The organism is Algoriphagus sp., assembly GCF_030694375.1.
In the GTDB taxonomy this organism is placed as follows: domain Bacteria; phylum Bacteroidota; class Bacteroidia; order Cytophagales; family Cyclobacteriaceae; genus Algoriphagus.
In genome coordinates, this window is record NZ_JAUXYL010000020.1 from 346,028 (window position 1) to 402,487 (window position 56,460).

Genomic DNA, 56,460 nt, shown 5'->3' on the forward strand with positions numbered 1-56,460 from the left:
GAGGCTGAAATCGAGACCGGTGGTCTGGAGAAAGCCCGTGAATACATCAACTTGGTGAGAACCAGAGCGATGAACTCCAGGATCAAGAGAGCCGATGGTACATTTGCCGCAAATTATGTGATTAATACCTATGCCGCTCCTTTTGCCAATGCAGATGCAGCCCGTGCTGCTGTGCGTATGGAAAGATTGCTTGAATTGGGTATGGAGGGACATAGATTCTATGACCTTCAGCGTTGGGGAACTGCCCAAGCTGAACTGGACTTCTATTTTGAGTATGACGGAAAGAAACTTTCTTCCGCATTAGGTGGTGCTAAATATTCTGACAGATTCAAGTGGGTTCCAATCCCTCAAGATCAAATAGATCTGGTTGGTGCAGATATCCTGAAGCAGAATCCCGGATTCTAATCCAGATAGTAATAATTCATAAAAGGGAGGCAAAAGCCTCCCTTTTTTTATGATCAATTATTTCAACTCTTTTATTCTACAGTTCGGAAAATGTTAATTTCAAGAATCCACTTACTTTTTGAATAGGTTTTTTCTCAAATGGGATTTAGATTTTATGTGTATCCGCATCAATGCACGTAAGGGTGAATTGACGCAATAATCAATCGTTCGAATAATTTTTCACCAAAGTACCTTCGATTCAGTTTGTAAACGAACTCATTCAAGTAATTCTGCAAGTACTTGTAAGTGACCATGTGATAAATACCCAACAGATTTCGCTTTAGATTACTGATGGCTTTGTGGACCCATCTCAAGGTATCATTAGTCTCCTCTTTTCCGGCAGCCACAGTAAAATGAGTGTTTACTACCATTTCTAAGTTGACGTAAGCGGTGTTCCTGTCTGTGAAAAGCACCACATCTCCATCGGTGTTTCTTTTGATGAATTGATTGACATTTTCACTGTCTACTTTATTTAGCACTTCCATTTTAAAGTATCCACAAACCTTGCTCCCTTGGCCAGATTCGGGGTTTTCCAAAGGAATAGATTCTACAGCTACAGCAACTTGCGCTTGACGTTGACTACCTTTTCCCCGTTTCAGCTGGTTTTTGATTTGCTTTTTGGTTGCCACTTCTACATAGCCCTCATCGTATTCTACCATGTCTTTAAGCAGGTATAAACTATCTCTTCGTCCCATCACAGCTCTGATTTTGTGCATTAACGTGAAGGCTGTTTCGTATCTGCTCAAACCCAATTGGCGCTGGAATTCAAGGCAAGAAAAGCCCTTTTTGGTCGCTGAGATAAACATAAAAGCCAGCATCCAGACCTGTAAAGGCAATTTGCTGTTTTCCATCACAGTCCCGCTTTTAAGCGAACTTCTTCTTCGGCAATGTCTGCATTCGAAAAACTTCGCACCGCTGAACCAGTAATGATGAGTCACTTTTTCGCACTTTTTACAGAATATACCGGACTTCTCCCGGTAAGATTTAATGAAGAGTTCACAGGATTCCTCATCTGGAAATTGGTTTAGAAAGTGGATTAGTTTCATGTTCTCTGGCGTTTAAACCAAAGAAAAGCGTACTTTTCTAACTGACAAAACCATTGACACCAACTGTCATTTGGCGACGTGCAAACTCACGGATACACATATTAGATTTTTATCATTTCAACAGAAAAAAAAATTTAATTTGGTTAAGGAAGTTTGAAATTTGTTTAAGATTATTTAACATTGAGTACTAAGAAATTATAAGTGAACCCAAAGCTCAGGCCTATGATCTATTTTACTTAAATTTATTCTTTTCTCATTAAGCATCAGACTAAAACCTACTGGTTTTTTAAGCAGGTCTTTTTGACCACGGTAAATCGGAATGGAATTTTTTAAAAATTAGGCACTTAGGACTGCCATTTAAATTATTCACAAACCATTTAATGATTAATTAACAAGAATTTTATCAGGTTAATCTTTTACCCAATCTACCTATGTTTATGAAAAATGTTCACAAAATTTTATGTGCATTTCTTTTGCTCTTAGTGGTTTCGAGTTCTGAAGTATTTGCTCAAATTAAAGTCTCCGGAAAAGTTCTGGATGAATCAGGGTCTGGGCTTCCAGGTGCAACCATCCTTGTAAAGGGATCTAGTTCAGGTATGATATCTGATTTTGACGGGAATTACAGTATTGATGTTCCTTCAAGTGAATCTGTATTGGTTTTTTCTTTCATTGGGTATGCAACCATTGAAGAGGTGGTTCGAAATAGATCCTCGATCAATGTCCAGCTAAAATTATCAGAAAGTGCTTTACAGGAGATCGTAGTGACGGGTTATGGCGCTCAGTCTAAGAGAGATATCACCGGTGCTGTAACTACAGTAGCAACGGATGCATTACTCTCTATTCCTGCAACCACCTTCGCGCAGCAACTTCAAGGTAGGGCAGCAGGTGTTAATATTGTTAACAGTGCTGTTCCAGGAGGAGAAGCGACTGTTCGAATCAGGGGATTTGGCACTATTGGTAACAATAACCCATTGTATGTAATCGATGGAGTACCCACTGAAAGACAGGGAAACCTTAATCCAGAGGATATTGAAACAATCCAGGTTTTGAAAGATGCGTCTGCCGCTTCTATTTATGGATCGAGAGCTGCAAATGGTGTGGTAATCATTACAACTAAGAGAGGTAAAGTGGGTAAGCCATCGGTGTCTCTTAATACTTATTATGGTATTCAGCAATCTGGAAACTCTCCGGAAGTATTAAATGCCTCAGAGCTTGGTAGATATTTGTATTTGGCGGATATATATGCGGGCAAAACTCCCTCCCACGGACAGTACACGTATGGGCCTAATGGGGAAGTAAGGATTCCGGATTTTGTGTTTCCTAGTGGCGCAATGAGAGGAGACCCGAGAACAAATCCTGACCTATATGCTTTGAGACCAGGTAACATTTATGCTATTACTGAGTCGGCAGACACCAACTGGTGGAATGAAGTAACCACTACCGCTCCCATTCAAAATTATCAAATTTCTGCAGCAGGAGGAACCGAGAGTGGAAGATATGCTTTATCAGCTGGTTATTTTAATCAGGAAGGTATTGTTAAGTTTATTGGTTACGAAAGATTCTCTTTGAGGGCTAATACCGAATTCAAAATTCTTAATAATAACAAATTAACGGTAGGTGAAAATTTGTCGGTAACATTTGATAATAGAAAAGGAGGATTTGGAAATCAGAACGAGCAAAACGCAGTTTCTGGAGCATATAAACATCACCCTTTATTACCGGTATATGACATAGCAGGGAATTTTGCCGGAAGTAGAGGCGCTAACCTAGGCAATAACTTTAATCCTTTTGCAGTTCTTTCCCGTCAGCAGGACAATAGAACGTACCGAATGAGAGTTTTTGGTAATGCCTATGCAGCCTATGACTTCACGGAAAATATTCAATTCAAAACAAGCTTGGGTATCGATGGAAATACCAGTAGAGGAAGGTTTTTAGGTCGGCCTCAGCCAGAATATGTAGAGGGAAACTTTATTAACAGCACCACAGCAACAAATGATTACCAATATCAGTGGGTATGGTCTAACGTATTAAGTTATGCCAAAACATTTAATGAGATTCATAGTGTCGATGTCTATGTAGGAACAGAAGCAATTACTGAGTTTGGTGAATTTTTTCAAGCTGGAAGACAAAGGTTTGCATTTGAATCACCTGAAATCCTAAGTTATTTGGATCTAGGGGATGCAACTACAGCGACGAATTCAGGAAATGTGTTCAGAGATTACAGCTTGTTTTCTCAGTTCGGTAAATTCAATTACTCGTATGATGATAAATATTTGATTCAGGTAATTGTAAGAAATGATGCTTCTTCAAGATTCTTATCGGCATCCAGAAATGCAATATTTCCAGCATTCAGTTTAGGATGGAGATTATCGGAGGAAGCGGGAATAAAATCAGCATTGCCATTTGTGACAGATATGAAATTGAGATATGGTTGGGGTAAAACAGGTAACCAAGCAATCGGAGATTACAATGCCTTCACTACCTATAGATCAAATATTTTCAATGCAGGTTATCCTATTGATGGATCCACTTCATCACCCACCATCGGTTTTGATGCTCAAAGATTCGGAAACCCAAATGCGAAATGGGAGACCACTACATCCAACAACCTAGGATTGGACGTTCTGATGTTTGGGGATAAATTTAATTTGGAGTTTGATGTTTGGCAGCGAGTTACCAGCGACATGTTGTTTACAATTCCGATTACATTCACTGCAGGAGATGCAGGTGCTCCAGCTTCCAACGTGGGTCAAATCACAAACAAAGGAATTGATCTGAATTTAGGTTACAAAAATACGGCTAAGGGCGGAGAATTAAGATATAATGTATCGGCGAATATCTCTACTTATAGAAATGTTGTTGATAAACTAGATGACAATGAAGGGACTAGATTCTTTGGTTTTGGATCAAGAGTTCCTGCAGTGACTTTGACTCAGGCTGGATTACCATTGTCTTCGTATTATGGTTTCAATGTGCTGGGAATTTTCCAAAGCCAAGAAGAAGCAGCGTCTCACGCTACTTACGGTTCATATAATGCTCCAGGCAAATTCAAAATTGAGGATGTAGATGGTGACGGTAGGATTACAGATGCTGATAGAACAGTAATTGGAAATCCACACCCTGACTTCACCTATGGAGTAAATGTAAATTTGGGATATAAGAGTTTTGAATTTACCATTTTCGGAAATGGCTCTGTTGGTAATGATATCTTCAACTATGTTCGATATTTCGCGGATTTCAACACGTTCCAGGGAAACAGGTCGAAGGCAGCCCTTTATGATGCCTGGCAACCAAGCAACCCTACGGCTCCAAGATCTCAGTGGGTGGCTGCAAATCCAAATGCAACAGCTCCAATCATGGACGCAAACGATCAAGTAAGTAGCCGTCCATCCAGCTATTTTATCGAGGATGGTAGCTATTTCCGAATCAGAAATATCCAGTTGTCCTATAACTTGCCTTCTGCAACTATGACAAAACTTGGACTTGGAAGAGCTTCTGTGTATGTACAAGGTCAAAACTTGGTGACATTTACTAAGTACTCAGGCCTTAATCCTGAAATTCAAACAAATACTGATAACACACTAGGATTCGATGGAGGTTATATGCCAGTTTCAAAGAATTTCTTGGTGGGTCTTAATCTTAATTTCTAAATCTATTCTTTATGAAAACGATATATAGGTTATTATCATTTGTCTTATTACTGTTTATTTCCATCAGTTGTGGAGATGAATTCTTGACAAAAGAGCCTCAAGGTCAATTTTCTTCCAGTGTCTTGGCTACCGAGGCTGGGGTCGAAGGTCTTCTTTTAGGTTCATATAAAATGCTTTCAGGAACTGGATTAGATGGTCAGGCTCCCTGGGAAAATGATGTTCAAAACTGGGTGTTTGGTGGTATAGCATCAGATGATGCTTACAAGGGTACTGATGCGGGCGATCAACCTGAGCAATCTTTCATTGAGGCCTATGACTTTCAGGCGTTCAATGGTCACATCAGAAATAAGTGGAGAGGACTGTACAAAGGAGTCGCAAGGGCAAACGATGCGATTAATACTTTAAAAAAGGTAGAAAGAATCAACGATGCCACTAGAACCCGAATCATAGCAGAGGCTAGGTTCTTAAGAGGATTTTTTCACATGGAAGCCAGAAAAATGTGGAGAAGACCTCCATACATCAGTGATGAGGTCTTTAATATAGATGATGTTGAAAGCACGAAGGTTCCTAACGATGTGGAAATTTGGCCATTTATTGAGGCTGATCTGAAAGCAGCCATGGATAATTTACCTGAAACACAAGCGCAGGTAGGTAGACCTACTAAGTGGGCTGCGATGGCAATGTTAGCAAAAGCAAAAATGTACCAGGGTTGGGATGCTAGCGGAAATGCAAATGCCGCTAAGCTGACTGAAGCAAAAGCTCTCTTGGATCAAATTGTAAATAGTGGAAGGTATCGCTTAGTGGATAGGTATGCTGACAACTTCAAGGTTACTACGCGTAATAATGCCGAGTCTATCTTTGAAATACAGTATGCTATCAATAGCGCAAATGATCAGGCATCAAATCAAGGTGTTGGTCTAGCACATCCTTATACCGATCCTTGGGGATGCTGTGGATTTTACCAGGCATCTCAAAATTTGGTCAATGCCTTTAAAACTTCCCCAGCAGGTCTTCCATTATTGGACAACTTCAACGATTCTGATGTGACATGGCAAACAGAGTTTACCGGATTTCTTGATCCAAGAATTGATCATTCGCTGGGTAGACCGGGTATCCTTTTCAAGGATTTCAAAATCCATGGTACAGATTTTATCAGAGATGTTTCTTACGCGGGCCCGTATTCTTCCATGAAGCATGTGGCCGAAAGAGCAGGTTTTGGCATAGGGGGCTGGCAAAACCTTACTTCTAACAACTATCGAATCCTACGATATAGTATGGTTTTACTTTGGTTGGCTGAAGCTGAAGTAGAAATAGGAAGTTTAGAGAGAGCAAGGGAATTGGTAAACATGGTAAGAACCAGAGCAGCCAATCCAGCTGGTTTTGTTCCAAAAGCTATTCAAGGAAGCTCCAGAAATGATTTTACCATTGTAAGTGGTACGCCAGCGGCCAATTATAATATCAAGAATTACACAACTCCTTGGGCAGATAAAAGTTTGGCTAGGAAGGCGGTAAGATTTGAAACTAGACTAGAGTTTAGCATGGAAGGACATCGCTTTTTTGACCTTCAAAGATGGGGAGTTGCTGCCGATGTATTGAATAAATACCTCCAAGTGGAGGGGACAAAACGGGTGTATCTAAGCGGAAGAACATTTACCAAAAATAAAAATGAATTTTTCCCTATTCCTTTAGAGGCAATAGATAGGTCCCTGAAGGATGGGCAACCTACTTTGGCCCAAGACCCAAATTATTAATCACAAATTTTACTTTTAAAGAGTCTACTTCGAATAGAAGGAGTAGACTCTTTTTAGTAAAAAATAATTATTCTCTTTGCATATGTAGATTTCAAATTGGGAAAACTATTTTCTATTTAATTAAAAAAGAATGGTATCTGCTGGTTAATGATCTATTTATTCGAAAGTTTGATTTTAAATGGTCATCATATTTAAGTTTTATAAAAAATGGGAGGCAACAGCCTCCCATTTTTTATGTTCAATTCCTTCAACTCTTTTTTCCGCATTGCGGAAAATGTTAATTTCAAGTCTGCATGCATCACCCTGAAAAACCTCATGAAATCTTTCTTAAGTTTAGCGATAGTTGTTTTTGTCTTTCTCTTGTCTGCCTGTAAAAAAGATTCAACCCTTTTCGAATTAAAATCTCCAGACCAGACAGGAATCGATTTTAACAATGAAATAATTGAATCTGATACATTCAATATCCTTACTGATGAATATATTTTCAATGGTGGAGGAGTGGCGGTGGCTGATTTTGATCAAAATGGACTTCCTGATTTATTTTTCACGGGTAATCAAGTTCCTAACCGACTTTACCTGAATCAAGGTGATTTCAAATTCAAAGATATATCCGAAACTTCAGGGATCATGGCAAATGAAAAATGGTGTACTGGAAGCGTTATTGTGGATATTAATAATGATGGATGGCCGGATATCTATGTCGCCGCAGCAATGATGAAAGGTCCGGGCGAACGCAATAACTTACTTTTTGTCAATCAAGGAAAGGACGCTTTAGGAAACGTCACTTTCAAAGAAATGGCAGCCCAATATGGAATTGCTGATCCCGGTAATAGCATGGGGGCAGCTTTTATAGACTATGATTTGGATGGAGACCTAGACCTGTATGTTTTAAATAATGAACAGCTTACAGCTATGCCTACCAACTTTAGACCCAAAGTAACTGATGGGTCTGCCATAAATAATGACAGTTTCTATAGAAATAATGGAGACGGAACTTTTACAAATGTTACCATCGAAGCTGGAATTACCTTTGAGGGGTTTGGGCTTGGACTATTAATAGCCGATGTCAACAATGACGGTTGGCCGGATATCCATGTCAGCAATGACTACATCACCAACGATATTCTATACATCAACAATCAGGATGGTACTTTTTCCAATATGACCAAAGAGAACTTGCGGCACCAAAGTCAGTTTTCGATGGGTGCTGATATCGCTGATTTTAACAATGATGGGCTTCCAGACCTGATTACTATCGACATGCTAGGCGAGGATAATTACCGAAAAAAGACCACAATCGGTAAAAACGTCTATCAAACCTACCTTAACAACGAGCAGTTGGGGTACGAATACCAATACGTCCGCAATATGCTTCATCTCAATAATGGGCCTGGAGTTCCATTTTCTGAAATTGGATTGATGGCTGGCGTTTATCAGACTGATTGGAGTTGGGCTCCGCTGTTTGGAGATGTGGACAATGATGGTCAAAGGGACTTATTGATTACCAATGGATTTCCAAGGGATATTACAGATAAAGACTTCGCCAATTATCGTGCTGATGTGGGAAGCATTGCTACAAATAGGCAACTATTGGACTCTATACCTATTGTGAAAATCCCTAATTACGCATTTCGAAACACGGGGAATCTTGGATTTCAAGACAGTGGTGAAAATTGGGGTTTAAATAAGCCTTCCTTCTCAAATGGGGCTGCATTGGTGGATTTGGATGGCGATGGTGATTTGGATTATGTGGTCAATAATATCAACGATCCTGCTTTCATATTTGAAAATAAGCTTAACAAAAGCAAAACTGCGCCAAACTATCTCCGCATTAAGCTAAAAGGACCTACAGGCAATTCCCAAGGATTAGGAGCGAAAGTTTTACTGAGAGCCACAACTGAAAGTCTTCTTTACCAAGAAATGCAAGTAGTTAGGGGATATATGTCTTCAATTGAAGACGTCCTTCACTTTGGTTTGGATTCGGTTGACACCGTCGGAGAACTCAGGGTGATTTGGCCAGACGGAAAAGAGTCCAAACTTTCCAATGTTCCCGCCAACCAAGTTTTAGTGATTGATCATGCCTCCGCTCAGGCTGGAAAAAACAGCCTCGCAATTCTTGATTTAGGAATAGCCAAGCAATTGGTTTATGAAGTTTCAGAGGAGTTAGGGATTTCTTTTGTTCATAAGGAAGAGGATAGAAATGACTTCAATGTACAGCGCACCCTCCCTCACAAGTTGACACAATTTGGACCTGTCTTAGCAGTTGGAGATCTTGATGGCAATGGACTTGAGGATTTGATTATCGGTTCTTCATCGGGTTTTTCACCAATCTGGTATGCCCAGCAAGAGGATGGAAAGTTTGTTCAAAAAGATCTTCTTCCCGTTGAAAACCCAATTTATGAAGAGACGGGTATTCTCCTTTTGGATCTTGACAACGATGGAGATCTTGATCTTTATTTGGTCAGTGGAAGTCCTGAATTTTTACCGGATGCTGCTGAATATACTGACCGAATATTTCTTAATGATGGAAAAGGGAACTTCACCCTAGATCAGAATTTTTCGGCTGTTAAAGGAAATGGGAGTACTGTCCGAGGTGCTGACTTTGATGGAGATGGGTTCATGGATTTATTCGTAGGAGGAAGAACTCCTATTGGTAAATTTCCTCTGCCGGAAAAAAGCTACCTGCTAAGAAATATCAATGGACAATTGACCGATGTCACGGATCGCATAGCACCGGAGCTTCGCAGTGTTGGAATGGTCACGGATGCAGTTTGGACAGACGTTAACGGAGATGGAAAAGTGGATTTGATTGTAGTCGGAGAATTGATGCCAATCACCCTTTTTATCAATCAAGGAGATAAATTTGAAAAACTTAAAGATACCGGTCTTGAAAATCACTTGGGATGGTGGAATTCTATTTCCACAGCTGATTTTGATCAAGATGGGGATACTGATTTTGTTATAGGGAACCTAGGGGCAAACAATGCGCATCATCCAAGTTTTGAACGACCTGTGAAAATTTATGCAAAGGACTTTGATAATAATGGAAGTGTTGATGCAGTGACGTTTGCTTATTACAAAGACAGGCAAGGTGGAACTTACAATTCCTTTCCAAGCCACTTTTGGGATGACCTGATTGGTCAGAGCCCGATGTTTCGCCGGAAATTTGACCGATATAAGTATTTCGCGTTGAGCACGGAGGAATCATTTTTTACCGAGGAGGAAAAGCAAGATGTTTTGATTTTGACGGGCAACTATGACAGATCAGTTTGGGTTGAGAATCTTGGTAATGGTAAATTCCAGATCCACGAATTGCCAATCATGGCTCAAATCGCTCCAACAAAGGGAATTGTAACAGACGATATCAATGGTGACGGATTTACCGATATCCTGATGGTGGGGAATGACTATGGAAATGAGATCTTTATCGGAAGGCTAGACGCATCTGTAGGATTGCTGCTTCTTGGTGACGGAAAAGGTGGTTTTGAAGCTATCAGTCCAAGGAAAAGCGGCTTCGTAGTACCGGGTGATGCTAAAGCTCTGGTAAAGTTAAGTCTGGCTTCAGGAGCTCCTCTCTATTTTGCCTCACAAAACCGCGGAAAATTACTGGCATTCAAGTCTGGAAATGGAGAAGTAAAAACCCTTTCTTTCGGCCAAAATGCTATGGCGTTAATTTTGGAATTGGAGAATGGAAAGCGTCAGCGCTTTGAGTTGAATCATGGTTCAGGCTTTGGATCTCAATCTTCCAGAGAAATCATCCTTCCAAAAGGAACCAAATCTGCAGTAATGATCGATTACAAGGGAGAAATGACTCCTGTGGGAATTTTCACTATGAATTGATCATTTGTAAAGTTCTCCTTCTTTTGCCTCGCAGATATCAGCTATCAATTCTGCGATTTTGTCTGTAACATCCTCAAAGTATCGCCTCCCTTTTTCAGGGGAGGCTTTTTTTGGATTTCCGATCCCAGTGTCTTCAGTGACTAGAGACCATTTACGCTCTGCCCAGGCCCATTTTTCCCGGATTCCCTTGATGACTGATTTCCGCTCTGCACCATCTCCTGCTTCTTCGAGTGGTAAGATCAACTCAGGATGCAAGTATTGAATCAGTGCAGTTTCCATTTCATCTGCATGATCTCCGGCTTCTTCGAAGTACTTGGACTTGTCTAATGCTTGGAACCAATTGGCAGTAAAAAGCATCATCTCCGGATATCTCAATCCTAGTTCTCGAAGCATAGGCTGAAAGTTATTGCCTCCATGACTGTTTAGGATTAGTAATTTTTTGATCCCTTGTCTGTTCAGAACCTCGATAATATCAGTTAGGATGATTAGCTGTGTACTTGGGTAAATATTGATATCTAGGTAAATGTCACTCTGACCGGTATTTACTCCAAAAGGAATGGTTGGAAGAACCACGACTTTAGATCCCTTTTCCCATGCCTTTCTTGCTCCTTCAGCTCCCATAGCATCAGCTTCATAAATATCCGTCCCATAGGGCATGTGATAATTGTGCGCTTCTGTTGCACCCCATGGCAAGATCGCTAGGTCATAGCGAAATGTTTTGAGGTCTTTCCAAGTTGCTTCTTTCAGGATATAGGGTCGCATGGGATTTGTTTTCAGTATTTGGACAGATGTCTGGAGGATTTGGGTCAAAATTGATAATTTCAATCTCAGTTTCTAAAATACTCTCAATGTCTCAAAGAAGAAAGTTTATCAAGCAATCTCTAGCAGGATCAGCATTATTTTTACCGGGTGCAGTTTCGGCTTTTTCATCATTTGATGAGCGAAATCCCAAGACTGGAGAAATACCACTGATTTTATCAACCTGGAATCATGGTGTCCCGGCTAACGCAGCCGCTTGGGCAAAACTCAAAGAAACAAATAGCATTCTTGACGCCGTCGAAGCCGGAGTTCGCGATACTGAACTAGACATGGACAATCTTTCAGTCGGCCTCCAAGGTTTGCCTGACCGAGAGGGAATCACAACACTGGATGCTTCCATTATGACGGGAGACGGAGGGTGTGGATCGGTGGCTTTTGTACGACAGATCAAGCATCCGATATCCTTGGCTAGGGCTGTGATGGAAAAAACACCACATGTCATGCTCGCTGGCGAGGGTGCTCGACAGTTTGCGATCGCTCAAGGCTTTCCCCTCGAGGAAGAAGTCCTCAGCCCTAAAGCACAGATTGAATACGACAAGTGGAAAGTGACCAGTCAATACAAACCCATCATCAACATCGAGAATCATGATACCATCGGGATGATTGGAATCGGTTCCAATGGAATGCTTGCAGGTAGCTGTACCACAAGCGGACTGGCGTATAAAATGCACGGAAGGGTAGGAGATAGTCCGATCATTGGAGCGGGTCTATATGTAGATGATGAAGTGGGTGCAGCTACAGCCACAGGTTTGGGCGAGACTATTATCCGGATTTGCGGGAGTTTTTTGATCGTGGAGTTGATGCGTCAGGGAAGGTCTCCTCAGGAAGCATGCGAAGAAGCGGTCAGACGATTGGTCACCAAGAGCAAGAATATTCAAGACATTCAAGCTGGATTTTTAGCTATTAACAAAGATGGCGAAACAGGAGCTTTTGCAGTGCATCCTGGTTTTAATTTTGCCAAAGCCACTGCTTCCGGCAATTTGTTGATTGATTCAAAAAGCCACTTTTAAGCCATGGACAGAATATTACTGGAAGCTCCCGTTTTCAATCTGCAAGGGGCGTTAGAAGCTGCTCAATTCGGGATAGATCGATTAGAACTTTGCGCCAACTTTCCCGAAGGGGGAGAAACACCAAGTGTTGGAATGCTTCGCTTTCTAAAAAGTGAAGTAGACATCCCCATTTTTGTCATGATCAGACCTAGAGGAGGGGATTTTGTGTACTCTCAAAAAGAACTAATCGTCATGAAACAGGATATTAAACTGATGACTGAATTTGGGGCAGATGGATTTGTTTTTGGATTACTTGACGAAAAGGGATTGGTAAATGAGGCCGCTTGCGAGATGTTGCTAAGAGCAGCTGGAGACAAGCCTTGTACTTTTCATCGTGCTTTTGATGCTTCTGCTGACTTGGAAGATTCTCTTAAAAAGATTATTGAACTCGGATTCCAGCGGATTTTGACTTCAGGAGGAAAAAACACCCTGAACGAGGGTCTTCCCGTGATTTTAGAACTTTTGGAAAAAGCGAAAGATCAAATCATCATTATGCCAGGTGGAGGTACCAAACCCGAACATGTACCGATGCTAAACAAGAGCGGATTATTGAAGGAAGTCCATGCTTCGTGCAAAGTGGCCAAACCCTCCCCTAATGAATTTGTTAATAAAGGGTTGTTATTTTCATCCATGCCCATAGATTTTACGCAGCATTTTGGAGTTGATCCGGAGCTTGTCAATGAGTTTAAATCAGTTTTATAAGTAAAAATGCGAAAGTTCCTCTGGGTTGTTGGGTTGATATGTTGGAGTTGTGGGCCGATTTCAGAGCGAAAGCAGCCGCCTCCAAGTTTACAGCAGTTATCACAATCTGATTTAAACTTGACCGGCGAGCAATTGGCAAATGGATACTGTGCAGCATGTCACATCAAACCCGAACCGAATATTCTGGACAAAGTCACTTGGGAGACCAAAGTCTTGCCTGACATGCGTAAGCGCATGGGTTTGTACCTGGAAGAGGATTTTGGGACGGCACTTCCCGAGGATGAGGGCGTACCTGAAGGGATCTATTCCAAATCGCAGCTGATCACTCGGGAAAACTGGAATAAGCTTTTGGCTTATTATGTAGAAAATGCCCCTGAAAACCCACTTCCTCAAGCAGAAAAACTTATTCCCAAAAAGGGAATCCCAGGTTTTGAGTTGGAAATTCCCGAGTTTCCTTTTGTTAGGCCGAGTCTAACTACTATGGTTCGGGTCAATCCTGAGACAGGGAATCTCTGGCTAGGCCATCGGTTCCGATCACTTTTTGTCTTGGATCCTAAAAATGGATTTAGCCAACTGGATTCAATCCCAACTCCAGTTGCGCCGGTTGAGATTGTTTGGAGATCGGAGAATACTTTCGATCTACTTTCCATGGGTTTGATGGACCCAGCAAATGATTCGATTGGATCCTTAGATCGATATTCTAGGACTTCAAATACGTGGCAAGCCACCACTGTTTGGAACCAATTAATGCGGCCTGTTCATGTGGAATTTTCAGATTTTAATGGAGATGGAAAAGAAGATCAAGTAATTTCTCATTTTGGTAATCACCTAGGTAAGCTTAGTCTATACTTATCCGGCCTAAGTGGTTTTGAAGAGAAAATTTTAAAAAAAGATCCTGGAGCTAGAAGAACCATTGCTGTTGATTTTGACCGAGATGGTGACATGGATATTTTGGCCGTGATGACTCAAGCAAAGGAGTCAATTGTTCTTTTTGAAAATCAGGGTTCTGGTGTATTTAGAGAAAGGGTGTTGTTAGGCTTTCAACCCGCATTTGGATCGAGTGATTTTCGCTATGAGGATATGAATGGGGACGGTTTTCCGGACCTAATTTTAGTCAATGGAAACAATGCCGATCAATCCCAGATTTTGAAAAATTACCATGGGGTAAGGATTTTTGAGAATGACGGGAAAGGAAAATTTACTGAAAAATGGTTCTATCCCATGCAAGGTGCAAGCGGATTGGAGATAGGGGATTTTGATAAGGATGGAGATTTGGACTTATTCGTGATCTCATTCTTTCCAAACAGGAACGAAGTACCGAAGCAAGATTTGATTTATTTCAGTCAGGGGAAAAATGGAAATTTTGAGCCTTTCATTCTGGAAAATACCCCGAATTTTAATTGGCTCACCATCACTCAGGGCGATCTGGATGGAGATGGAGATCAGGATGTGGTAGTAGGAACTTTTGCTTTTGATGAATTATATAAGGCCCCAACTGCCAATTGGAGTCCTTTTATTATTCTACGGAATACAAGGAAATAATCAATTGTTTTTTAGATTTCAACAGGTATAAAAGTCTGTCTTTTGAATTAAGCTCCTTTTTAAATTTCTTCTTTCCGTATTAATCAGTATCTTATTGATCTTCCTTAAATCAATAAGCTATGGTAAAAAGTTTTCAAGGGGTACGCGAGGTCGAGCCCAAGGCCCCAATTCAGCAGATTTTGGTCAAAGATCACATGAGTACCAACTTGGTGACTTTTCGTGAGGAGGATACAATAGATCAGGTATTGGATGGGCTGGCGAAACGAAAAATCTCCGGGGCTCCTGTTTTGGATGAATCGGGTGCTCTAGTAGGAATAATTTCTGAGGTAGATTGCCTTGCCGAAATCATTAAAGGGAAATACAGCAATACGGTTAGATTTCCTGCGAAAGTTAAAGAGCACATGAGTACAGACGTGATTACGCTGGATCCGGAGATGTCGCTTTTTGATGCTGCTCAAAAATTCCTTCAACTTAAAATCCGTCGATTTCCAGTTCTAAAAGATGGTCATCTCGTCGGACAGCTAAGTTTGAGTGATGTTATCCGTGCATTCCCCAAACTCAAACATACAACTTGGTAAAACCAAAAGGCCTCAAATTTTGAGGCCTTTTGGTTTTAAAGAGATCTTTTTTTAAATCTTATCAGAAATCAGACTCTTACTTCGACTTTTCAATAGCTCGCTCCACATCTTTTATTACATCTTCGTAATGCTCCAAACCCACAGAAAGTCTAATCAACCCATCCGCAATACCCACTTGTGCTCTTTCCTCAGCGGAAAGTTTGCTGTGAGTAGTGGAAGCTGGGTGTGTGATTATGCTACGGCTATCGCCTAAGTTGGCCGTGACTGAAATCATCTGAAGTTGATCAATAAAGCGCTGCGCTCGAGCTACCCCGCCTTTAAGCGTTAGTGTGATGATTCCCCCGCCAGCTTTCATTTGCTTTACAGCAAGATTGTGCTGTGGGTGAGATTTTAGAAATGGGTATTTAACGGCTTCCAATTCTAAATTTCCTTCGAAATACTCAGCTACTTTCAGCGCATTTTCGCAGTGGCGATCCATGCGGACGGCTAGCGTTTCCATGCTTTTTGCCAAAATCCAAGCATTGAATGGTGATATCGATGGTCCGGTATGCCTTGCAAAAAACTGCACCTCTTTCATCAATTCTTTCGAACCAAGAATCAATCCTCCCAATACACGGCCTTGTCCATCAATATATTTGGTAGCGCTGTGCGTGACAATGTGTGCCCCCCATTTTGTAGGCTGCTGGAGATAGGGTGTAGCAAAGCAATTGTCCACCACGAGGATTAAATTGTGTGTCGCAGCAAATTTCCCTGCCCACTCTAAGTCGATGATTTCCAAACCGGGATTGGATGGCGTCTCGATGAAAAGCATTTTGGTATTCGGGCGGACTAGTTTTTCCCAATTTAGATAATCTGAAATATCTCCATAGGTAGAACTGATCCCCCATTTAGGAAATACCCGAGTTAAAAGTTGGTGGGTAGAACCGAACAAAGATCTGGAAGCCAAGATGTGATCACCCTGCTGTAGCAACGAGGCGATACTTCCAAACATTGCAGCCATTCCGGATGCGGTTGCAATTCCATCTTCCGTCCCCTCTGCCGCACAGACTTTTTCGATCAAATCTGAGGAATTGGGATTTGCGTAGCGGGAGTAGATATTTCCTGGAATTTCATCCGCAAACATGGCTCGGGCTTCCTCCGCTGAATCAAATGTGAAACTTGAAGTCAGGTAAATAGGGGAGGAATGCTCCTTTTGGTTGGAACGCTGCTGGATTCTGATCGAATCGGTTTCGAAATGGGACATGTTAGGATCGGTTTGAATACTGATAAAACTTCTCGGGACTGAAAAAGAATTTTCCCAAAGACAGAATTCGAACCAGAATTGAGGCAGTAGTGATTACGCCAATTTATAGTTCCCGCTGAGGGTAGGAATTGGCACCTTTCACCGATTTTGGGATGGTTGCCAGAGGGTCATCGAGCCTATTCTCTCGCCTCTTCTTTATAAATCAGTCTCCTGATGAGTTGCAAAGAAAAAGGGAGATTTGGTCATATCCAAATTCATCTTGAAATCAATCGTTGAATTGAGTCATTGTCTGTGCTATCCCGATGGTGCAAAAGCCAAAAATCATATCAATCGCTTTGTCCATCATGATCGGTAACTCATCGAATTCTTTCTGGGTGAATCTTCCCAATACATAATCCACTTGTCTTCCTTTTGGGAAATCATCACCGATCCCCATTCGAAGTCTGGGATAGTCTTGTCCTCCAGTCAACTCCTCAATGTTCTTGAGTCCATTGTGTCCTGCAGCACTTCCTTTGACTCGCATTCTGAGTTTGCCAAAAGGAATGGCGACATCATCTACAATTACGAGCACGTTCTCCTTGGTGATTCCCAATTCCTTCATCCAATAATTTACAGCTTTCCCACTTAAGTTCATGTAGGTGGTTGGCTTGATCAGATGAAGGGTTCTTCCTTTGTATTTGATTTCCGTTTTGAATGCTAATCGATCACTTTTCCAACTTGCCCCTTCTTTGTCGGCAAGTCTGTCTACAGTCAAGAATCCAATGTTGTGTCGGGTTAGTTCGTATTCGGGGCCAATGTTCCCTAATCCCACGATCAGGTATTTCATCCGTCTATAATTTGTTTTTAAGTGGTCAAATAGCTTGTCCCGAAACTGCCTGACCGGCAGATAGGCTTGTTTCGGGAGAATCTCACCTTACTAAATTTAAAATCGTGTGTAACGATTTAGTCAAGCTTGATTTAATTTTAATCGAATATAGACCTGTCAGGTTTTCAAAACCTGACAGGTCTAGTAATTTTTGAAAATAAAAAATCCTGCCCAGTAATGAGCAGGATTTAATGGCTTTGGAAGATTTTGATTATTCTCCTTTTTTACCTCTAAGTGCTCTTGGAATTCCAACAGTCACGATAGAAACATTTGGAGAAGTAAGAATTTCAAAACCTTGCGCTTTCAATTCACTTACTTTAAATGATTTTCCCAAATCCAAGTCAGAAATATCAACAGTAATGAAGTCAGGGAAGTTACTTGCCAATCCTTTTACCTTTAATTTTCTTGTCTTGAATTCCAGTTTACCACCTTTAGCGATACCTGGTGAGCTACCTGTTACTTTCACAGGAATTTCGAATTTGATGGCTTTTTCTTCTGTGTAAGCCATGAAGTCAGCGTGTAATAAAACCTCACTTACCGGGTGATATTGAGCTTCTTTCAATACTGCTTTCACGATCATACCTTCGATATTCAATTCTACCAAGTGAACTTCAGGCGTGTATATCAAATCACGGAAAAGGATAGCTGGAGAGTAAAAATGAACTTGTTCAGGAATACCTGGTCCATAAACTACGCAGGGAACATTGCCTGAATCTCTGATTTCGTTCAAAGTGGCACTGTCGAGATTTGCTCTTTTAAACCCTATAATCTCAAGTGTTTTCATAAGTATTTGTATTTTAAATTGGTTTTTTAAATAAATAGGGAACTGATGGAGGTATTACCGGTCACTGCATGAATTGCTTTTGCAAACAAGTCTGCAACAGTCAGTACCCGGATCTTAGAAGAATGCTGCTTCATGGTGATCGTGTCGGTGATGACTAGCTCCTCCAATACGGAATTTTCGATGTTCTCATAAGCATTTCCCGAAAGTACACCATGTGTTACGATGGCTCTGACCGAAGTTGCTCCTTTCTCTTTGATTATTTGTGCGGCCTTGCAAAGTGTGCCTGCTGTATCGACCAAATCATCTACAAGAATTACATCTTTTCCCTCTACGTCACCGATTACCTGCATTGAGGCGATCTCGTTGGCCCTTTTTCTATGCTTATCACAGACGACCATTTCTACTTCAAAATGCTTTGCAAAAGATCTGGCTCTTGCCACACCTCCTACATCAGGCGCTGCGAAAATCATATCCGGAAGCCTAAGCGTGCTCAAATAGGGTGCAAAAATAGCTGATCCATTTAAATGATCCAAGGGGATATCGAAAAAACCCTGAATTTGTCCAGCATGTAGGTCGCAAGCCATTATTCGGTCAGCTCCTGCGGATGTCAACATATTGGCAATTAACTTGGCAGCAATGGAGACTCTGGGGCGGTCTTTTCTGTCCTGACGGGCATAGCCAAAGTAAGGAATCACAGCACAGACTTTGTACGCACTGGCACGCTTGGCCGCATCTATCATTAGGCAAAGTTCCAAAATGTTGTCACTCGGAGGGTTGGTGCTTTGAATGATAAATACTGTGCAACCTCTGATCGACTCATTGAAACTCGGCGACATCTCTCCGTCACTGAATTTTGACATCGTTAAGTCGCCGATCTTTTTGCCATAATTTTTGGCGATTCGTTCTGCCAAATGAAGACTGCTGGTGCCTGCAAATATTTTAACCTCGGACATGGTGGATTTTTTTGGAGGTAATGGGTTGGAAAAGTGTCTATGGCAAAAGTAAGGATTTTTGACGGACAGGCTAAAGTCAAGTCATTTCATACTCACATTTATTTAAAAGTTGATCCCGAATTTTGAATCGGAGGAGATTTCTTGCAGTGATTTTTTACTGACTGTACCGATCCTGTAATATTTTCTTCGAAAGCTGTTTTTCATTACCCGATTAGCGGCTTAAGGTTTATTTTTACTCTTTGCTGGAATTAACCCCGACCTTATGAAAAAATATTTAATTCTAATTCTCTTTTTAGGGACACTGCCTTTTTTTGTGCATTCCCAAGTTGTCCCCACCCCCAAATCCCACTTTGGATTTGATATCGGAGATGAATACATGCTGGCCAATTTTAGCCAAACAGAGTCCTATTTCAAGAAAGTCGATGAAGCGAGTGACCGTGTGAAGCTTGTGGAAATCGGAAAAACCGAATTTGGAAGGTCTCAGCCTATGCTGATCATCACTGCACCGCAAAATTTTCCTCAAATCGAGCGCTACAAAGAAATTTCAAGAAAACTGGGACGTGCCGAAATCTCCGAGGCAGAAGCGAAAGCGCTTGTTAAGGAGGGTAAGCCTGTAGTTTGGATTGATGGTGGTCTTCATGCTAATGAAGTGGTCGGTGCGCAACAGTTAATCGAAACGCTTTATAGACTTGCTTCAGGAAATGATGAAGAGACGCTAAAAATCCTCGACGAGGTAATTATTCTGTTGGTGCACGTCAATCCCGATGGAATGGAAATCATGTCTGACTGGTATATGAGAAATCAGGATAAGAGCAAACGAGCGCAGAATATTCCGGTTCTCTATCAAAAATATGTCGGGCATGATAATAACCGGGATTTTTACATGAACAACATGTCTGAATCCACCAATATCTCACTTCAACAATATGTAGAATGGCTTCCTCAAATCATTTATAATCATCACCAGGCAGGACCTGCCGGAACTGTTGTTGCCGGGCCTCCTTACAGGGATCCGTTTAACCACGTGTTTGATCCACTAATTATCACCAGTCTTGATGCGGTGGGTGCTGCCATGATCAACAGATTGCACGTGGAAGATAAGCCGGGATATACTCGATTAGACGGTTCTGTTTTTTCCACTTGGTGGAACGGTGGATTGAGAACAACCCCTTACTATCATAATATGATAGGCATTTTGACCGAAATTGTGGGCAGCCCGTCCCCTTATTCGATTCCTTTGGTTCCCGATCGTTTGATCCCAAATAACGGCACTCCTTATCCCGTTTCCCCGGGTCCCTGGCCTTTCAGAAGATCTATTGATTATTCTGTTTCCCTCAATTATGCAATTCTTAATCATGCTGTCCGACATGGTGACGAATTGTTGTATAACTTCTACCTGATGGGTAGGAAGTCCATCGAGCGTGGAAATACCGATACTTGGACCCGCTATCCCAAAAATGCCCAGGCAATTCAGAAAGCATTTGATTCCGCGCAAAAGAAGAAAGAAGCAGAAGATGAGGAGGAAGCTTATTTTGGATACCGATCCGGTTTGCCGATTCAGTTTTATGATTCAGTGTACAAAGATCCATCAAAAAGAGACCCCAGGGGTTATATCCTTTCCGCAGATCAGCCAGACTTTTCCACAGCGATTAAGTTTCTGAATGCCCTGATCAAATCAGGTATTTTGGTACATAAAGCCACGGCAGATTTTACTGTGAATGGAAAGCCTTATCCGAAAGGATCTTATATTGTCAAAACAGCCCAAGCATTCCGTCCTCACGTGTTGGACATGTTTGAGCCCCAGGATCACCCAAATGATTTTCTCTATCCGGGAGGACCTCCAATCAGACCATACGATGCAGCTGGTTGGACACTGGCTTATCAAATGGGAGTAAAGGTAGATCGGATTATGGAAGGATTTGATGGTCCATTTGAGCCAATTGCTTATGGACAATTGCTTGCTCCCGAATCCTCGACACTTGTAGCAGCTCCGGGATATTTGCTTGATGCGCGGGTAAACGATTCATATCTGGCAGTCAATGACCTCCTCAAATCAAAAGTAAAAGTTTACCGTACCTCAGCTGAAATCAACGGATTACCTGCAGGTTCTTTTTATGTTCCGGCTTCTGGAAAAAATGCATTGCAAGCCGCTGCTAAATCCTATGGAATCAAACCTGTGGAGGGAAAGGGATTGCCAACCGGAGCCAAAGAAGTCAAACCTTCCCGGATCGGACTTTATGATTACTATGGTGGCTCGATGCCGTCCGGTTGGGTGAGGTGGATGATGGAGCAGTTTCATTTTGATTTCCGGCAGATATTTCCACAGGAAATTGATGGAGGAGATCTCAATGCCAAATACGATGTGATTCTATTTATAGGACCCGGAATGCCCGGAGAAAGTGGAGGCTACGGTAGTGGAGCCCAACCTAAAAAAGAGGATGTCCCAGCCGAGTTTCATCACATGATCGGAAGATTGTCATTGGATAAATCCATTCCTCAGCTTAAGTCGTTTTTGGAGAAAGGTGGACAGATTATCACAGTGGGTGCAGCGACTTCATTGGCTTACCATTTGGATTTGCCAGTTACCAATGCCTTGGTGGAAATAGCAGGAGGAAAGGAAAAATCCTTAACTGGCGACAAATACTACATCCCCGGCAGTGTATTGGAGATGCATGTGGACAATTCCTCACCGGCAAATTTTGGAATGGGTGACAAGGCCAATGTGCTTTTCAACAACAGTCCAGTCTTCAAACTAGCTCCTGGCGCAGCTTTGCAGGGAGTAAAGCCGCTGGCATGGTTTGGAACCGAAGAACCTCTTAAAAGTGGATGGGCTTGGGGTCAGCAATACTTGAAAAATGGAGTTACCGCTTTTGAAGCTCAAGTTGGAAAGGGAAAGTTGTATGCTTACGGTCCGGAGATCACTTTTAGGGCTCAATCTCACGGGACGTTTAAAATGCTTTTCAATGGACTTTATAAATAACTAAAAATTAATAAAAATGAAAAAAGCTGCCCAATCAGGCAGCTTTTTCATTTTTGTGCTATAATTTCTTTAAACCCCAAATTTCTCTTTCAAATAGCCGATTGCCATTCCATAGGCTTCTTTGCTTGCCTCGGTATCAAATCTGGGGTTGCTTGGATTTGCAAAACCATGAACGGCAGGGAAGATTTTGTAGGTTAATTTCTTTCCGGCAGTCTCCATATTGGCAGCGAATTCCCTGATGACAGTTTCTGAGATATATTCTTCAGTGGCAAAAAGACCCAAAACATCCGAGTTCAACGTCTTTAATTTTTCCACATCCCGTACAGGCATGCCGTAATACATGACTGAACCCAAATTCTGCTGACCATTGAGCAAGGCAGACTTGAGGGACCAGCTACCGCCAAAGCACCAGCCCACATTTGCGATTTGTGCAGTTGCCCCGGCCATTTCACGTGCGCCGATTACAATGGATTCCAGTCTTTCTTCTTTTACCCCCTGTATCAATTTACCGGCTTCTTGAGGATTGGCAGTTACTTTGCCATCATACATGTCGATTGCAAGTACATTGACCTTTCCTCCAAGATCATCATAAAATACCTCTGCCTGTTGTTTGATGTTGTCATTTAGACCCCACCACTCCTGATAGACGAAAAGCCATTTATCTGAAGAGCTCTAAGCTTTGATGAAATAACCGTTTGCTTTCATGCCATCTTCCGTAGGAAAACTGACCATTTCCCCTTTGACCTCAAATTCAAATGGAATTGGTGATGGATGAAATGAAGCAAAACCCGGTGCGTTGACAAACTGAGCCATGTCATCGGACGGAGAATGGCAAATACTGATGCCTTCAAATGGATCTGAGTGAGAGCTTTGTTCTTTGGGAAAGAAATAAAGTGCGCCTAAGATCAGGATTAAAGATAAAAAGGGCTTGATCATGGGTTTTTGCTTTGTTAAGGATTGATTAATATGTTGGGAAAACTCCCTAAGCTAAATTAAGTTTTATTTCTCCAAAAAGTGAATGATATGGATTCTTACCAGCATTATGTGGATGCCGAACTCGGTTTGTGGCTCTATGAAATGAAAAAGCCTCCGGGCCTGTTTAGTCGATTGACTCATGGGGTGCAGGGAAAAATCAATCGTGTCATTCCGGAGAAGGTTCATAGAGTGATCACGACAGCCATTGAAAATATGGTCAAAGCTGTCATCACAGGATCTTCGTGGATCGTCCCCAAATCAGATCCAATGCTGCTGCTTAAGGATTCTGAAATGAGAGTACGCGAGCGGATCAAATGGTACAGGAATACTGCTTCCGCCGAAGGTGCGTTAACTGGCGCAGGAGGGATTTTACTTGGTTTTGCAGATTTCCCTGCTTTTTTGACCATCAAGATGAAGATGCTTTTTGATATCGCGGCCCTTTATGGAGCCAATACAAAGGATTATCATGAACGGCTCTTTTTGCTTTACATTTTTCAATTGAGCTTTTCTGACCAAAAGCGAAGAAATGAGCTTATTGGGTTGCTTGAAAATTGGGATAGCTTCAAAAGTGATTTACCAAAAGAAATTGGAGACTTCGATTGGAGGACATTCCAGCTTGACTACCGCGATTATATTGACCTGGCCAAACTGGCACAGCTGATTCCGATCATCGGGGCAGGAGTAGGGGCAATTGCTAATTATAGGCTGACTGAGCACTTGGGAAGATTCGCTATGAATGCCTATCGGCTTAGGATCTTGAAATGTAATCAGGTAGCAGTTGAAACTGAAAAGCGGAACAATCCTGAATAAAAAAAGCTTTCCGAATATCGGAAAGCTTTGTTGGCCGACCAGGGCTCGAACCTGGACTCTTCTGAACCAAAATCAGACGTGTTGCCAGTTACACCATCAGCCAATTCAATTTTAGAGAAACGTTCGTTTTTCTTAAAGTGTCACAAAGGTAGATTCTTGCCTCATTTTTTCCAAATGGCTTTCCAAAGAATTTTAGCATAAGAGCGTAATTTACTTGCATTCAGGCATAAAAATTATTTCAATTGTCACCCTATTCAATAATTGTGTTTCAGTCGTGGAAGAGTTGGTTAGGGGAAAATTAATATTGACGAAATCGATTGAATTTTGTCTTTTTATTAATTTTCAGGCAGTTGGGTTGTTCGAATGAGAATATTTGTATTGTTTTGTTTCAGATTTGAAAACTAAACTAAAAATACAACGCACTATGAAGGCTGAAAAAATGGAAAAATTGGTGGCTGAAGTCATCGAAAAGTTAGGGAAATTGAAGCACGCAGATTTGGCTGCTGATCTCAGCTGGTGCTGGGTAAGTTTCCAAAATGACCAAAATCCTGATGGCGTAATTGAGAAGTCTTCTCAGGCATTAGCTGCTTTCAAGGAAGCCCGTGAAAAAAACGTGAAGGCCGTGGCCAAGAAACTGATCGACGATCTGGAAAAAGCATTAGCATAAAACAAAAAAAGCTCGCCGGAAGGCGAGCTTTCTGTTTGTTTGAGAAGAATTTATTCTCCTGATACGATAAACTTCACTTTAGTTTTCACTTCTCTGTGAAGGTCAATATCTGCTGAAAATTCTCCAGCACCATCTACAGGCACTCCAATGGAGATTTTCTTTCGATCAATTTCGAAACCTTGAGTTGCCAAGGCATCAGAAATCTGTAGCGTAGTTACTTTACCGAAGATTTTGCCTGAATCACCGATCTTAGCTTTGATTTCCAAAGTAGTCTCTGCAAGTTTCGCCGCAATGTTTTCAGCTTCAGTTTTGATTTTCTCTGCTTTATGAGCAGCCTGCTTGATATTTTCAGCAAGAATCTTTCGATTAGAACCTGTGGCCAATACTGCGAATCCCTGAGGAATCAGGTAGTTTCTTCCGTAACCAGGTTTTACTGCCACAAGGTCATTTTTGTAGCCTAGACCTTTTATGTCTGTTTTTAGAATGATATCCATTTGTAATGATCTTTTGTGATTGAACGATACAAGACCGAATTATTTCAAACCATCGGTTACGAATGGCAACAAAGCTAAATGTCTTGCTTTTTTGATAGCCTGAGCTACCTTTCTCTGATACTTCGCAGAGTTACCGGTAAGTCTTCTTGGAAGAATTTTACCTTGCTCGTTTACGAATTTTAATAGGAAGTTAGGATCCTTGTAGTCGATATATTTAATACCGTGCTTTTTGAATCGGCAATACTTCTTCCTGATTTCGCCTCTGTTGATTGGTTCGTTTACTAGTGTCATTAGGCTTGCTCCTCCTTAACTTCTACTTTTTTATTAAATTCTCCTTTTCTTCTTCTGTCAGCATAAACAATTGAATGTTTGTCTAACACAGTAGTCAAGAATCTCATTACTTTCTCATCACGTCTAAGCTCGATTTCGAACTTGCGGATGATAGTAGGAACAGCCTTGAACTCAACCATCACGTAAAACCCGGTTGTCTTTTTTTCAATGGTATAAGCCATTTTCTTAAGACCCCAGTTCTCCACATTGATAACATCTGCCCCCTCTTCTTTTAACAAGCTTACAAACTTGTCGACGGTATCCTTCATCTGAATGTCAGACAAAACGGGAGTTAAAATGAATACCGTCTCATAATTTCTTTGGAACATTTTTTTAATGTGTTTAAGGAATTTGAATAAACAGACCGCAAAAGTAGAGTAATTGACGTTCTATTCCAAATCTAAATCCAGAATTGAACCGGGTATAAAACAGAAAAGCCTCCGATTAAGGAGGCTTTTCGTTAGAAGATCAAATTATTTCACGCTGAATGTCTTAGAACCCACTTGGTAGTTGTCTACAAAAATCTTTACCTGATGGTTTCCAGAAGTGTAATCCGAGCCTTTTTCATAATAGAAAGTCAATTCCTGCTCTGAATTGTTGAAAATAATATCCTGCTTGACGGTGTAAAACTGCTCTACGCCATTGATCATAAAAGTGCCAGATCCTTTAGCCACGTCAAATATAGGCTGTGAATTTGCATCCAAGACCTGCACATAAACATTTCTTGGGCCCTTTTCAGCCACTTTGTTGTCAGCTAAATTGAAGCTCACTTTCAGGCGTTCGATCTGTCGATTTTTAAAATCTTTGGTCGTTTCCACGCGCTCTTTTCCGCGCGAGTTTACAGCTGCAATATTAATGTTTTCAGCCTTAAGCATTGAGGCCACGTCTACTTTTGCCTGAAGATCTTGTTTTTGCATATTCAACTGAACAACTTCTTCCTCGATCTCTGCTTGAGTTGTTTTCAAATCCTGATTTTCTGCAAAAAGCTGCTGATTTGCGGCCCTCAACTCCAATATCTCCTGATCTTTTTGTGCGATCAGACCATTCAGATTTGTAATCTTGCCATTGAGCGCTGCGATTTCGGAAGTACTTCGCTGTCGAGTTGAATTCCTTTCTGCAATTAATTGATCTCTTACCGCCTCAAGGGCTTGAACATCCCCTCCAAGCTTTTCTATTTCCTGAATTCTGAGGTTAAGTTGAAAGGTGACAGAATCCAATCTATTGTTTAGTTCATTATTCTCAGTGGAAAGCAGAAGTATTTCTTCAGTTTTTTTAGTGCGATCCACATAGTCAAAATAAAGTTTTACACCACTGATGATGACTAACAAAACCAGAACTATGATAATGATGTTTTTATTCTGGTCTTTGTTTTGGCTTGGTTCTTTTTCGAAATTCGAACTCATGATTTATACTTAGTTTAGATGCTTTTGATATGCAAAATTTAAATGAGAATTTTTGGTCATCCAGATATCTGACTGGAACTACCGGATGGGATATCGGCTCACCTTCACCTCCTCTTTATCAATATCTTTGCCAAATTGATACTAAAACTCTTGCTGTCCTCGTTCCCGGTGCAGGCAATGCTTATGAAATAGCAGCAGCATGGAATCTAGGCTTTAAAAACATCCACTTATTGGACATTTCTTTATTTCCAATTAAGAATTTTTTAGATATTAATCCTTCGTTTCCAACTGGACAAACACACCACCAGGATTTTTTTGAACATCAAGGCAGGTATGATTTAATCCTTGAGCAGACCTTTTTCTGTGCCCTTGACCCTGAATTAAGGCCGCTTTACGCTAAAAAAATGCATGAATTGCTTAAGCCCGGAGGAAGGCTCGTCGGAGTTTTATTTGATAAAGAGTTTGATAAAACAGGCCCTCCTTTTGGGGGTAAAAAAGAAGAATACCGAGGCTATTTTGAGCCTTATTTTACTTTCGAAAAGTTTGAGCCATGTTATAATTCTATTCCGGAAAGAATGGGAACTGAGCTTTTTATCAATTTTAAAAAATCAGAGAGCTAGAATTAAATCAGTTTTTTTACTAGGAAAATCAAAAAATATAATTCCACACTCAAAGAAGTCCAGGGATAATTTTACTTCAGGATAAGACTTGATTTCCTCCCAGGCTTGCTCCATCTCCTCAGACCAATGAATATCACCTATTGCGTAAATTGATTTAGAATGGGCTTTTGAAAGTAAGGTTTTGAATGATGAAATTGTCCCTTCGTAGGTATGGTTGGCGTCAATCAAGGCGAAATCAACTGCTGAAATTGTGCTTAGCAACAAGGGTAATCTCTCTTTTATCGATCCTAATATGAATTTCGTGTTTGACGGGATTGGTTCGCGTCGAGCTACAGTTTGAATCTCTGGAGAACCCTCGAATGTGTAAAGCTTTCCTTTGGTTTGCCTATCAAGATATCGAGTGGAAATACCAACACAAGTTCCTAATTCAATCACATTTTCTGCAGGTGTCAAGCCGCAAAAAAATGCATAAACTTGTGCGAATTTGACTCCACTGGTAGAATATCGAGTGATTTCAGCAACTTTGCGATTGGCTTGAGGGACTTTTTTTGAACCTGCACCCAGGTCAACAACCTTTATAATTGATTTGTCTTTCAGAAGGCTCTGTCTAAACTGCTCTATTTCCAGATACCCTCCTTCATTCTCCTTTAAAAATTGAATCAATCTGGAATAAACCTTGAATACAAAAGGAGACTGTTGACTGTAACGATCCTCTTTTTTTAACCAATAAATCAGATAAGCCTTGATGGAGAAAAATATTTTTCTCAAATCAATTATGGAAAATATTGGCAATCATCTGAAATTCCGGAACAATCACTTCTACCAGTTTTCCATCAAAAAGTTTTTCCATAGTATAAGAACCCTTCATTTTACCTAATCCTGATTTCAAGTTACATCCCGAAACATAATTATGTGAATCTCCTGGTTCAAGTATAGGTTGTTGGCCAACAACACCATTTCCCTCTACGATTTTAGATTCTTCAGCAGCATCGAATATTTCCCATTTTCTTTTCAAAAGCTGATAGGTATGTTGGCTTTTATTTTCAATCGTTACCTTGTAGGTAAAAACATAATGATGCTGGTGAGGGCTGGAAAATTCCGCTTGATACGTGACTTCCACACTGACCTTTATTCCTTCAGTAACTGCTATGACCATGGGATAATGCATTGAAATATTTTGAAGTTACAATTTATGCTGAATTAATCTAATAAAATGCAAGTGAAAATTGAAGATAGTTGGAAAAACGCGTTAAGTGAAGTATTTCATCAAGACTTTTTTTCCTGTTTGGTATCTTTTGTAAGGGACGAATATCAGTCGCATCAGGTTTTCCCTCCTGGTAAAGAAATCTTTAAAGCATTTGAACTTTGTCCAATTTCGAAAGTAAAAGTAGTGATTTTAGGTCAGGATCCGTATCATGGTCCCGGTCAAGCTCATGGACTTTCTTTTTCGGTAAAACCCGGAATTCCCTTTCCTCCAAGTCTATTGAATATTTTAAAGGAAATAAAAGCAGATATTGGACTGGATATGCCCCCTAATGGAGATCTGACAAGATGGGCAAACCAAGGTGTCTTCCTTTTGAATGCAACCCTTACGGTACGTGCAAATCAGGCCGGTTCTCATCAAAAGCAAGGATGGGAGATTTTTACCGACGAAGTGATTAAATCTATAAGTTCTCAAAGAGAAAATGTAGTCTTTATGCTTTGGGGCGCCTATGCTCAAAAAAAAGCGGAATTAATTGACGCTGAAAAACATCTCATCCTGAAAGCACCTCATCCAAGTCCACTTTCTGCACATCGTGGATTTTTAGGTTGCCGGCATTTTTCCAAAGCGAATGACTACTTGATTGAAAAGCAGCTAAAACCTATCAATTGGTAAAAAAAAAATCCCCGATCGGGGATTTTCAGTTATTCAATGCTTTTAAAGAATCGGCTCCAGCGGATTTTGTTAAACATGGACTCGTATTTGTCGAGTGATAACCAAAGAAACCAGGCCTTGCCTACTACGTGGTCTTCAGGAACAAATCCCCAAAATCTGGAATCCAATGAATCATGGCGATTGTCGCCCATCATAAAATAATAATTCTGTTTGAACGTATAATTGTCCACCTTTTGTCCATCGATAAAAAGTGCGCCTTCCCGGATTTCCACGTTTTTATGGCTTTCGTAATTTTCTATGGTAAATCCATAACGCAGCACGTTGTCAGGAGTCATTTCGACGGACCAATCTTTAGCTGGAATCTTTATAGGTCCATAATTATCTCTGTTCCATCCGTAATTTGAGTCTTGTGGGAAAATCAAGGAGTCATTTACTCCCGCGCTTTCTATTCGCTTGGTGATAGAAACTACGACAGGTGAAGTTCGAAGTCTTTCCATCATTTGATCTGTCCCAAAAACCATGTAGCCCGCCCCGTTGGTAAAGGACAGGAAACTCTCCTGATTGATATCATAATCAGCAAAGAAATCTACCGTCAAAGGCCTGTTAGCGATCAAATCGTAGGAATATTGCATTTCCTCCGGTTTGGGGGCTACGGCTCCATTCACTATTAATTCTCCCTGCTTAACTTCTATAATATCCCCAGAGATGCCTACTGCCCGCTTGATATAGTTGGTTTTTAGATCACTTGGATATTGAAATTCAATAGGAAAATTAAAGACTACCACATCGTTTCTTTCAATATCACTGAAACCCGGAAGCCGTAAATAAGGTATCTGGATAGCGTCAGAATAGGATTGGATTTCGGTTCCCCATATTTTTTGGTGAGTTAAAGGCACCTGAAGCGGAGTCTTGGGGATTCGCGTTCCATAATGCATTTTACTTACAAAAAGGAAATCACCTACCAGAAGTGATTTTTCCATAGAAGCTGTGGGGATAGTAAAAGGCTCGAGTAAAAGCCAACGGATTAAGCTGGCGGCTACAACGGCAAAAACCAACGCATCCAGCCATTCCCTGGTTGCTGATTTTTTGATTTTAGATTGACTCATGTGCTAATGTTAGGTTCAGAAAGATAGAAAATCATCCATAGAAAGTACTCCTTTTTTGCCTAGAATCCACTCAGCCACCAAAATTGCGCCAAGGGCAAAGCCCAGTCTGCTGTGAGCAGTATGGCTGATTTCAATTTGGTCAATTTCAGAGCTATAGCGAATAATATGGGTTCCCGGAGCAGGGTCAATGCGCTTTGCTGTAATCGGCAGCGAATGTTCACTTTCGGGCGATTGTCCGTTCAGATGCCAACTATTTAAATTGTTCACATTTCGGATAATACCCTCTGCAAGAGTTATAGCTGTTCCCGATGGGGCATCCTTTTTTTCGGTATGATGAATTTCTTCCAGAGATGCCTGATAGCCACTTGTTTCATTCATCAGCTTTGCCAGAAACTCATTGACTTTGAAAAAAATATTGACTCCGATGCTATAATTGGATGCATAAAAAAACGCACCATTATGTTTGGCAGTTAAGATTTCGATTTCCGATTTTCTGTCAAGCCAGCCCGTGGTACCAGACACCACAGGAATTCCACGTGTCATCGCCCAGCTGATATTTTCAACTGCCGCCTCAGGTTGACTGAACTCGATGGCTACATCAATTTTTGAAGGATCAAGCGAATTGAGTTCGTCCCGATTGTCTATGTTTATTTTGCCGGAAATACGATGGCCGCGGGTTTCAGCGATTTCACTGATGATTTTCCCCATTTTACCATATCCGAGAATTAAAATGTTCATTATTTGAATTGAAATTTCAGAGTTAAGCCCAGCGAATTGCCAGAAGCTGCGAAAGTACCCACATTTGGTTCAATTTTCATGGAAATGTCATCGGAAATATCGAATCCTGACAAGTGTGCATCCACATTGGCATCGATCAAATTTAGTGCGTAGATGGCAGCCAAGAGCAGAATTGTCATATCCCTATTTTGCCGCCAATAGTCAACGTTTCTCACCAATGCTTCCCGATTGAGGGAAGGAAACTGGCTTTTATCCCCCTCATCGAATGCAAATAGTGCTGTTCTAAATGTTTGGTAGCGCTTATTATTGAAGCCTATAAAATAAATGTCTGTCATGAAGCCAGCATAGATCAGGGGTACTTTCCAAGCCTTGTTATTATATACTTGGCCTGCCCCAGGCAAAATTGCAGAGAGCAGTGTTGCTTTTCTTGGGTTTTTAGGTAGGGTCGAAAAAACGGGTTTATCTTCCTTCCCCTTTCGTTGGTCATCAGTGACTTTGACCTCTGATTGATTTTGGGAAAAAGAGGGGACAGAAATAAAAAATGCCAAAAGCAAAATCCCCAGGGAAATCCATGGGGTTTTGTTTTTTGATCCGGTATGGAAAAGGAAATGGGTCAATTTTAGATGATTTCTAGAATTTCCAGAATTCTGTTGAGGTCACTTGCCGAATTGAAAGGTATTTTAATTTCTCCCCGGTTTTTCTCATCCGTTTTCAAGGCTACCTTAGTTCCGAAATGAGAAGCCAAACGTTGCTGGATTTTGTTCATTTCGTATTTACGAACCGGATCCAGACTCTTTGTGTCTTTTTCTTTCTCTTCTTTACTTGCATTGAGTGCTTTGACAAGCGCTTCAACGCTTCGCACACTCAGTTCTTCTTCGACTGCTTTCTTGAAAATAGCCAGTTGCTTGTCCACATCTTCGATGTTGATCAATGCTCGGGCATGCCCCATGGAGAGTTGTTGATCGCGAATTGCTGCCTGAATGGTAGGGGGGAGTTTTAAAAGTCTTAGGTAATTGTTTACAGTCGTCCTGTTTTTCCCAACCCGATCACCGAGTTCTTCTTGCTTAAGGCTGCACTCTACCAATAATCTTTGGTATGAATTTGCAATTTCCAGGGCATTCAGGTTTTCTCGCTGAATGTTTTCGATCAGCGCCATCTCCAGCATTTGTTGGTCATTTGCTGTCCTGACGTAGGCTGGTATTTGAGTTAAGCCTGCGATTTTAGAGGCCTGAAATCTTCGCTCTCCAGAGATCAGTTGGTACTCATTTGGAGCAAGTTTTCTAACAGTAATTGGTTGAATTATCCCCTGAACCAAAATGGAATCTGCAAGTTCCTGAAGTGCCGCTTTATCAAAATGGACTCTTGGCTGGTAAGGATTGACTTGAATCTCCTCAAGAGGGATTTCAAAAATCCCTGTTTTAGCGATTTCAGGAAGAATTTCGTTTGTTTTATGCTTGGCAGGGCTGTCTTCCAACAGTGCTCCCAGACCTCTTCCTAATGCGTTTTTTCGATTGGGCTTGTTTTCTGACATAATTAATCAGCCACTTGTTGGTGGCCATTTTTTTTAGCGATTTCTCCTGCCAGATTCAAGTAAGCAATCGATCCTTTTCCATCTGCGTCAAAGGATATTACCGGTAAACCAAAGCTTGGTGATTCAGAAAGACGAACGTTTCGTGGAATAATTGTGTCAAAAACCATGTTTTTGAAATGGAATCTCACTTCCTCCACCACTTGGTTTGAAAGTCGAAGGCGAACGTCATACATGGTAAGTAGAATACCCTCAATTTCCAAGTCAGGATTAAGCCGAGTTTGAATGATTTTGATGGTATTGAGCAATTTACCCAGTCCTTCCAATGCAAAGTATTCGCACTGAACTGGTATGATGATGGAATTGGCGGCTGTCAGTGCATTGATAGTGATCAATCCCAACGAAGGTGAGCAATCAATGATGATAAAGTCATAAAGCTCCCGAAGCGATGAAATCACCTCTTTCATCTTTTCCTCTCTGTTTTCCAAATTGATCATTTCCACTTCGGCACCAACTAAGTCGATATGAGATGGGACCAGGTCAAGATTGTCAAGCGATGTCTTGCGAATAATTTCTTTGACATTGACCCCATCCACCATGCATTCGTAAATGCTGGCTTCTATTGATTTGGGGTCGTGACCCAATCCGGAGGTGGTATTGGCTTGGGGATCAGCATCGATGACCAGGGTCTTAAACTCCAAGACAGCCAAGCTGGCTGCAAGGTTCATTGCAGTGGTGGTTTTTCCCACTCCGCCTTTTTGATTGGCTATAGCAATTATTTTTCCCATGGTTAAGTTAGAGGGTATTTTGATTCAATATTAATCAAATTAAGGTCGTTTCCTGTTGAAGATTTTGCTTTTTTGGAGAGAAATCCTTGTGAAATTAGGTTAAATCATTCATTTTCAACCAAGACTGAGATTTTGAGTTTTTCAACCATATGGACCCATGCATTAAAAAAGGAGCTGTTTCGAGCTCCTCTTAAATTTACTTTTTTCGGTTTGAATCTGCTGCTTTCATCGCGTCTTCCAGTTTTTGTTGAAACTTGGATTTCTTTTTATTGACGTTTTTGACTTTGCTCTCTTCTACTTTTGCTCTGATTTTCGCATCGTCTACAAAAAGCTTAATCAATGCCTGCTGTCCAAAAGTCACCACGTTGGACACAAAGTAATAGAAGCTAAGACCTGCAGGGTAGGAGTTTAGAATAAACATAAACATTACCGGCATGATGTAGCCCAAATTCTTCATAGGCCCGGTAGCAGTTGTCAGTTGATTGTTGAAGTGTGTATAAACGATCTGAGATACTGTCATCAAGAGCGTAAACAAACTGACGTGTGAACCATAGAAGGGGATGGTAAACGGCAACTTGATAAATTCATCAAATGTAGACAAGTCATTTGCCCAAAGGAAAGATTCTTGGCGAAGCTCGACTGCGTTTGGAAAAAAGAAGAACATTGCAAAAAGAAAAGGCATCTGCAGCAAAAGCGGTAAGCATCCGGATATTGGACTTACTCCCAATTGGGAGAAGAGCTTCATCTGTTCTTGCTGCATTTTTGTAGCATCATCTCCGTATTTCTCTTTGAGTTCATCAATTTCCGGCTTAATCACTCGCATTTTGGCCATTCCGATGTATGACTTGTAGGTCAAAGGGGATAAGGCCAACTTGATGATCAAAACAATCAGGATGATGATAATGCCGTAATTGTTAAAGTACTTTTCCAGAAATTCAAATAAATGAACGACGATGTATTTGTTGACCCAGCTAACAAAAAAGTAGCCCATGTCCACATTTTTCTCAAATCCATCAGTCACCTTTTTCAAGGTTTTGTATTTGTCGGGTCCAAAATAAAAGCTCAAGTCCGCTTTTCCATTCTGAAGCGGAATAGCAAATGAGGTACTCATGATCCGAACAATAGAAGAGTCGGCCGGAGTGGACTGCGCAACTTTTACATTTTGAAATACAGAATCCGCAATAATTCCTGCCGTGAAAAATCGCTGGCTAAAACCTATCCATTTTACAGGCTCGGTTAGTTGCTCCTCTTCTGAATCATTCCCTACTCCCAAGTTGTCGTAGGATTCGGAAGCGAGGTAATAATTGAGTTGGGTTTGTCTGCGGGATTCAGAGAGATCTTTTTCCTGAGCTTTTACCTTGTCTTCCCAAGTGAAGTTTATGGCATTGCCCGAAAAAACGCCTTGAAAACGCTCAATTTCAAGTGATTTTTTAACCTCAAAACTTCCGTCTGCCAGGGTGAATTTCTGAATGATACTGCCCGACTCTGTCCGGGCGGATAGGGTCAGGACTTGAATTTTGACTCCATCAAGTTCTTCTTCAGTAAGGTTTGAGCTGAAGTATAATTCAGAAAGGGCGATAGGGCCTTTGGTACTTTCAAGCGAAAAGTTCATAGAAGAACTTTTTTCATCCAGTAAAGCAAGGGGCTCCATGTTCCAGCTTTTGAATTCCTTTAAGATTACCTCCTTGATTTGCGCGCCTTTTGTCGAAAAGGTAATTTTCACCTTGTCATTTTCGAGAATCACATTTTCTTCCTCTCCTACTGTAAGGGATGCAAGAGCTCCATATTTGGAGATTCGCTGAGCATCAACCAGACTGTCCGGAAGAACCTCTATTGTAGGAACCTGGGGAGTGGCCAAAGTCTGCGCTTCAGTCTCTTGAGGTGTTTGCTCTATAGGCGGAATTTCGGGGCTACTCGCAAAAAATAAGGAGTAGATCAAAATCACCGCTGCAAAGAGAATTAAACCAGTTGCTTGATTTTTATCCATATTTCGTTAGTTCCACACCAAAAGTTTTGGTGCAAGTCGATTACTTTACTTTTTTATTGTCTATCGCTGCTTGGATAAATTTCACAAACAGCGGGTGGGGGTTTAAGACGGTACTTTTATATTCCGGGTGAAACTGAACACCAACAAACCAAGGATGGTTTTTCAGCTCCATGATTTCCACCAGTCCCGTATCTGGATTTTTACCGGTAGCGATCATTCCTTTACTCTCAACTTGCTCGAGGTAAGCGTTATTGAATTCATATCGGTGACGGTGTCGCTCCTGAATCTTGGTTTTTCCATAGGCAAGTGCGGACTTACTTCCTTTTTTGAGGTCGCAAGCATACGAACCCAATCGCATAGTACCACCCATTTGGTCGATTTTCTTTTGTTCTTCCATCAGTGCGATCATTGGATGGGATGTGTTTGAATCCATTTCAGTGGAGTTGGCGTCTTGGAGGCCAAGTACATTTCTGCCAAATTCAATCACTGCAACCTGCATTCCCAGACAAATCCCGAAGAATGGAATTTGTTGCTCCCGAGCATATCTGACAGTTTCGATCTTTCCTTCGAATCCTCTCTCCCCGAATCCCGGCGCTACCAGGATTCCATCAAGTTCTTCGAGTTTTGATTCGAAATTATCCGTATGAATTTCTTCGGATGAAATCAGCTTCAAACTGACTTTACACTCCACAGCCGCTCCGGCATGAGTAAAGGATTCGATAATAGACTTGTAAGAATCCGGAAGAGAAACATATTTCCCGATCAAACCAATAGTAACTTCCTGTGTGGGATTTTTCAATCTGCCCAAGAAATCTTTCCAATTTTCAAGATCGGTATTGGTTTTTGAAGAGAGCTTCAATTTGCTCATGACGCGTTCATCCAGCTTTTCCTTTTTCATTAAAAGAGGCACATCATAAATGGACTCTGCATCCATGGCCTCGATGACACTGTTTAGTTGAACGTTGCAGAACAGGGCTAATTTTTTCTTCACATCCATAGGGAGGTGATATTCTGTTCTGCAGACTAATATGTCAGGCTGAATACCCGCCTCAAGAAGTTGCTTCACTGAGTGCTGCGTGGGTTTTGTTTTCAATTCCTTGGCAGCCTTCAAATAGGGGATAAGCGTGAGATGAATGACCAAAAAGTTATTGGAACCCAAATCCCAACGTGCCTGCCTTACCGCTTCTATGAATGGTAAAGATTCGATATCACCTACACATCCGCCGATCTCTGTGATGACTACATCATATTTTCCCTCTTCACCAAGTTTGTAAAAATTACTTTTGATTTCGTCTGTAATATGTGGAATCACCTGTACTGTCTTGCCAAGAAACTCACCTTTTCGCTCCCTCGTGATTACATTGTTGTAAATTCTACCGGTAGTGATATTGTTGCTTTGAGAGGTGGTGACATTGAGGAATCGCTCGTAGTGCCCCAAGTCCAAATCGGTCTCCGCACCATCATCAGTCACGTAACATTCCCCGTGCTCATAGGGATTAAGTGTGCCCGGATCAATATTGAGGTAGGGGTCAAATTTTTGGATGGTCACACTGAATCCCCTGGACTGAAGCAACTTGCCTAGTGAAGCAGCAATAATGCCTTTTCCCAGAGATGAGGTGACCCCTCCGGTGATAAAAACGTACTTGGTGGATGAACCCATAAGAATGGAGGAGGAATGGTTTTAATTGGAATCTTATGGGATTCAAAATTAGGGAAATTTCCTGACTTGGTTTCGGAAGTTTGATCTGATTTTTGGGATTTGGTGATTTTTAGAACATTCAGTATTCAAAAGGATAAAAAGTAAATAGCGACAGTTTGTGTCGAAAGTTTTTTTCCTCTTGTCCTCTCCACTACCTTAGTATCGAAAAAAAGGAAAATTAATTCCCCGAAAAAAAGCTGACGTTAGGTTGCTTTAGAAAATATGTTTCGCGCGATAAATCAACCTTTCCCAATGTCTGATAAAAAACATAAATGACTTTAAATATGAAGACTAGAAACAAGAGTGTGATACTCGTGGATCAGCATATCGAGATGAACCCTGAGTGGATGGCTAAATTGAAAATTCAGGAGCAAGATGTTGTAATACTAGATCCGGAGAATTTATTTATCGAATTGGACTGGACTCAGTATGAAGATGACGTCCGTGTTATCAATATTATTTACTCCAGACTCTTCGAAGACGTAGTAATGAATAATAAAAAACTAATTTGTTTTTGGCCACTTGCTCAGCAATATGGTAGTGATTGGTTTGAATTGGAATCTCTATGTAAGGAAAATTCCTGCGAACTTGAACTATTTAAAAGTGGGTTTTTCGATGATGGAAATTATGGATTTAGCGAAGAAATGCTAAAGTCTTGGAAGAGTTTTGTCTTTTTTTTAATGGAATCCTTATTTGAGGATATCCAGCTTAATGAACATTTTGATGAAATTGCTACCCTAAAGTCTTCACGGAATTCAATTATTTTATTTACAGTCGAACAAGAAGGAGTAATCAGATACTCTTTTGTGCGCGATAATGAATTTCTTGAATTGGCGCCAAGCCAAAATTGGCTGTCAACAGGCGATAACAACCATTTGGAGTCTTTTGAGACATTCAATGAAATGCTTGAGAAATTGTTGATGAAGAATGATTTGAGTCTTTATGAATCAAAGTTCGTGGATATAAAGCTCGAAAAAACCTATTTCAATTTCCTTGCAAAGGAATTCAAAACAAAGAATCTTATTGAAAACTGGTTAAATACCTATTCAATGAATTAGAATTCAACTGCCACCAAGAAATTTATTTTATAAATAAATAGTAATTCCATTTATGTAATAGAAAGCAATTATTATATTGCAAGGATTTTTATGAACACAAATAAATCCTGAAAAAAATGAGAGAACTAATTAAAGAAGCCATTGTTGACCTAAAGAAAACAGATGGTTTTATCTACGTAACTGCCGAAGGAAAAAAAATTGATCTTCATGAAGCAGCGGCAAGGGGACTTGCAGTCACTCCTGTAAATCCAAAAGACGAAGTAATTAAAAAACTTGAAGCAGCTGGATTGTTTTTGACAGACTCAAAATTTGTGAATGAATTAAACGATCTAATCAGTGTTCTGAGCGGAAGTTCGGCTTCAAAAGGCGCAGGAAAGAGAAGATCTTTTTCTGATTCTGAAAAGTACAAAATTGTAGAAGAGTGGAAAAAAGTAGAAGCTGCCGGCAAAAAGACGAAGGCTGCATTTGCAAGAGAGATTGGAGTTGGCTATCAGACGTTTATCAACTGGCTGAAGAGCTAATTGTGTTTGATATAAACAAAAAAAAGACAGCCGTTTCGCTGTCTTTTTTTGTTTATACACTCACTTGTTTATTTCTTAATGTCCCCACAATCATTATAAATCCAAGGATAAAGAAAGCTATGATTCCTATTAAAAAAGGAGGGCTAAAATCGACAGTCGGTATTTTGAGATTATAAAAAGTTAAATCTGGAAGGGGAAGGTTAATAGGAGGGAGTTTGTCAAATAAGGAAGGGGATTCCCTTTCGGAAGGAATAAATAATATAGATCCTCCGAAAATCGAACTAATAAATCCAAGAATCAGCTTCCAACTTAAGGAGGAGATCACCGGTTGGTAAACTGCACTGGTTTTTTGGAGGGACTCGATTTTATTTAATACAGACATGTGAAAATCTTCCCCGGGAGATTGGACGCCAGCATCGATAATTAGTTTTTTTATCGGATCTGATACGCCATGCGTTTCCTTTTTCATTTTGTTCCTATTAATTCACTGTTTGTTAATTTTTGTAACGCAACCCCCAAATGGTTTCTGCCTCTGAATAGTTGGACTTTGATATTAGATTCTGAATTTCCTGTGATTGTTGAAATTTCCTTTATTGATTGGTCTTCCAAATAAAACAGTGTCAATACAACAGCCTCCGATGCACTGAGCATTTCTATTCCTTTTCTAACCAAAGCAGCACGCTCTTCCAACAGCATAATCTCCAAGCCTCCCATTAAATCCGCGGGTTCTTCCGGATTATTGACCAACTCTTCAACTAGAGTGAAATTACGCTTCACTTTTCGAAGTCGACTGAGGCATTCATTGTAGACTATTCGATACATCCATGTCGTAAACTTAGACTTACCCTCAAATCCAGACAGTGATTGATAAATTTTAACGAATGTGTCCTGGGCAGCCTCCTGAGCTTCTTCCGGATTTTTGAGCATGCGCACAGCAAGCGTGTAGACCAGGTTTTGGTGCTTTTGTACCAGCAAACCAAAGGCCTGCATATCACCTTGTCGGATTAGCTTGATGTATTGGTGGTCTTCCAGAAATCGCATTCATCAATTAGATGGAGTTGGGATGAAAAAAGTTACAATTTATTTTTTATAATTTTTTGTAACCTGGCTTTGACAACTTGCATCCAAAGGACAAACAAAACAAAAACTACATGCAAGAAGAAATCCTGATTCCGCTGATTATTTTCTCCACTATTTTTGGAGTGGCTTATGTGTATCTGACCACACGCAATAAAGAGCGACTTGCGCTTATCGAAAGAGGCGCTGATGCAAGTCTATTTAATTCCGGAAAAAAACGGGGATTAGGTTCCATCGTACTTAATCTTGCCCTGTTGGCAATTGGGATAGGAATAGGTGTGCTAGTTGGTGCCGGTTTGGAGCAAGGTGGAATGCACGGTGATGTGTCGTATCCCGCCAGTATATTCATCTTTGGAGGATTGGGGCTTGTTGCCAGCTTTTTTGTTGACAGAAAGCTTGAAAAGGAATAAGTCGGCAACAGGCTTGAAACAAATCATTATCCCGCGTTTCTTAATCTTTGAAATGCGGGATTTTTTATGGTTTGAAGGAAGGTGGGATTTTTGAATAGCGCTGCTATGGTGTAGAAAAATTTCAATACCAGTTTCTTAAATCCACTGAATCGATTATTATCCTTTTGCCAAGGTCAATTGAAATTCCAATGCCCCACAAGGCTTGAATTCATCTTCTTCCAAGTCTTCGAAAATCTCTTCGTCAAACTCCATTTCAGTCTTTTCGATCGTTCCGTTGGGATGCACAATCAACTCGATTCCTGTAAAATCCGATGGATTGACCATCACCAGAACTTGATAGTCGTCAAAAATGCGCTTGAAATATTGAGCGATTGGTTTGGCCATTTTTTCCTGCGAAGTTAATAAATCATTGAATAGTTGCGATTCTGGATGTGAGAATGATCACTTCACTAGGCGGTTTTTGACTACTTTTTATCCGGTCAAATACATAAAATGCCTGAGCTAAAAAGTCTTTTTCGTTTAAAGTTTTAACAGGTTTTATCCCAAAATTTTCCACTATGAACAGTGGTCCATAAGGGCCAATAACATCGTACCCGTTTCGGTTACGCTTCAATTTTACTTTAAAAACCTCACCATCAATAAACTCAAATCGGGCTGTTCCCCAAAAATAACTTCCTCTGCCTCTTGCTACCTGAAGTTTGGAGTCTTGATCAATAATTCTGGCATTTTTTATAATACCATTGTTGTTATTGAAGAAAATCCGGAAATGCCTTTCATTTTGGCGAAGATCAGCATATCGAAAACCCGGATCAACCTTAAGAGTCGCTCCTTCCACTCCCTCCGAAGTAAATCTTACTTCATGCATTGGGGTTTCCCAAACGGATTCCTGACCTTTTACTACCCCAAACGAGAAAATGATACTGAAAAAGAGGAGTGTTAGTTTTTTCATGGTTTGTCAGGATTATGTTCAATTTCTTGAACGGGTTGGGGAGTACTTGGTTTGAGTTTGATAGGAAGTACTTAGTTTAGGAATGAAACAGAGATGCTTTCAAAAGATTTTTTTGAAAAAAACGAAAACTTGCTTTGTCTTTTGTAATCCCTTTCTAAATTTGTCCCATTCTTATGAAAACAATCGCAAACAAATACTGGTGGTGGCATTCTACATCTTTCCAAAGGAAAGCTCAGAAAGCCGTTGCCTAAATTTTGTGCAACAACATAGTAAAAGGCTTACTGGATTTCCCGGTAAGCCTTTTTTTATATAAAAAAATCTACCCCGAATGAGCCACGTTAAATTTCCGATTCTGACTACCTACCGTAAGCGCTTGGCGGATACGATCACCCCGGTCAGTATTTATTTACAGATCAGAGACCGTTTTGCCAATCCGATTTTGCTGGAAAGCTCCGACTATCATGGTCAGGAAAATAGCTATTCGTTTATCTGTTTTAATCCGCTTGCTACATTTAGCTTCAATGCTGGAAAGGTTCAGGAAAAACTTCCTACTGGGAACCTTTTGGAGTACGAAGTGGGTGAGAAAAAGCGCTTGATGGATTGTCTGAGGACATTTGGAAATAAGTTTGATCCAACTCCCGATAAGTTTAAATTCAGTACCAACGGGCTTTTTGGATACATTCAGTATGACACGCTGGCCTATTTTGAAGACATCAAACTCCAAAACACCAAGCCCAATGAAACGCCGATGATGCAGTATTCCATGTACCAAAACATCATCGTGGTCGATCATTACAAAAATGAATTACACCTGTTCGAGCATCGCGTCGCAGGAGCAGAGAATCCGGAGTACATGGATGAAATTGAGACATTGCTGAACAACAAAAATATTCCTGCTTATTCGTTTAAGAAGATTGGTGAAGAGGTATCCAACTATACTGATGAGGAATTTCTCAAAATCCTAAACCAAGGACGGGAGCATTGCTTTCGGGGAGATGTGTTTCAAATCGTGCTTTCCCGAAGATTTTCCACAGACTTCAAAGGGGATGAATTCAATGTCTATCGCGCACTTCGCTCTGTAAATCCATCGCCATACCTTTTCTATTTCGATTACGGGTCCTTCAAAGTTTTTGGAAGCTCGCCAGAAGCCCAAATTGTAGTCAAAAATCGGAAAGCAACTATTTTTCCAATTGCAGGAACTTTCCGGCGAACCGGAAATGACATTGAAGATGCGGAATTGGCCAAAAAACTATTTGACGATCCCAAAGAAAACTCTGAACATGTGATGTTGGTCGACTTGGCCAGAAATGACCTTTCACGTTCTTCAGACAAAGTCGAAGTAGATGTTTTCAAAGAAATCCAATACTACTCACACGTCATCCATTTGGTTTCCAAGGTGACAGGGCATCTGCCTGAGGGCGCTAATCCGCTTCAGCTTGTGGCGGACACCTTTCCTGCAGGAACCCTCAGTGGCGCCCCAAAATATCGTGCGATGGAACTGATCGATGAGTTGGAAAATACCAGTCGGCAATTCTACGGTGGAGCGATCGGGTACCTCGGATTCAATGGAGATTTCAATCATGCCATTTTGATTCGATCTTTTGTCTCAGAAAACAATCAACTCAGATTCCAAGCCGGGGCTGGAGTCGTAGCCAAATCTTCGATTCCCTCCGAACTCCAAGAAGTAGCAAATAAGCTTGAGGCCTTGAGGGTGGCGTTACGGGCAGCGGAAGGGATTTAAGTTGTAAGGTTGTAAAGTGTAAAAGTTGCAAAGTTTTGGAGAGTTTGTCGGTTGTCTTGGAATTTGACCTAAATGACATTGAAATGAAAGTTAATAGTTTCGAAGAGTTGGTTATTTGGCAAAAGGCCATTGAAATTGGGGTAGAGATTTACCATTTGTCTGACCAAGTACCTTTGAAAAACGATTACAAATCGCGTGACCAACTTATTGGTTCTGTGGTCTCTATTTCTAATAACATTGCCGAAGGATTTGAATACAACAACAGAATCCAGTTTGTCAAATTTCTTGGATATGCCAAAGGTTCAGCCGGAGAGTTAAGAAGCCAACTAGCACTCCTTGTCAAAGTAAATCGGGTTTCTGAAGAGAAATATCTGATCCTGAGGGAAGAACTAATTGGACTTTCCAGACAAATCAAAGCTTTGGTAACCTATCTAAAAACCAAAAAAGAATAAAAATTGGACTTGAATTTAATTGTTCTAAAACCAATTAATATCAGTCATCATCATATCAATTCCTTAAGGGGAAATCTCAACCAATTGAACAAGGCTTGACTTTGGAAAACTTTCCAACTTTCCAACATTGCCACTTTCCAACTTTAAAAATGAAAATCCTCGTCCTAGATAATTACGACTCCTTTACTTACAACCTCGTGTACATCGTACGTCAGTTGGGATATGGAGCGCAGATGGATGTCTTCCGAAATGACAAAATCAGTTTGGAGGATGTCGACAAATACGACAAAATCATTCTTTCCCCTGGTCCTGGTGTACCTTCTGAAGCTGGAATCATGCCTGAATTGTTGAAGAAATATGGTTCAACGAAGTCCATATTAGGAGTTTGCTTAGGTCATCAAGCCATTGGAGAAGCATTTGGCGGAAGCTTGATCAATCTCTCAGAAGTCCTTCATGGCGTTGCCTCTAAGGTCACCGTTCAAAAGGACTTGCTTTTCGACCAAATCCCCGATACATTTAGTATTGGAAGATATCATTCCTGGGTCATCGACGAATCCACCCTTTCGCCTGATCTAGAAGTGATTGCCCGTACTCCTGATCAACAAATTATGGCAGTTCGTCATAAATGGTATAATGTTAGAGGCGTTCAGTTTCATCCAGAAAGTATTTTAACCGAAAATGGTGTACAAATCATGAAAAACTGGTTAGAATCCTGAGTCTACTAGCCCCATTAATCACCCACTTCCCCAGAAATGAAAGATATTCTAAATCAATTGATAGAGCACAAAACGCTTTCTCAAGATCAAGCTCGAGAGGTGTTGAAAAACCTTGCAACCGGAGCCTATAATTCCAGTCAGATCGCAGCTTTTATGACAGTCTATTTGATGCGAAGCATCACTGTTGAAGAATTACGAGGTTTTAGAGAAGCAATGCTGGAGCTATGTATCCCTGTGGAGATTGCAGAATATGACGCCATGGATCTCTGCGGCACCGGAGGAGACGGTAAAGACACCTTTAATATTTCTACGCTGGCATCGTTTATCGTCGCAGGAGCCGGGCAAAATGTGGCAAAACACGGAAATACCGGAGTTTCCTCGATCTGCGGCTCTTCCAATTTGCTTTCCTATTTCGGCTATGAGTTTACCAATGACATCAGCGAAATCCGTCGTTCCTTGGACGAAGCAGGACTTTGCTTCCTTCACGCACCGCTTTTCCATCCTGCTATGAAAAATGTGGCTCCCATTCGGAAAGAATTGGGAGTAAAGACATTTTTCAATATGCTAGGCCCGATGGTAAATCCGAGCTTTCCCCAAAAACAATTAGTAGGTGTATTTAGTCTTGAACTTGCCCGCTTGTATGGATACCTCTATCAGGAAATGGAAGGGAGATTCTCCATTCTTCACGCCTTGGATGGCTACGATGAAATATCACTCACCGGTCCCTTTAAAATGATTTCCAACCAAGGTGAAAAACTCCTAAATCCTGAAAATTTGGGCCTTTCCAAGATTACTGCTGAAAGCATTGCAGGAGGAGATACCGTTCAAGAATCAGCCAAAATCTTCGAACGAGTGCTGAAGGGTGAAGGTACCAAAAGTCAGAACGCTGTGGTGACTGCAAATGCCGCTGCTGCTTTGGTGACTGCCAAAGAAGGGTTGAACTTTCCCGATGCAGTAGCGCTTGCGGAAGAAGTTTTGCTTAGTGGGAAAGCCCTCCGCGTTTTCAACGGGTTGGTTAATCCTAAAACCACCATATCAGTAGCTTAATCATTAATTATGAACATTCTAGAAAAAATCATCGCAGATAAATACCGGGAAGTAGCTGATAAAAGCAGTGTGCTTCCTATTAAATTATTGGAGCAAAGTATCTATTTCGAAGGGAAAGTTGTCTCGATGAAAAAGTATGTGACCAACCCAGAGAAATCTGGGATAATCGCTGAATTCAAGCGAAAATCACCATCAAAAGGTATGATCAACGGTTCGGCTTCCGTAGAGCAGGTCAGTATTGGTTACATGCAGGCAGGCGCATCTGCCTTGTCGATATTAACTGATAAAGAGTACTTTGGAGGATCTAATGAGGACCTAAAAGTGGTTCGCAAATACAATTTCTGCCCTATCCTACGGAAGGATTTTGTGGTGGATGAATACCAGATTATCGAAGCAAAGTCCATCGGAGCAGATTGTATTTTGCTTATTGCCGCAGCACTTGAGCCTGGAAAATTGAAATCTCTTGCTGCTTTCGCAAAGAGCCTCGGGTTGGAGGTTCTTCTTGAAGTACATGATGGAGAAGAATTGGATAGATGTCTGAATGATCACGTCGATTTGGTAGGCATCAATAACAGGAACTTGAAGACCTTTGAGGTTTCTTTGGACACCTCTTTAAACTTGATCAATAAGATTCCTTCCAATTTTGTGAAAATTTCAGAAAGTGGAATTTCTGATCCGAATACGATGATTGAGTTGAAAAAAGCTGGATTTGACGGTTTTCTGATCGGTGAAAACTTCATGAAGTCAGCAAGGCCGGAACAGGCAGCTTACAATTTCATTAAAGAATATCGAAAGCTCCTGGCTGCGGCTGTGCTAAGCAAAGCATAATGGAAGTCAAGGTCTGTGGCATGCGTGAACCGGAGAATATCCGAAATCTGATTTCTGAGGTAAAGCCGGATTGGATGGGATTGATCTTTTATTCCAAATCCCCTCGTTTCGTCTCGGATGACTTGGCAGTGCAGATTTCTGAATTAGAAATAAATAAAGTTGGGGTTTTTGTCAATTCTGATCTAGAGACTATCCTTGAAAAAGTGGCTGATTTTGGGTTGAAAGCTATCCAATTGCATGGAAATGAAAGTCCTGAGTTTGTTCAAAATCTTGCCGAAAAGTCAGATTGCGAAATTTGGAAAGTCATTTCTGTTAAGGATGAAATTGAATGGGAAAGCCTGAAAAGTTATCTTCCCTTTGTTAGCAAGTTTCTGTTTGATACAGCCACAGCAGTACATGGAGGTTCGGGAAAGCGATTTGATTGGAAAGTTTTGGAAACTTATCCCTTCGACAAAGGCTTTCTACTAAGTGGCGGTTTGGATGAAGAAAGCGCAGACGAAGTTTTAGCTTTACGACAGCAAATCCCCCAACTCCAGGGAGTAGACCTGAATTCCAAATTTGAGGATGCTCCAGGAATAAAGAATATTGAAAAGTTAAAACGTTTTACAAAAATAATTAGACCATAGCAATTAGTCCATGGACCATGGACTACCAACTATAAACTTTGCAACCATGATACGTGTAGATGAAAAGGGCTTTTACGGAAAGTTTGGAGGGGCATATATTCCAGAGATGCTTCACCCCAATATTGAAGAACTGAGGGAAAATTGGGAATCGATCATAGCTACTCCGGAATATCAAGCCGAGTTTCAGATGCTTTTGAAAGACTTCGTAGGTCGTCCTACTCCATTGTATTTCGCTACCAGACTTTCTGAAGAATTCGGTGCTAAAATTTACCTGAAGCGGGAAGACCTCTGTCATACAGGTGCACACAAAGTGAACAACACCGTCGGGCAGATCATTTTGGCGAAAAAGCTGGGCAAAAAGCGTATCATCGCCGAAACCGGTGCCGGGCAGCATGGTGTGGCAACGGCTACAGTTTGCGCCTTAATGGGAATGGAATGTACTGTCTACATGGGTTCGCTGGATATCGAGCGGCAAAAGCCAAATGTAGAGCGGATGAGAATCCTCGGAGCCAAGGTCGTTCCGGCCACTTCCGGATCTCAGACGCTTAAGGACGCGACCAATGAAGCCATGCGTCAGTGGATTAATAATCCAGTAGATACGCATTACATCATCGGATCGGTGGTAGGGCCCCATCCTTATCCGGAGATGGTTGCCAGATTTCAGTCTGTGATTTCTGAGGAAATCAAGTGGCAGTTGATGGAAAAAGAAGGACGGGAAAATCCGGATGCAGTCATCGCCTGCGTAGGCGGCGGATCCAATGCTGCGGGAGCTTTCTATCACTATTATAATACACCTGAAGTGCGACTTATTGCTGTTGAGGCAGCAGGGCTGGGCGTATTTTCAGGAAAATCCGCTGCTACTACCGCATTGGGTACCCCCGGAATTTTGCATGGATCCAAGACCATTCTGATGCAAACTGAAGACGGTCAGGTAGTCGAGCCACACTCCATTTCTGCAGGTTTGGATTATCCTGGCATCGGACCGGTACATGCACATTTATTCGATGTGGGACGAGCCGAATTTGTCGCTGTGGAGGATGAGGATGCGATGAAAGCTGGAATTTTTCTCAGTAGAACTGAGGGGATTATTCCTGCCATAGAAACGGCCCATGCCATTCATGCTTTGAATATGATTGAATACCAAAAAGACGATGTGATTGTGATCAACCTTTCCGGAAGGGGAGACAAGGATCTGGAGACGTATATTAAGTGGGGAAATTATTGAAAGGGAGTACAAAGTATCAAGTACAAAGTACCAAGTAGGGCCAAGTCGTGAGTTAGTTTCATGTTAGAAACCCGAGTTTCGAATTTTGAACCCAAAGGCGGTAGGCAGGTAATGAATAAAGGAACGTGATGGCGTTCGAAGCACCAAAACTTTACAACCTTACCACTTTCCAACCTTTCAACCCAATTTTCTAATTTTCAAATCTTTCAATTTTTCAATCAACAAAATGAACCGAATAAATTATCTATTCAACACCAAAAAAGAACGGGTTCTCTCGATCTACTTCACAGCGGGTTTTCCGGAATTGGAGGATACGCTTCCGATCATGGAGGCTATCCAAGCTGGAGGAGCAGATATTATCGAGATCGGAGTTCCATACTCGGACCCGATTGCGGATGGTCCGACGATCCAGGACAGCAACCTGATCGCCTTGGAAAATGGCATGAGCCTGAAAAAGCTCTTCGATCAATTGAAAGGTTTCCGAGCCAAAATCCATCTTCCCGTAGTCCTGATGGGTTACCTCAATCCGATCATGCAGTACGGAATGGAGGCTTTTTGTAAAAAATGCAAAGAGGTCGGAGTAGACGGATTGATCCTTCCCGACCTTCCAATGCAGCAGTATCAGGATGAGTTTAAGGAGCTTTTCGAAGAATATGGTTTGTTCAATACCTTTCTGATTTCTCCACAGACTTCTGAAAAGCGGATCCGGGAAATAGACCAAAATTCAAACGGATTTATCTATATGGTTTCGGCACACAGCATTACCGGAGCGCGAACAGGCATCAGTGAAGAGCAAATCGCCTATTTCGAGCGGGTTAAAGCTATGAACTTGAAGAATCCACGATTGATCGGTTTTGGGATTTCCGATTCTGAAACATTCACCACCGCTTCGAATTATAGTAATGGATCAATTATTGGATCGGCTTTTATCAAAAAAGTAAAAGACGCCAAAAACCTGAGTGAAGACATTCAGGAATATATTCAATCAGTTATTAGTTAATAAGTTATCAGTGAATGGTTATTGGTAAAGTGTTAATTTGAGGATTAAAGGCAAAAAGTTAAAAAGTTGCCAACTCCCCCTTTTCAAAGGGGGTAGGGGGGATTTTCAAAAATTGCACTTCAATCTCAAAGGCTATCAAATACCTCGTAATTCGTAAATCGTAATTCGTACAAAAAAATGATAATTCAACTTCAACCCGATATTTCCGACAATCAAAAGGAAAAATTGATCAATCAGGTCAATGGGATCGGCTATAAAACCACCGAGGTCAAAACCCAATTGGGGGATTACCTGATCGGCATCGGCAAAAATGAATTCGACATCCGAAAAATCGGCCAAATGGATGGTATCCAGGATATCCATATTGTGTCTGATGAGTACAAGTTGGTTTCCAAAAAGTGGAAAGCCAAACCCACTTCTGTCGATCTCGGTGATAATGTCTTTATCAAAGACGGGGAAATGGCCATCATCACGGGTCCTTGCTCTATCGAAACCGAAGAGCAAATCCGGAAAGTAGTCGCCCACTGCGTGGAAAATGACATCAAAATGATGCGTGGCGGTGTATTCAAGCCCCGAAGCAGTCCCTATGCCTTCCGCGGATTGGGACTGGAAGGACTAAAACTCTGGCATGAAATCGCCTCTGCCGCCGGGATCAAGATCGTGACCGAAGTGATGCAGACTTCTCAGATCGAAGAAATGTATCCTTATGTGGATGTCTATCAGGTTGGCGCGAGAAACTCTCAAAACTTCAACCTCCTGGACGAACTCGGCAAGGTGGACAAAGCTGTAATGATCAAGCGGGGGATTTCCGGTACGATCGAGGAACTGCTACAGTCAGCGGAGTATGTCTTTTCCGGTGGAAATGAAAAGCTGATTCTCTGCGAGCGAGGTATTCGTACTTATGAGCGTGCTTCACGAAATACCCTGGATCTGAATGCAATTCCAATCCTGAAAGCAAAATCTCATTTGCCGGTTATCGTCGATCCGTCTCATGGCATTGGCATTCGATCTTATGTTCCTCAGATGGCCTTGGCAGGCGTGATGTCCGGTGCTGACGGAATCATCTATGAGTCTCATGAGATTCCGGAGAAGGCTTATTCAGACGGACAGCAGACTTTGGATTTTGCACAGAGTGCGAGATTGGCAGCTTGGATCAGAGAAAGCTTTGCGATGCGCAAATCTTTTGAGTTGCTTTAAAATGGAAACACCGATCGGTTGCTACATCAGTGGCAACCGATTTTACTTTATTCGGCATTTTTGAAAAGAGCTTTTTATCTGATCGAAAAAATAGGTTTTGCCTTAGGCTAAGTAGAATAACCGGAAGATCACAAGATTTTCGATAGATCCTGTCTCCAATCGCCATTATTTCAACGGTTTCTTGATTTATTCGAAAGTAAATGCTGTCGGATCCACAAACGCAACGTCTATATCCGGCTTTAATGTGATCAATAGATTCGAATGAAAAGGGTCTTTTTGCAATTACCTCAAAGCAATTGAAAAAATTGTAGAAATAGGTTTCAGCTTGGGTCAACCCAAACTTTTTTTCACCCCATTGATAGATTCGGATCAAATCCTCCTTTGCTTCTTCGCTCAGTCTATAGTTAGCCATTTACCGCGGCTTTAGCTTCAGCTAAAATCTGTTCTTTGGTATCGGAGGTAAACCCGCTTGTTTCCGCCCTTTCCAGTTTGGTTCTAAGCCAATCTATCTCAGCCTGCTGCTTTCTGGCTTGTCTGATCAGATCATTTACTAATTCACTTTTGCTGGAATATTCCTGATTATCCACTTGGGATTTTAGCCACTTGTCGTTGGGTGGGGTGAGAGAGATACTTTGTCGTGCCATATTGTAATATTTTGGTGTAAAAATACACCAGAAATGAATCAGGATCAAGCTAGTTGGAAGTGATTTCAGGAGTAGATACGTTCATATACCTCTCCTGAGATTCCGGAGAAAGCCTATTCTGGCGGGCAACAAGCCTTGGATTTTGCACAGAGTGCGAGATTGGCGGGATATGTTAGCGTTTTTAGGCAGCAATTTGTTTTGAGAAATATTACTTTCGAAGGCAATTTGAGTATAGTCGAGTTCTGCCGTGGTCGCCCGTTATTATTTTAGATGGTATATTATGAATACAGGGTTTTGATTATTAGGAGCGTTCAGTTTTTTTAATTTTTTGGTGAACTCATTTTGTTCTAGATTCATGGATTTTATTTTTTCATAGGCGTAATCAGGGTCAATATTTATTATTGCAGTTTGAGAGTATATGTCTCCCGGAGCAGATAGTGCTTGATTTGGGAGTATTTTCTCTAGGCCACCTTCAAAAGCCGATATGATTTTGGTTGTGTTTTTTTCCGTGTTAAATACTATTGTTCCATAGGCATTCATCCCTTTTTCGATTGGGATCAATAGATTTGATTGGCTGATGTTGAGGTGACTTCCTATGTGAAAAGGTTCGGATATATGTAGTTGATCTATGATGTCAACCGGATTGTGTATTTTTTCCGGGTTTAATTCTAGTTGGTTTTTATTAAATTTGAATTGGTGAATTGAGTAGTTCCCGTTCCAATCCATTTTCACAATATTACTTGAATACAAATCAAGGAAATAGAAGTTTTCGGAGCCATGAGTTCCGAAAAAGAATTGTGATTTGCTTGATAAAACTTTAATGTATTGACCTGGGTAATTTGTGAAATATGATATGTTCTTATCTTTTGGATATGTTTCTAGATTTAATTTTCCAATTCTTTTGTCTGCCTCAATTGTCATCACATTGAGAAATAAAATTTCTTTATCTCTCTCTATAAAGTCTCCTATTAGACCGATTTCATTGATAAGAGTTTCTTCGATGTAATTGCCTTTCATATCGAATTGCAGTATTTTTTTTGTTAATGAGCAATAAACTAAAATTCTATCACCAACTTGATTTATTCGTACTAGATTAGGAGTTTTAAACTGTCCAGGCCCTGCTCCGGATGCTTTGATCTCAAAAAGGTGATTTCCTTGTGTGTCGAAAACTTGAACTTTTTTTTGTTTATAGTTATCTATAATGATGAGCTTTTCCTCATAGACAAAATAGTTACTTACATGAGCTACTATTTCCATCTCGTTAGGCTGTATAACTTCGATGCTTTCAATTATTTGAGATAGAGAGATCCTTTCTCCCTGCATTGGGTCAATCAGGTGTGAAATAACTAATTGATCATCGAGTCTGCTTTTTTCTTGACAAAAGTTGAAAAGTATTACTAAAGATATTAGATAGATGTATTTCATTGTGTTTATAAATAAATGCCATAGGGCTTTATCTAAAAACCCCATGGCAGATGATGATTTAACTAAATTGACTAGGCATACTGCATTGGACAGCACCAACCGCCTTCCCTGCACTCGTATCTTCTTGGATAAATGGGTACGCCTATGGGGGACATTCCTACCGAATACCCTAACTCGTATTGGTAATGCAGGGCAATATCAGTTCCTGGGCAAGCGTCGTATACGGAGGAGCTTGATTGTGCCAATGCAGCATTATCCATCCTAATAAACTGATTCTCCAAGCTCACCTTCACATCAAAGAATAAGGCCATAAAGAATACTCCAATGGCAATTGGTTTTGCGATTTTTTTGAACCGTGATTTTCTTTTTATTGCCGTATTTAAATGATTACGGTATTGTAAATTGGGTTTTTTTAATCCTCCTGGTACGTTTTGAAAATTTTGGTCAATATAGTGTTGTCGGTTTTCTCTCTATAAATACAGTTTGGTTTTCTAGTTCGGGTAACTCAAATATAACTTTATTTCGACAATGCATTATCTCAATCCCATCTTCCAGGAATCATCCATCCGTCTCACTTCATAAGTATCCGATCCTATGTACCAAAGTTGGCCTTAGCAGGAGTGATGTCCGGTGCGGACGGAATCATCTACGAATCACATGAGATTCCAGAGAAAGCCTATTCGGATGGACAGCAGACTTTGGACTTTGCACAAAGCGCGAGATTGGCTGGATCAGGGAGATTTTTGCTAAACGAAAAATTTTCGAGTTGATTCAATATTGATAGAACACTGGAGTTAAATTAATTGTTTCCGCCTAGTTCAAAACAAATTCGGTTTTTGTTACTGTCAAGATTAATTATTACTTAATTCATTATGTTTGAAATGTCATATTTGTAAAACTCATCCGAGTGTACGTCAAAAGTGTAGAGTTCTTTATTGATGAAATCAATATCAAATGAAGTAATATGGCTTTCCATTTTTAATTCCATCAATGGGTTCCCATCCCAATCGAAGACTAGAATGGATGGAAATTTTTTTCTATTCATTTGATAATTGATCTCTTTTTCGTTGATATGAATAACAGCAAAGTAGTTTTTAAAAACTCGTAAGCCATCGAAAGTTCTTGTTCTATTCCACATATTTGTTCTTTGGATTGTATTGATATTGAAAGGATTATTCCCTATACAAATTGATTTTGAGAACGATCCATCCAAAGAATAAATGTTTAAATAATTTAATCCTACCGGCATTTCTACTATTTTTTTATTTATATTGCTATATTTTGTTATTGTTGACAAAATATTAATGTCTTCACCTTCCATTAATGAAGAGTTATTCAGCAATTCCATAAATTTCGGTATAGCTAAAGTTCCATTCTTGTAAATTTGCCTAATTTGACGACTAGGGGAATATTCAAATTTCTTTATGAAAAATGTAGTACTATCGATCATTGCAAAATTAAATAGAAAAGGAAGAATAGAATCATTGAGAACCTCGAGGTCTAATGTTCTTTGCTCAACTGACTTGTCAATATCAAATTTTAATATTCTTCCTTTTTCAAAGTCGTAAAGGTAGGCTATCAATTGATTATTTTCTCGAATAATAGAATTATTGCTTGCTACACTTGGACTTTGCATAAATTCTAAGGGACCTTCGCCTATCTTAAGATATTTTCCTAGGTCATTGTAATTTGGAAGAGAAAGAATTGTCCAAATACCATCATTTCTTGTGGTATAGATAATCAAAGTACTGTCGTATATAGCAAAATTTCTAATTCCAATAATGTCTATTTCTGGCTTTGATTTGTCAACTAGATGATAGGTTTTAGGAAACTCTGTAATATTAACTATTTGATCAAAAGCCATGAAATTTGGTTCGTCATTATTAGAAAAATTACAACCTACTAAAAATAGTAGTATTAATAATTGTGAATAAATTAAATTCATTGTCTTCATATGTTTTAAATAAATTTAAATAAAAGGGGATGTAAAATTAATTACAGTCCCCTTTTATTTTTATCCTGCACATTTACTTTTGCCTGACCAAAAGGATGGTTTGCTATTGCTTGCATAACTACATGATCCGCAATACAATGTTTGAACTCCTTCTTGGTAAGTAATCGTGTCCCAACATTCTATTTGGCCAGTTCCTCCACTTGAAGAACTTGATTGTGCCAAAACAGCATTATCAATTTTGATAAAAGGATCCTCCAGACTCACCTTCACATTAAAGAACAGTGCCATAAAGAATACCCCTATGGCAAGAGGTTTTGCGATTTTTTTGATCAGTAATTTCATGATATTAGTTTTTAAATGTGATTGTTTTGAAATAAGGTTGTTTCGTTACCCCGATACGTTTTGATTTTCCTGATTGAAGTATCAAAAGTGAATTTTTATCCTAGGTCATGCTTTCCTCCTTTCTGTTTGGAGTGAAATGACTTTTTCTACCTGTTGGTAATCCTGTGATAAATTCAAGTTGGTTTTGGATATCAGATAGGCGGGACGCTGACTCACCTCCCGGTAGATTTTTCCGATATATTCTCCGATCACTCCCAGGACAATCAGCTGGATGCTGGACAGAAAAACGATACTAGCCACCAATGATGCCCAACCCGGCACCGTCATGCCCAGAAAAACGATGCTGATGGCATAGACTCCATATCCAAAGGCAAGAAATGCAAAAACTATTCCCAGGGCCAAAGCCATCCGCAGCGGTTTGATACTAAGTGAGGTGATCCCATTACTTGCCAGGTTCAACATTTTGGATAGGCTGTAGCGGGTGCTACCGGCCAGTCTTTTTTCTTCCGTATAGTTGACGGTGGCTTGGGAATACCCTACCCAGGAAAAAACTCCTCTCAGGTAGAGATTCTGACTGGAAATCCCCCGAATAACATCTGCCACTTGCCGGTCAAAAAGTCTAAAATCCGCCCCATGGGGTACAATGGGATATTCTGCCAACCAGGATAATATCTGATAATAGGTTTTTGATGTCCACCGCTTTAAAAAGACGGGCTGCCCTTCATTTTTACTTATTGCGGTTACGACCAGCCTTCCTTCCTGCCATACGGCAATCATCTCAGGAATCAATTCGGGTGGTTTTTGCATATCCGCATCCAAAGTCACGATGCAGTCGCCTTGGGCATGGTCTATCCCGGCTTTGAGGGCGGCCTGATGTCCGAAGTTTCTGGAGAAACTCAAGAAGGAAATCCGGTCGTCCAAAGTGGCAGCCACTTCCATTTCCTGTTGGGTCGTGTCCGTACTCCCGTCGTTGATCAGGATGATTTCAAAGGAATATCCGACCAAAGCATCTTCGATTCGTTGGATTAATACCGGAATATTTTCTGCCTCATTGTAGCAGGGGACGACCACGGAGATTAAAAAGTCAGTCATGCTCGATCAGGTTAAAGAGTGGTTCAATTGGTTCTGCTTCTTGTCTTTTTTCGATCAGTTCGATCACATTGGATTTCGTGGATTCGCTGTCTTTCCATTCTGCGGTTCTGAGATTTGTCTGCACTCCCAAAAAGATCAACCAAACCAAAGCTCCAAGCAGGATGAAATTTCGGTTTTTTGATTTGTAGGAGGTAATCCAAGTTTGTCCCACACCAACCAAGACCCAAGCCAATCCGATCACACTGAGGTACATATACCGGTCTGCGGTGATGACCGGTCGGGGGAGGGGAATGATATGCAGCACTAGCGTCAAATTGACTAGAAAGAACAGAAAACCGAAAACCACGATCGAATTCCCTTTTTTATATTGCTCCCAAACAAAATAGCCAATGATCCCCGCCAGAAGGATGTACCCCCAATAGTGAAGGGGAAGGGCTTCTCCCGGGGACATCGGATAGGGATGGAAGAAGTACAGTTTGGCTGGTGCTAGAAACCGAAATACATATTCCACCAGGCTATGGAAAGCAAAAGCAATTCGATGGTACATGGGATAGCCGGCCTCCTGCTGAATCCCACCGGGCGTATTGATCCATGTAAAATACAGGAAGCCCAAGGCGAGTATAAGGAACGGAAATTTTTCTAGGACTTCTTTGGAAGAAAATAGGGGTCTCCAAGTCAGTCCTGTAAACCGTCCCCATGCAAAATCGATAAGCAGCAAATTGAGTGGCAGGATAAGGGCTTGTTCTTTGGATGCAAATCCAAAAACATAGGCTGTAGTAGTCAAAATCAACCAGATTGGCCTGTTATCATGAATGTATCGCAGATATGACCAGATTGCGGTTAATGTAAATAAGCCGTAAAGGATGATTTTGGAAGCACTGATCCAAGC

57 protein-coding genes, 1 tRNA gene, 2 pseudogenes and 1 riboswitch (2 of these 61 only partly in view) are annotated in these 56,460 nt (G+C 40.8%); of the genes and pseudogenes, 26 read left to right on the top strand and 34 right to left on the bottom strand.

Features of this window, described 5'->3' with window-relative positions; all coding sequences use genetic code 11:
• A protein-coding gene (locus Q8M62_RS06350) for a RagB/SusD family nutrient uptake outer membrane protein (protein WP_304900892.1) crosses the window boundary here: on the top strand, positions 1-405 show its final stretch. 1,326 nt of this gene lie to the left of the window's left edge; only the last 405 of its 1,731 coding nucleotides appear in the window; its start codon lies off the left edge, out of view; it ends in the stop codon at positions 403-405.
• Between the two features lie 167 nt (positions 406-572).
• Here the strand turns inward: Q8M62_RS06350 and Q8M62_RS06355 are convergent, their stop codons facing one another.
• Positions 573-1,490 carry an IS1595 family transposase gene (locus Q8M62_RS06355; protein ID WP_304900846.1) on the bottom strand — a complete coding sequence of 306 codons (918 nt, stop codon included), beginning with the start codon at positions 1,488-1,490 and terminating at the stop codon, positions 573-575.
• Between the two features lie 437 nt (positions 1,491-1,927).
• On the opposite strand from Q8M62_RS06355, the gene Q8M62_RS06360 reads away from it, so the two are divergent.
• From Q8M62_RS06360 to Q8M62_RS06370, 3 genes are all read left to right on the top strand, one after another.
• The gene (locus tag Q8M62_RS06360; protein ID WP_304900845.1) at positions 1,928-5,140 is read left to right on the top strand and encodes a TonB-dependent receptor; all 3,213 of its coding nucleotides are present in this window, start codon (positions 1,928-1,930) and stop codon (positions 5,138-5,140) included.
• A gap of 11 nt (positions 5,141-5,151) precedes the next feature.
• On the top strand, positions 5,152-6,891 hold the full coding sequence (locus Q8M62_RS06365) for a RagB/SusD family nutrient uptake outer membrane protein (protein WP_304900844.1): 1,740 nt from the start codon (positions 5,152-5,154) through the stop codon (positions 6,889-6,891).
• A gap of 315 nt (positions 6,892-7,206) precedes the next feature.
• Complete coding sequence (locus Q8M62_RS06370; protein WP_304900843.1) at positions 7,207-10,731, top strand: VCBS repeat-containing protein; 3,525 nt, start codon at positions 7,207-7,209, stop codon at positions 10,729-10,731.
• On the opposite strand, the gene Q8M62_RS06375 is transcribed toward Q8M62_RS06370, so the two are convergent.
• Positions 10,732-11,493 carry a creatininase family protein gene (locus Q8M62_RS06375; protein WP_304900842.1) on the bottom strand — a complete coding sequence of 254 codons (762 nt, stop codon included), beginning with the start codon at positions 11,491-11,493 and terminating at the stop codon, positions 10,732-10,734.
• Positions 11,494-11,579: 86 nt separating this feature from the next.
• Between Q8M62_RS06375 and Q8M62_RS06380 the strand changes: the two genes are divergently transcribed.
• The 4 genes from Q8M62_RS06380 (at position 11,580) to Q8M62_RS06395 (ending at position 15,421) form a co-directional block, all read left to right on the top strand.
• Positions 11,580-12,560 carry an isoaspartyl peptidase/L-asparaginase family protein gene (locus Q8M62_RS06380; RefSeq protein WP_304900841.1) on the top strand — a complete coding sequence of 327 codons (981 nt, stop codon included), beginning with the start codon at positions 11,580-11,582 and terminating at the stop codon, positions 12,558-12,560.
• A 3-nt stretch (positions 12,561-12,563) separates the two neighbouring features.
• Positions 12,564-13,301, top strand: a complete 738-nt coding sequence (locus tag Q8M62_RS06385) for a copper homeostasis protein CutC (RefSeq protein WP_304900840.1) — start codon at positions 12,564-12,566, stop codon at positions 13,299-13,301.
• Positions 13,302-13,307: 6 nt separating this feature from the next.
• Positions 13,308-14,843, top strand: a complete 1,536-nt coding sequence (locus Q8M62_RS06390; RefSeq protein WP_304900839.1) for a VCBS repeat-containing protein — start codon at positions 13,308-13,310, stop codon at positions 14,841-14,843.
• Between the two features lie 119 nt (positions 14,844-14,962).
• A complete protein-coding gene (locus tag Q8M62_RS06395) occupies positions 14,963-15,421 on the top strand; it encodes a CBS domain-containing protein (protein ID WP_304900838.1) in 459 nt (152 codons plus the stop codon).
• Positions 15,422-15,497: 76 nt separating this feature from the next.
• Here Q8M62_RS06395 and Q8M62_RS06400 read toward each other — a convergent pair whose 3' ends face one another.
• The 4 genes from Q8M62_RS06400 to Q8M62_RS06415 form a co-directional block, all read right to left on the bottom strand.
• A complete protein-coding gene (locus Q8M62_RS06400) occupies positions 15,498-16,664 on the bottom strand; it encodes a PLP-dependent aspartate aminotransferase family protein (RefSeq protein ID WP_304900837.1) in 1,167 nt (388 codons plus the stop codon).
• A gap of 100 nt (positions 16,665-16,764) precedes the next feature.
• Positions 16,765-16,868: riboswitch (SAM riboswitch) on the bottom strand.
• Positions 16,869-16,929: 61 nt separating this feature from the next.
• Positions 16,930-17,490 (bottom strand): aminoacyl-tRNA hydrolase, encoded by a 561-nt coding sequence (gene pth / locus Q8M62_RS06405; RefSeq protein ID WP_304900836.1) that lies wholly within the window; start codon positions 17,488-17,490, stop codon positions 16,930-16,932.
• A 250-nt stretch (positions 17,491-17,740) separates the two neighbouring features.
• On the bottom strand, positions 17,741-18,313 hold the full coding sequence (locus Q8M62_RS06410) for a 50S ribosomal protein L25/general stress protein Ctc (protein WP_092729966.1): 573 nt from the start codon (positions 18,311-18,313) through the stop codon (positions 17,741-17,743).
• Between the two features lie 26 nt (positions 18,314-18,339).
• On the bottom strand, positions 18,340-19,266 hold the full coding sequence (locus Q8M62_RS06415; RefSeq protein WP_092729967.1) for a ribose-phosphate pyrophosphokinase: 927 nt from the start codon (positions 19,264-19,266) through the stop codon (positions 18,340-18,342).
• A gap of 262 nt (positions 19,267-19,528) precedes the next feature.
• Between Q8M62_RS06415 and Q8M62_RS06420 the strand changes: the two genes are divergently transcribed.
• Positions 19,529-22,246 (top strand): M14 metallopeptidase family protein, encoded by a 2,718-nt coding sequence (locus tag Q8M62_RS06420; RefSeq protein ID WP_304900835.1) that lies wholly within the window; start codon positions 19,529-19,531, stop codon positions 22,244-22,246.
• 69 nt (positions 22,247-22,315) lie between these two features.
• Here the strand turns inward: Q8M62_RS06420 and Q8M62_RS06425 are convergent.
• Positions 22,316-22,885 (bottom strand): annotated as a pseudogene (locus Q8M62_RS06425) (dienelactone hydrolase family protein); the annotation flags it as partial.
• Between the two features lie 33 nt (positions 22,886-22,918).
• Complete coding sequence (locus Q8M62_RS06430) at positions 22,919-23,182, bottom strand: hypothetical protein (RefSeq protein ID WP_304900834.1); 264 nt, start codon at positions 23,180-23,182, stop codon at positions 22,919-22,921.
• Between the two features lie 87 nt (positions 23,183-23,269).
• On the opposite strand from Q8M62_RS06430, the gene Q8M62_RS06435 reads away from it, so the two are divergent.
• Positions 23,270-24,031 (top strand): EcsC family protein, encoded by a 762-nt coding sequence (locus Q8M62_RS06435; RefSeq protein WP_304900833.1) that lies wholly within the window; start codon positions 23,270-23,272, stop codon positions 24,029-24,031.
• A gap of 30 nt (positions 24,032-24,061) precedes the next feature.
• Here the strand turns inward: Q8M62_RS06435 and Q8M62_RS06440 are convergent.
• A tRNA-Gln gene (locus Q8M62_RS06440) sits at positions 24,062-24,134 on the bottom strand.
• A 321-nt stretch (positions 24,135-24,455) separates the two neighbouring features.
• On the opposite strand from Q8M62_RS06440, the gene Q8M62_RS06445 reads away from it, so the two are divergent.
• Complete coding sequence (locus Q8M62_RS06445) at positions 24,456-24,698, top strand: hypothetical protein (RefSeq protein WP_304900832.1); 243 nt, start codon at positions 24,456-24,458, stop codon at positions 24,696-24,698.
• A gap of 50 nt (positions 24,699-24,748) precedes the next feature.
• Here the strand turns inward: Q8M62_RS06445 and rplI are convergent, their stop codons facing one another.
• From rplI to Q8M62_RS06465, 4 genes are all read right to left on the bottom strand, one after another.
• Positions 24,749-25,192 (bottom strand): 50S ribosomal protein L9, encoded by a 444-nt coding sequence (gene rplI / locus Q8M62_RS06450; protein ID WP_092729972.1) that lies wholly within the window; start codon positions 25,190-25,192, stop codon positions 24,749-24,751.
• A 39-nt stretch (positions 25,193-25,231) separates the two neighbouring features.
• Complete coding sequence (gene rpsR, locus Q8M62_RS06455) at positions 25,232-25,483, bottom strand: 30S ribosomal protein S18 (RefSeq protein ID WP_092729973.1); 252 nt, start codon at positions 25,481-25,483, stop codon at positions 25,232-25,234.
• Positions 25,483-25,851 (bottom strand): 30S ribosomal protein S6, encoded by a 369-nt coding sequence (gene rpsF, locus Q8M62_RS06460; protein WP_092729974.1) that lies wholly within the window; start codon positions 25,849-25,851, stop codon positions 25,483-25,485. Before rpsF ends, rpsR begins: the two co-directional genes overlap by 1 nt.
• A gap of 144 nt (positions 25,852-25,995) precedes the next feature.
• Entirely contained in the window at positions 25,996-26,925 is a 930-nt protein-coding gene (locus Q8M62_RS06465; protein ID WP_092729975.1) for a hypothetical protein, read from the bottom strand.
• A gap of 29 nt (positions 26,926-26,954) precedes the next feature.
• Between Q8M62_RS06465 and Q8M62_RS06470 the strand changes: the two genes are divergently transcribed.
• Positions 26,955-27,545 carry an SAM-dependent methyltransferase gene (locus Q8M62_RS06470; protein WP_304900831.1) on the top strand — a complete coding sequence of 197 codons (591 nt, stop codon included), beginning with the start codon at positions 26,955-26,957 and terminating at the stop codon, positions 27,543-27,545.
• Here the strand turns inward: Q8M62_RS06470 and Q8M62_RS06475 are convergent.
• The gene (locus Q8M62_RS06475; RefSeq protein ID WP_304900830.1) at positions 27,534-28,313 is read right to left on the bottom strand and encodes an O-methyltransferase; all 780 of its coding nucleotides are present in this window, start codon (positions 28,311-28,313) and stop codon (positions 27,534-27,536) included. The genes Q8M62_RS06470 and Q8M62_RS06475 overlap by 12 nt on opposite strands.
• 1 nt (position 28,314) lies before the next feature.
• Positions 28,315-28,701 carry a Co2+/Mg2+ efflux protein ApaG gene (gene apaG / locus Q8M62_RS06480; RefSeq protein WP_304900891.1) on the bottom strand — a complete coding sequence of 129 codons (387 nt, stop codon included), beginning with the start codon at positions 28,699-28,701 and terminating at the stop codon, positions 28,315-28,317.
• A gap of 57 nt (positions 28,702-28,758) precedes the next feature.
• Between apaG and ung the strand changes: the two genes are divergently transcribed.
• Positions 28,759-29,421, top strand: a complete 663-nt coding sequence (gene ung / locus Q8M62_RS06485) for a uracil-DNA glycosylase (RefSeq protein ID WP_304900829.1) — start codon at positions 28,759-28,761, stop codon at positions 29,419-29,421.
• Positions 29,422-29,450: 29 nt separating this feature from the next.
• Here the strand turns inward: ung and lepB are convergent, their stop codons facing one another.
• The 7 genes from lepB to Q8M62_RS06520 all read right to left on the bottom strand — a co-directional run bounded on the left by lepB (position 29,451) and on the right by Q8M62_RS06520 (position 37,228).
• Positions 29,451-30,527: a signal peptidase I gene (gene lepB / locus Q8M62_RS06490; protein WP_304900828.1), complete on the bottom strand. Its 1,077-nt coding sequence runs from the start codon at positions 30,525-30,527 to the stop codon at positions 29,451-29,453.
• A gap of 15 nt (positions 30,528-30,542) precedes the next feature.
• Complete coding sequence (dapB, locus tag Q8M62_RS06495) at positions 30,543-31,265, bottom strand: 4-hydroxy-tetrahydrodipicolinate reductase (protein WP_304900827.1); 723 nt, start codon at positions 31,263-31,265, stop codon at positions 30,543-30,545.
• Positions 31,265-31,882 carry a DUF5683 domain-containing protein gene (locus Q8M62_RS06500; RefSeq protein WP_304900826.1) on the bottom strand — a complete coding sequence of 206 codons (618 nt, stop codon included), beginning with the start codon at positions 31,880-31,882 and terminating at the stop codon, positions 31,265-31,267. The genes dapB and Q8M62_RS06500 overlap by 1 nt, the downstream gene beginning before the upstream one ends.
• Positions 31,883-31,884: 2 nt before the next feature.
• A complete protein-coding gene (locus tag Q8M62_RS06505) occupies positions 31,885-32,796 on the bottom strand; it encodes a ParB/RepB/Spo0J family partition protein (RefSeq protein ID WP_304900825.1) in 912 nt (303 codons plus the stop codon).
• Between the two features lie 2 nt (positions 32,797-32,798).
• A complete protein-coding gene (locus Q8M62_RS06510; RefSeq protein WP_092729982.1) occupies positions 32,799-33,581 on the bottom strand; it encodes a ParA family protein in 783 nt (260 codons plus the stop codon).
• A gap of 196 nt (positions 33,582-33,777) precedes the next feature.
• The gene (gene yidC / locus Q8M62_RS06515; protein ID WP_304900824.1) at positions 33,778-35,568 is read right to left on the bottom strand and encodes a membrane protein insertase YidC; all 1,791 of its coding nucleotides are present in this window, start codon (positions 35,566-35,568) and stop codon (positions 33,778-33,780) included.
• Between the two features lie 40 nt (positions 35,569-35,608).
• Positions 35,609-37,228, bottom strand: coding sequence for a CTP synthase (locus Q8M62_RS06520; protein ID WP_304900823.1), 1,620 nt, complete (start codon positions 37,226-37,228; stop codon positions 35,609-35,611).
• 323 nt (positions 37,229-37,551) lie between these two features.
• Between Q8M62_RS06520 and Q8M62_RS06525 the strand changes: the two genes are divergently transcribed.
• Complete coding sequence (locus Q8M62_RS06525) at positions 37,552-38,325, top strand: hypothetical protein (protein WP_304900822.1); 774 nt, start codon at positions 37,552-37,554, stop codon at positions 38,323-38,325.
• 116 nt (positions 38,326-38,441) lie between these two features.
• The gene (locus Q8M62_RS06530; protein WP_304900821.1) at positions 38,442-38,846 is read left to right on the top strand and encodes a hypothetical protein; all 405 of its coding nucleotides are present in this window, start codon (positions 38,442-38,444) and stop codon (positions 38,844-38,846) included.
• A 52-nt stretch (positions 38,847-38,898) separates the two neighbouring features.
• Here the strand turns inward: Q8M62_RS06530 and Q8M62_RS06535 are convergent, their stop codons facing one another.
• Positions 38,899-39,315, bottom strand: a complete 417-nt coding sequence (locus Q8M62_RS06535; protein WP_304900820.1) for a hypothetical protein — start codon at positions 39,313-39,315, stop codon at positions 38,899-38,901.
• Positions 39,312-39,887, bottom strand: a complete 576-nt coding sequence (locus Q8M62_RS06540) for an RNA polymerase sigma factor (protein ID WP_304900819.1) — start codon at positions 39,885-39,887, stop codon at positions 39,312-39,314. The genes Q8M62_RS06535 and Q8M62_RS06540 overlap by 4 nt, the downstream gene beginning before the upstream one ends.
• Before the next feature lie 110 nt (positions 39,888-39,997).
• Between Q8M62_RS06540 and Q8M62_RS06545 the strand changes: the two genes are divergently transcribed.
• Positions 39,998-40,333, top strand: a complete 336-nt coding sequence (locus Q8M62_RS06545; protein WP_304900818.1) for a DUF6249 domain-containing protein — start codon at positions 39,998-40,000, stop codon at positions 40,331-40,333.
• A gap of 156 nt (positions 40,334-40,489) precedes the next feature.
• On the opposite strand, the gene Q8M62_RS06550 is transcribed toward Q8M62_RS06545, so the two are convergent.
• Both Q8M62_RS06550 and Q8M62_RS06555 read right to left on the bottom strand, forming a co-directional pair.
• Entirely contained in the window at positions 40,490-40,717 is a 228-nt protein-coding gene (locus tag Q8M62_RS06550) for a hypothetical protein (RefSeq protein WP_304900817.1), read from the bottom strand.
• Between the two features lie 22 nt (positions 40,718-40,739).
• A complete protein-coding gene (locus tag Q8M62_RS06555; RefSeq protein WP_092729990.1) occupies positions 40,740-41,282 on the bottom strand; it encodes a hypothetical protein in 543 nt (180 codons plus the stop codon).
• A gap of 328 nt (positions 41,283-41,610) precedes the next feature.
• On the opposite strand from Q8M62_RS06555, the gene Q8M62_RS06560 reads away from it, so the two are divergent.
• The 9 genes from Q8M62_RS06560 (at position 41,611) to aroF (ending at position 50,114) form a co-directional block, all read left to right on the top strand.
• Complete coding sequence (locus tag Q8M62_RS06560; protein WP_304900816.1) at positions 41,611-43,023, top strand: anthranilate synthase component I family protein; 1,413 nt, start codon at positions 41,611-41,613, stop codon at positions 43,021-43,023.
• 83 nt (positions 43,024-43,106) lie between these two features.
• The gene (locus tag Q8M62_RS06565) at positions 43,107-43,475 is read left to right on the top strand and encodes a four helix bundle protein (RefSeq protein ID WP_304900815.1); all 369 of its coding nucleotides are present in this window, start codon (positions 43,107-43,109) and stop codon (positions 43,473-43,475) included.
• A gap of 149 nt (positions 43,476-43,624) precedes the next feature.
• On the top strand, positions 43,625-44,191 hold the full coding sequence (locus Q8M62_RS06570; protein WP_304900814.1) for an aminodeoxychorismate/anthranilate synthase component II: 567 nt from the start codon (positions 43,625-43,627) through the stop codon (positions 44,189-44,191).
• Positions 44,192-44,227: 36 nt separating this feature from the next.
• Positions 44,228-45,238: an anthranilate phosphoribosyltransferase gene (gene trpD, locus Q8M62_RS06575; protein ID WP_304900813.1), complete on the top strand. Its 1,011-nt coding sequence runs from the start codon at positions 44,228-44,230 to the stop codon at positions 45,236-45,238.
• A 9-nt stretch (positions 45,239-45,247) separates the two neighbouring features.
• Positions 45,248-46,066, top strand: a complete 819-nt coding sequence (gene trpC, locus Q8M62_RS06580) for an indole-3-glycerol phosphate synthase TrpC (protein WP_304900812.1) — start codon at positions 45,248-45,250, stop codon at positions 46,064-46,066.
• Positions 46,066-46,692 (top strand): phosphoribosylanthranilate isomerase, encoded by a 627-nt coding sequence (locus Q8M62_RS06585; RefSeq protein ID WP_304900811.1) that lies wholly within the window; start codon positions 46,066-46,068, stop codon positions 46,690-46,692. Before trpC ends, Q8M62_RS06585 begins: the two co-directional genes overlap by 1 nt.
• A gap of 46 nt (positions 46,693-46,738) precedes the next feature.
• A complete protein-coding gene (gene trpB, locus Q8M62_RS06590; RefSeq protein WP_304900810.1) occupies positions 46,739-47,917 on the top strand; it encodes a tryptophan synthase subunit beta in 1,179 nt (392 codons plus the stop codon).
• 226 nt (positions 47,918-48,143) lie between these two features.
• Entirely contained in the window at positions 48,144-48,917 is a 774-nt protein-coding gene (gene trpA / locus Q8M62_RS06595) for a tryptophan synthase subunit alpha (RefSeq protein ID WP_304900809.1), read from the top strand.
• Positions 48,918-49,094: 177 nt separating this feature from the next.
• Positions 49,095-50,114: a 3-deoxy-7-phosphoheptulonate synthase gene (aroF, locus tag Q8M62_RS06600; protein WP_304900808.1), complete on the top strand. Its 1,020-nt coding sequence runs from the start codon at positions 49,095-49,097 to the stop codon at positions 50,112-50,114.
• Here aroF and Q8M62_RS06605 read toward each other — a convergent pair.
• The 4 genes from Q8M62_RS06605 to Q8M62_RS06620 all read right to left on the bottom strand — a co-directional run bounded on the left by Q8M62_RS06605 (position 50,071) and on the right by Q8M62_RS06620 (position 52,494).
• The gene (locus Q8M62_RS06605; RefSeq protein WP_304900807.1) at positions 50,071-50,526 is read right to left on the bottom strand and encodes a type II toxin-antitoxin system RelE/ParE family toxin; all 456 of its coding nucleotides are present in this window, start codon (positions 50,524-50,526) and stop codon (positions 50,071-50,073) included. The genes aroF and Q8M62_RS06605 overlap by 44 nt on opposite strands.
• On the bottom strand, positions 50,519-50,758 hold the full coding sequence (locus tag Q8M62_RS06610; RefSeq protein WP_304900806.1) for a type II toxin-antitoxin system ParD family antitoxin: 240 nt from the start codon (positions 50,756-50,758) through the stop codon (positions 50,519-50,521). The genes Q8M62_RS06605 and Q8M62_RS06610 overlap by 8 nt, the downstream gene beginning before the upstream one ends.
• A 261-nt stretch (positions 50,759-51,019) precedes the next feature.
• Complete coding sequence (locus tag Q8M62_RS06615; RefSeq protein WP_304900805.1) at positions 51,020-52,228, bottom strand: 6-bladed beta-propeller; 1,209 nt, start codon at positions 52,226-52,228, stop codon at positions 51,020-51,022.
• Between the two features lie 26 nt (positions 52,229-52,254).
• Positions 52,255-52,494, bottom strand: coding sequence for a hypothetical protein (locus Q8M62_RS06620; RefSeq protein ID WP_304900804.1), 240 nt, complete (start codon positions 52,492-52,494; stop codon positions 52,255-52,257).
• Positions 52,495-52,719: 225 nt separating this feature from the next.
• On the opposite strand from Q8M62_RS06620, the pseudogene Q8M62_RS06625 reads away from it, so the two are divergent.
• Positions 52,720-52,964: pseudogene (locus Q8M62_RS06625) on the top strand (3-deoxy-7-phosphoheptulonate synthase); the annotation flags it as partial.
• Between the two features lie 81 nt (positions 52,965-53,045).
• On the opposite strand, the gene Q8M62_RS06630 reads toward Q8M62_RS06625, so the two are convergent.
• The 4 genes from Q8M62_RS06630 to Q8M62_RS06645 all read right to left on the bottom strand — a co-directional run.
• A complete protein-coding gene (locus Q8M62_RS06630) occupies positions 53,046-54,128 on the bottom strand; it encodes a BF3164 family lipoprotein (RefSeq protein ID WP_304900803.1) in 1,083 nt (360 codons plus the stop codon).
• Between the two features lie 69 nt (positions 54,129-54,197).
• A complete protein-coding gene (locus Q8M62_RS06635; protein WP_304900802.1) occupies positions 54,198-54,479 on the bottom strand; it encodes a hypothetical protein in 282 nt (93 codons plus the stop codon).
• A 105-nt stretch (positions 54,480-54,584) separates the two neighbouring features.
• On the bottom strand, positions 54,585-55,571 hold the full coding sequence (locus Q8M62_RS06640; RefSeq protein WP_304900801.1) for a glycosyltransferase family 2 protein: 987 nt from the start codon (positions 55,569-55,571) through the stop codon (positions 54,585-54,587).
• Positions 55,564-56,460, bottom strand: partial view of a hypothetical protein gene (locus Q8M62_RS06645; RefSeq protein WP_304900800.1) — the 3' portion only. The gene runs 471 nt beyond the window's last position; only the last 897 of its 1,368 coding nucleotides appear in the window; the start codon falls outside the window, past its right edge — the gene reads right to left on this strand; the stop codon is at positions 55,564-55,566. Before Q8M62_RS06645 ends, Q8M62_RS06640 begins: the two co-directional genes overlap by 8 nt.

Excerpts from the sequence above, each read along its gene's own strand:
- Q8M62_RS06355 (WP_304900846.1), bottom strand. The coding sequence starts at position 1,490 with ATGAAACTAATCCACTTTCTAAACCAATTTCCAGATGAGGAATCCTGT.
- Q8M62_RS06360 (WP_304900845.1), top strand. The coding sequence starts at position 1,928 with ATGAAAAATGTTCACAAAATTTTATGTGCATTTCTTTTGCTCTTAGTG.
- Q8M62_RS06365 (WP_304900844.1), top strand. The coding sequence starts at position 5,152 with ATGAAAACGATATATAGGTTATTATCATTTGTCTTATTACTGTTTATT.
- Q8M62_RS06370 (WP_304900843.1), top strand. The coding sequence starts at position 7,207 with ATGAAATCTTTCTTAAGTTTAGCGATAGTTGTTTTTGTCTTTCTCTTG.
- Q8M62_RS06375 (WP_304900842.1), bottom strand. The coding sequence starts at position 11,493 with ATGCGACCCTATATCCTGAAAGAAGCAACTTGGAAAGACCTCAAAACA.
- Q8M62_RS06380 (WP_304900841.1), top strand. The coding sequence starts at position 11,580 with ATGTCTCAAAGAAGAAAGTTTATCAAGCAATCTCTAGCAGGATCAGCA.
- Q8M62_RS06385 (WP_304900840.1), top strand. The coding sequence starts at position 12,564 with ATGGACAGAATATTACTGGAAGCTCCCGTTTTCAATCTGCAAGGGGCG.
- Q8M62_RS06390 (WP_304900839.1), top strand. The coding sequence starts at position 13,308 with ATGCGAAAGTTCCTCTGGGTTGTTGGGTTGATATGTTGGAGTTGTGGG.
- Q8M62_RS06395 (WP_304900838.1), top strand. The coding sequence starts at position 14,963 with ATGGTAAAAAGTTTTCAAGGGGTACGCGAGGTCGAGCCCAAGGCCCCA.
- Q8M62_RS06400 (WP_304900837.1), bottom strand. The coding sequence starts at position 16,664 with ATGTCCCATTTCGAAACCGATTCGATCAGAATCCAGCAGCGTTCCAAC.
- pth (WP_304900836.1), bottom strand. The coding sequence starts at position 17,490 with ATGAAATACCTGATCGTGGGATTAGGGAACATTGGCCCCGAATACGAA.
- Q8M62_RS06410 (WP_092729966.1), bottom strand. The coding sequence starts at position 18,313 with ATGAAAACACTTGAGATTATAGGGTTTAAAAGAGCAAATCTCGACAGT.
- Q8M62_RS06415 (WP_092729967.1), bottom strand. The coding sequence starts at position 19,266 with ATGTCCGAGGTTAAAATATTTGCAGGCACCAGCAGTCTTCATTTGGCA.
- Q8M62_RS06420 (WP_304900835.1), top strand. The coding sequence starts at position 19,529 with ATGAAAAAATATTTAATTCTAATTCTCTTTTTAGGGACACTGCCTTTT.
- Q8M62_RS06430 (WP_304900834.1), bottom strand. The coding sequence starts at position 23,182 with ATGATCAAGCCCTTTTTATCTTTAATCCTGATCTTAGGCGCACTTTAT.
- Q8M62_RS06435 (WP_304900833.1), top strand. The coding sequence starts at position 23,270 with ATGGATTCTTACCAGCATTATGTGGATGCCGAACTCGGTTTGTGGCTC.
- Q8M62_RS06445 (WP_304900832.1), top strand. The coding sequence starts at position 24,456 with ATGAAGGCTGAAAAAATGGAAAAATTGGTGGCTGAAGTCATCGAAAAG.
- rplI (WP_092729972.1), bottom strand. The coding sequence starts at position 25,192 with ATGGATATCATTCTAAAAACAGACATAAAAGGTCTAGGCTACAAAAAT.
- rpsR (WP_092729973.1), bottom strand. The coding sequence starts at position 25,483 with ATGACACTAGTAAACGAACCAATCAACAGAGGCGAAATCAGGAAGAAG.
- rpsF (WP_092729974.1), bottom strand. The coding sequence starts at position 25,851 with ATGTTCCAAAGAAATTATGAGACGGTATTCATTTTAACTCCCGTTTTG.
- Q8M62_RS06465 (WP_092729975.1), bottom strand. The coding sequence starts at position 26,925 with ATGAGTTCGAATTTCGAAAAAGAACCAAGCCAAAACAAAGACCAGAAT.
- Q8M62_RS06470 (WP_304900831.1), top strand. The coding sequence starts at position 26,955 with ATGCAAAATTTAAATGAGAATTTTTGGTCATCCAGATATCTGACTGGA.
- apaG (WP_304900891.1), bottom strand. The coding sequence starts at position 28,701 with ATGGTCATAGCAGTTACTGAAGGAATAAAGGTCAGTGTGGAAGTCACG.
- ung (WP_304900829.1), top strand. The coding sequence starts at position 28,759 with ATGCAAGTGAAAATTGAAGATAGTTGGAAAAACGCGTTAAGTGAAGTA.
- lepB (WP_304900828.1), bottom strand. The coding sequence starts at position 30,527 with ATGAGTCAATCTAAAATCAAAAAATCAGCAACCAGGGAATGGCTGGAT.
- dapB (WP_304900827.1), bottom strand. The coding sequence starts at position 31,265 with ATGAACATTTTAATTCTCGGATATGGTAAAATGGGGAAAATCATCAGT.
- Q8M62_RS06505 (WP_304900825.1), bottom strand. The coding sequence starts at position 32,796 with ATGTCAGAAAACAAGCCCAATCGAAAAAACGCATTAGGAAGAGGTCTG.
- Q8M62_RS06510 (WP_092729982.1), bottom strand. The coding sequence starts at position 33,581 with ATGGGAAAAATAATTGCTATAGCCAATCAAAAAGGCGGAGTGGGAAAA.
- yidC (WP_304900824.1), bottom strand. The coding sequence starts at position 35,568 with ATGGATAAAAATCAAGCAACTGGTTTAATTCTCTTTGCAGCGGTGATT.
- Q8M62_RS06520 (WP_304900823.1), bottom strand. The coding sequence starts at position 37,228 with ATGGGTTCATCCACCAAGTACGTTTTTATCACCGGAGGGGTCACCTCA.
- Q8M62_RS06525 (WP_304900822.1), top strand. The coding sequence starts at position 37,552 with ATGAAGACTAGAAACAAGAGTGTGATACTCGTGGATCAGCATATCGAG.
- Q8M62_RS06530 (WP_304900821.1), top strand. The coding sequence starts at position 38,442 with ATGAGAGAACTAATTAAAGAAGCCATTGTTGACCTAAAGAAAACAGAT.
- Q8M62_RS06535 (WP_304900820.1), bottom strand. The coding sequence starts at position 39,315 with ATGAAAAAGGAAACGCATGGCGTATCAGATCCGATAAAAAAACTAATT.
- Q8M62_RS06540 (WP_304900819.1), bottom strand. The coding sequence starts at position 39,887 with ATGCGATTTCTGGAAGACCACCAATACATCAAGCTAATCCGACAAGGT.
- Q8M62_RS06545 (WP_304900818.1), top strand. The coding sequence starts at position 39,998 with ATGCAAGAAGAAATCCTGATTCCGCTGATTATTTTCTCCACTATTTTT.
- Q8M62_RS06550 (WP_304900817.1), bottom strand. The coding sequence starts at position 40,717 with ATGGCCAAACCAATCGCTCAATATTTCAAGCGCATTTTTGACGACTAT.
- Q8M62_RS06555 (WP_092729990.1), bottom strand. The coding sequence starts at position 41,282 with ATGAAAAAACTAACACTCCTCTTTTTCAGTATCATTTTCTCGTTTGGG.
- Q8M62_RS06560 (WP_304900816.1), top strand. The coding sequence starts at position 41,611 with ATGAGCCACGTTAAATTTCCGATTCTGACTACCTACCGTAAGCGCTTG.
- Q8M62_RS06565 (WP_304900815.1), top strand. The coding sequence starts at position 43,107 with ATGAAAGTTAATAGTTTCGAAGAGTTGGTTATTTGGCAAAAGGCCATT.
- Q8M62_RS06570 (WP_304900814.1), top strand. The coding sequence starts at position 43,625 with ATGAAAATCCTCGTCCTAGATAATTACGACTCCTTTACTTACAACCTC.
- trpD (WP_304900813.1), top strand. The coding sequence starts at position 44,228 with ATGAAAGATATTCTAAATCAATTGATAGAGCACAAAACGCTTTCTCAA.
- trpC (WP_304900812.1), top strand. The coding sequence starts at position 45,248 with ATGAACATTCTAGAAAAAATCATCGCAGATAAATACCGGGAAGTAGCT.
- Q8M62_RS06585 (WP_304900811.1), top strand. The coding sequence starts at position 46,066 with ATGGAAGTCAAGGTCTGTGGCATGCGTGAACCGGAGAATATCCGAAAT.
- trpB (WP_304900810.1), top strand. The coding sequence starts at position 46,739 with ATGATACGTGTAGATGAAAAGGGCTTTTACGGAAAGTTTGGAGGGGCA.
- trpA (WP_304900809.1), top strand. The coding sequence starts at position 48,144 with ATGAACCGAATAAATTATCTATTCAACACCAAAAAAGAACGGGTTCTC.
- aroF (WP_304900808.1), top strand. The coding sequence starts at position 49,095 with ATGATAATTCAACTTCAACCCGATATTTCCGACAATCAAAAGGAAAAA.
- Q8M62_RS06605 (WP_304900807.1), bottom strand. The coding sequence starts at position 50,526 with ATGGCTAACTATAGACTGAGCGAAGAAGCAAAGGAGGATTTGATCCGA.
- Q8M62_RS06610 (WP_304900806.1), bottom strand. The coding sequence starts at position 50,758 with ATGGCACGACAAAGTATCTCTCTCACCCCACCCAACGACAAGTGGCTA.
- Q8M62_RS06615 (WP_304900805.1), bottom strand. The coding sequence starts at position 52,228 with ATGGGGTTTTTAGATAAAGCCCTATGGCATTTATTTATAAACACAATG.
- Q8M62_RS06620 (WP_304900804.1), bottom strand. The coding sequence starts at position 52,494 with ATGGCCTTATTCTTTGATGTGAAGGTGAGCTTGGAGAATCAGTTTATT.
- Q8M62_RS06630 (WP_304900803.1), bottom strand. The coding sequence starts at position 54,128 with ATGAATTTAATTTATTCACAATTATTAATACTACTATTTTTAGTAGGT.
- Q8M62_RS06635 (WP_304900802.1), bottom strand. The coding sequence starts at position 54,479 with ATGAAATTACTGATCAAAAAAATCGCAAAACCTCTTGCCATAGGGGTA.
- Q8M62_RS06640 (WP_304900801.1), bottom strand. The coding sequence starts at position 55,571 with ATGACTGACTTTTTAATCTCCGTGGTCGTCCCCTGCTACAATGAGGCA.